Raw genomic sequence first — 55,738 nt, 5'->3', positions numbered from 1 at the left:
AGCCTAGAGGAAGATTGCCCGGTCGGGTCTATACGATTAATCGGATCCCCCAAACAATAAACATAGCTATTAAACCCACCTCGATCAAATGGACTGAGGGGATCCGCCGAATAAAACCTCATGAGAGCGGGTGAGTAAACGCGGCGCCCAGCGCCTAACAAATAACTACAAGAAGGCTTATCCAAAAGCTGCGCTACAAAACCGGTTCTTGACTCAATTGCTTAGTGATTAAATCCCAAAAAGCCATAAGCCGTGTACCCTAGGTGTTGAGCGACGCCACCAACACCAACTACCGTTCCAGCCCTATCCACCAACGGTAACCGGCTTAAACCGGCCGCTTGTTCGCCCAACAGCAAGTGAGCATGCCGAAAGAACGATACAGTTTCACCAGCCTGCAAAGTGGAAACAGCACCATTCGAATAGAAGAATCTTGCTGCCGTCTTCAAAGGCTTCATGCTCATCACCCTGTGACTTGGCTTGATTTAAACAACAATCAAAATTAAGTCATGCATCCACCAGGGCATCAACTAGCAAAAATGACAGGTATATTGGGAATTCTTATCGCCAACTTTCCTTGACTGCCCTGCGCCGCCCGCCCAGGATCACCCAGCCAAGCCCCAGCAACAGGCTTTCGACCACGAAGGCCAGCACAAACCCCGCGCCAACACCCCAGCCAATCGCCTCGGGCACCAGCAGGATCTGGTAGCTGTAACCATTGAGCGTTTCTTCGCGCAGCTGCGGGTCGGCCTGCACCAGCACATGCCAGGTACGCTGGGCCCAAGGCCCTTGCAGCGCCTGCCATTCGTTTTCCAGCAGTTGGTTGCGGATCATCAGGCTTTCGATGCTGTTGGCATCACTGTTGAACACCGGGTCGTCACTGCTGCGGTAATGCTGCAGCAACGCCTGCAAGTCGCCCTTGAAGAAGCGCTCGGCCGTTTGCCGGAACCCATCAAGCGCCTCGCGTGATTCGAACAGGTGCGCCTCCACCCGTTGGCTATAGTCCTTGACCAGCCCCGGGACCTGGATACCGGCCAGCAGGCCGAAGGTGAACAGCAGCAACCGCAGGTAACTTCTGAACATGCAGCGTCCTTAGCTCTGGCCGTGCGCCACGCACTCGCCGTGCCGCCACAGGGCCCATTGACCCGGCTCGTAGCGGTGCCAGGTCTCGTTCTCGGTCAAGGCCTCGGTGGCAATCACCGTGACCACGTCGTTGGGGGTGGTTTCGGTATGAAAATCGACGATCAGGTCGACATCCTTCAACCGCGCGGCGCCAAACGGCGCACGGCGGGTAATGTGCACCAGCTTGGTCGAGCAGAAGCAGAACAGCCAGTCGCCGTCGCTGAGCATGCAGTTGAACACGCCCAGGCCACGGTAGCCGGCACAGGCTTCGACCAGCACCGGTAGCAGCTGTTCCACCGGCACCGGCTCGGGGAAGGCACTGCGGATGCGGTTGAGCAGGTCGCAGAAAGCCGCTTCGCTGTCGGTGTCGCCCACCGGCCGGTAGAAGCTGGCCAGGCCCTTGAAGTCGCCCAATTGCCCGTTGTGCGCGAAGCACCAGTTGCGGCCCCACATTTCCCGCATGAACGGGTGGGTGTTGGACAGGCACACCCGGCCGACGTTGGCCTGGCGGATATGGCCAATTACCACTTCGCTCTTGATCGGGTAGCGCTGCACCAGGTTGGCCACTTCCGACTCGCTGCTCGCGGCCGGGTCCTGGAACAGGCGCAGGCCACGGCCTTCGTAGAAACCGATACCCCAGCCATCACGGTGCGGGCCGGTACGGCCACCGCGCTGCATCAGGCCGGTGAAGCTGAAAACGATGTCGGTGGGGACGTTGGCACTCATGCCCAGCAGTTCGCACACAGGCGTGTCTCCTCCGTTTACAAACGGGGCTCGACCCGGCCATTGCCGCGGGGTGCGGCAGGGCGTGGGTCGTCGCGGTAACGGTCGCCGCGCTCAGCGGCCAAGGGCGCTTGCCCGCCGACCTGGTTATCCTCGTCCGCCTGGCGCTTGGCGGCGGCCTCGGCTTGCGCACGGCGCTCGTTGGCGCGCTTTTCCAGCGGCCAGCGCAGCAGCACGAAGAGGAAATACAGGCCGAAGGCGATCATGCCGTACATGGCGAAGTCGGACACCGCACGCCAGGCGTTGTTACCTACCTTGAAGGCGACATCCAGGGCGGTGATGGCGATGGCCGGGGCGAAGCTGTCCTTGACCGGGTCGACCACGGTCGGGGTCAGCAGCAGCACTGCCAGCACCACCCGCAGCGGTTCGCGCAGCCAGCGCCACATCCAGCCGGTGACCTTGAAGGCCACCAGCAGGCAGCCCAGGGCGGCCACGGCGTACAGGCCCCAGGCGAAGGTGTAGTCGTTCTCGGTCATGGTGTTCGTGCAAGCCAGGCAAAGAGATGCCTATGATAAACACTTTTCCGGGCGCAGACAGTGTTTGCCTGTCCCTAGCCAAGAGATCACCAATGCCCAACAAGCCTCAGCCGCCCATCGCCCACGCCGACAACGCCACCGACCCGTACGCCTGGCTGCAGCAGCGCGACACCCCCGAGGTACTCGCCTACCTGCAAGCCGAAAACGCCTACCAGGAAGCCTGCCTGGCCGACCAGGCGCCGTTGCGCGAGCAATTGTTCGAAGAGATCAAGGGCCGCATCCTGGAAACCGACCTGTCGCTGCCGGCACCCTGGGGCCCTTACCTGTATTACACCCGCACCACCGCAGGCGACGAATACCCACGCCACTACCGCTGCCCGCGCCCGGCCGACGACTCGAACACCGTGGATGAAAGCCAGGAGCAGCTGCTGCTCGACCCCAACGCCCTGGCCAATGGCGGCTTCCTGTCGCTCGGGGCGTTCAACGTCAGCCCCGACCACCGCCTGCTGGCCTACAGCCTCGATACCAGCGGCGATGAAATCTACACCCTGTACGTCAAGGACCTGGCCACTGCCAGCATCACCGCGCTGCCCTTCGACGACTGCGACGGCAGCCTGACCTGGGCCAACGACAGCCAGACGCTGTTCTTCGCCGAACTGGACGACACCCACCGGCCTTGGCGCCTGCGCCGCCACACCCTGGGCAACGACGATGCGCCGACGGTGTTCGAAGAACCAGACGGGCGCTTCTTCCTGCACTGCTACCGCACCAGTTCCGAGTGCCAGCTGGTGCTGCTGCTGAACAGCAAGACCACCAGCGAGGCCTGGGTACTGGACGCCGAAACCCCGCAGGCGCCGTTCACCTGCCTGGCGCCGCGTGTCGAAGGCCATGAGTACTTCCCCGACCATGGCCAGCTCGATGGCGAGTGGCGCTGGTTCATCCGCACCAACCAGGACGGTATCAACTTCGCCCTGTACCACGCCCCGGTCACACCGGTGCCCAGCCGTGAACAATGGCAGGTGCTGGTGGCACACCGTGATGCGATCATGCTCGAAGGCCTCAGCCTGAATGCCGGCGCCCTCACCCTGAGCCTGCGCGAAGGCGGCCTGCCGATCATCGAAGTTCGCCCGCAAGGCCTGCCGGCCTACCGCGTGGAACTCCCCGACGCTGCCTACAGCCTGTACGTGCAGGACAGCCTGGAGTTCGCCAGTACGCGCATACGCCTGCGCTACGAAGCGCTCAACCGCCCAGCCCAGGTGCGCCAGCTGGCGCTGGCCACGGGCGCCCAGGCGGTGCTCAAGGAAACCCCGGTGCTGGGTGCGTTCGATGCCGATGACTACGTGAGCGAGCGCCTGTGGGCAACCGCCGCGGACGGCACCCAGGTGCCGATCAGCCTGGTGCGTCGCCGCCAGGACCTGGGCAAAACCGTGCCGCTGTACCTGTACGGTTACGGCGCCTATGGCGAAAGCCTCGACCCGTGGTTCTCCCATGCCCGCCTGAGCCTGCTGGAACGCGGCGTGGCCTTTGCCATCGCCCACGTGCGCGGCGGCGGCGAGCTGGGCGAAGCCTGGTACCGCGCCGGCAAGCAGGAGCACAAGCCCAACACCTTCAGCGACTTCATCGCCTGCGCCGAGCACCTGATTGCCGAGGGCGTGACTACTGCCGAGCGGCTGGCCATCAGCGGCGGCAGCGCCGGCGGCCTGCTGATAGGCGCAGTGCTGAACCTGCGGCCCGAGCTGTTCCGCTGTGCGATTGCCGAAGTGCCGTTTGTCGACGTGCTCAACACCATGCTCGACCCCGAGCTGCCACTGACGGTGACCGAATACGACGAATGGGGCAACCCGGAGGAGCCGGAGGTGTATGAGCGGATCAAGGCGTATGCGCCCTACGAAAATGTAGAAGCGCAGGCCTACCCGGCGATGCTGGTGGTAGCGGGCTACAACGACAGCCGCGTGCAGTACTGGGAAGCAGCCAAGTGGGTAGCGCGCTTGCGGACGCGCAAGACCGACAACAACCTGCTGCTGCTCAAGACCGAGATGGGAGCTGGGCACGGCGGGATGAGCGGGCGGTACCAGGGGTTGAAGGATGTGGCGCTGGAATATGCGTTCGTGTTTGGCGAATTAGGTATCGCATGAAGGGAGGTTTGAGCACCTGCGCGATACCTGTGGGAGCGGGCAAGCCCGCGAAGCAGTCAACGCGGTGCCTGGCACCGGCTACGCCGGTGTTCGCGGGCATGCCCGCTCCCACAGGACCGGCGCAGGCCGCTCATGCTCAATCATCCTGCGCCGCCGGCCTCGGCGGGTCTTGCCGCACCCCCGGCAATGGCTGGTCCTTCGGCGGCCCGGGCACTGGCATTGGCGGCAACAAGGGCGCCCCCGGCTGGCTGTCGTAGGCCTTGGGCGGTGTACTCGGGGTTATCTGCGGGTATGGCGTGGGCGTGGGCGTACCCGGTGCACCAGGCACTGGCGTAGTGAGTCGTGGTGGCGTGCTGGCAGCTTCGGCCATGGGCAGGCCAGCCATCAACAACGCGGTGAGGATCGCGTGAAACATCAGCAACCTCCTGTCGGGAACCTGCTTACAGGCTACGCCTAAATCACCGCTTTCGCCTGTCCGCCTGCCCTGCAAGCGCGCTAGACTCAATGCCATAACCGTCATCTGCCTGATCAGAACAAAGGAAACACCATGAGCTCCACCTCTTCCGCCGCCGCCACCGCGCGCCTCGACCGCATCCTGGCCGATGCCAAGCGTGACAAGGAAATGGGCTACCGCGACAAGGCCCTGAGAATGTACCCGCACGTGTGCGGCCGCTGCGCCCGCGAATTCGCCGGCAAGCGCCTGAGCGAGCTGACCGTGCACCACCGTGACCACAACCACGACAACAACCCGCAGGACGGCTCCAACTGGGAGCTGCTATGCCTGTACTGCCACGACAACGAGCATTCGCGCTACACCGACCAGCAGTACTTCAGCGAAGGCTCCACCAGCACGCCGAGCATCGCCAAGGCCACCCACAACCCGTTCGCCGCGCTGGCGGGCATGTTGAAGAAAGACTGACTATCGATTCGGCCCCCGCTACTACCGGGCAGCCCGTATAATCGCGCTTTTTTCGCGAAGGGCCCCGGTACGTGGCAAACAAACGATACAGCTGCATCGGCCTGTTCAACCCCAAGTCGGCAGAAAACGTCGGCTCGGTGATGCGCGCTGCGGGCTGCTATGGCGTCAATTCGGTGTTCTACACCGGCAAACGCTACGAACGCGCGCGTGACTTCGTCACCGACACCAAGCGCGTGCACTACGACATCCCGTTGATCGGCATCGATGACCTGCAGCGCATCATCCCGCTGGGCTGTACGCCGGTGGCCGTGGAGCTGGTGGAAGGTGCGCGCCCACTGCCGGACTATACCCACCCGGACCGGGCCATCTACATCTTCGGGCCGGAAGACGGCAGCCTGAGCCCCGAAGTGCGGGCGTGGTGCGAAGAAACCATCTACATCCCCACCGAAGGCTGCATGAACCTGGCGGCGACAGTGAACGTGGTGCTGTATGACCGCTTGGCCAAAGGGCTGAATACCCGCTCGGGGCCCAAGTTCAAATAAAAAGGCCGCCACTGCGACAGCGGGACCGGCCTCTTCGCAGCGCAAGGCTGCTCCTACAACAGCGGGCAGTGTGAGCCCGGTAGGAGCAGCCTTGTGCTGCGAAAGGGCCAGCCCTGCCAGCACAGGGCGGCCAGGTGCTGAGCTCCGTCAGAACAGCACCGCTCTTGCTCAGATCACGAAGCGTTGATCCAGATGGTCTTCAGCTCCGTGTACTGATCGTGTGCCCAGATGGACTTGTCGCGCCCACCAAAGCCAGACTCTTTGTAGCCACCGAACGGCGTAGTCACGTCACCTTCGCCGAAGCAGTTGACCGTGACCACACCCGCGCGGATTTCCCGCGACAGGCGCAACGCATTGCGCAGGCTGCCGGTGTACGCCGAAGCCGCCAGGCCGTAGATGGTGTCGTTGGCCAGTTCGATGGCTTCATCGATGGTCTCGAAGCTGGTCACGCTCAGCACCGGGCCAAAGATTTCTTCCACGAACAGCTTGTTGTCGCGGCCCACGTTGTCGACGATGGTCGGCTGCACGTACACGCCTTGCTCGGTTTCGCCACCCTGGACAATGCTGAGTTTTTGCTCGGCAGCGTATTCCAGGTACGACTTCACCTTCTCGAAGTGCGACTTGCTCACCATGGCGCCCAGGCGATTGTCCGGGTCCATCGGGTCGCCCAGTTTCCAGTCCCTCAGGTGCTTGGCCATCAGGCCCAGCAGCTCATCCTTCACATCCTTGTGCACGATCAGGCGCGAAGAAGCAGAGCAGTTCTCGCCCATGTTCCAGAACGCGCCGGCGGTGACGAACTGGGCCACTTCGTCCAGGTCTTCGCAGTCGTTCATGACCACGGCCGGGTTCTTGCCACCTAGCTCCAGGACGATGCGCTTGAGGTTGGACTCGGCCGCGTATTTCAGGAACAGCCGGCCAGTGTCGGTGGAGCCGGTGAAGCTGACCATCGGGATGTCCATGTGGCGGCCGATGGCCTCGCCCACTTCACGGCCACCACCAGGCACCAGGTTGAACACACCGGCCGGAATACCAGCCTCATGGGCCAGCTCGGCCACGCGCAGTGCGCTGAGGGTGGTCTCCTTGGCGGGCTTGACCACGATCGAGCAACCGGCGGCGAGCGACGGGGCGATCTTCCAGGCCAGCATCAGCAGCGGGAAGTTCCACGGCAGCACCAGGCCGACCACGCCGATGGCTTCACGCACCACCATGGTCACGGCAGCATTGCCGGTCGGGGCAGTGGCGTCGTAGATCTTGTCGATCAGCTCGGCGTGCCAGCGAATGGTGTGGATGGTTTCCGGCACATCGACGGTCTGGCACTCGCTGACCGGCTTGCCGCTGTCCAGCGCTTCCAGCACCGCCAGTTCGTGGGCGTTGTCTTCCAGCAGCTGGGCGAACTTCTGCAACACGTGCTTGCGGTCGTTCGGCTGCATCTTCGACCAGGTGCCCTCTTCGAACACACGCTTGGCAGCCGCTACGGCCACGTTGACGTCATTGACGTCACAGGCGGCGACTTCGGCCAGTTGCTTGCCGGTGGCCGGGTTGGTGGTGACGAAGGTGCGGCCCGAGATGGCATCACGGAATTCACCGTCGATAAATGCCTGGGTGCGCAGTTGCAGGTCAGCGGCGATGGCCGCGTATTGTTCCTTGCTCAGCAATTCAGCCATTTTTCCAGCCTCCTTATTTGATCTGGGCGATGGTGGCCTTCAGTTCGCTGACCACACGTTGCAGTTCCTGCTTCTCGCCAGCGTCGAGGTCGTACAGCGGCTTGCGCACGCCACCGGTGCTCAAGCCATTGAGGGCGCAGCCGTACTTGATCGACTGGACGAACTTGCCACCTTCCAGGAAGTCCATCAGCGGCATCATGGCGGCCATGATCTTGCGGCCTTTGGCAAAGTTCTTTTCGATCACGCAGGCCTCGTACAGGGCCACGTGCTCACGCGGAATGAAGTTGGAGCCGGCGCAGACCCAGCTCTGGGCGCCCCAGGCGAAGAACTCCAGGGCCTGGTCGTCCCAGCCGCACGACAGCTGGATGTTCGGGCGATGGATGGCCAGGCGGTGCAGTTGGGCCATGTCGCCGGAGCTTTCCTTGATGGCGACGATGTTCTTCACATCAGCCACGGCATCGAAGAACTCTTCGCCCATGCTTACGCTCATGCGGCCCGGGTAGTTGTAGAGCATGATCGGCAGGTCGGCAGCGGCGTCGACCGCTTTGACGTGCAAGGCGATTTCCTGTTGGGTCGGCAGGGCGTACGGCGGTGTGCCGACCAGCAGCGCGTCAGCCTTGATCTCCTTGGCGTGCTGGGCGAAAGCCACGGCGTCTTCGGTGCGGATGCCACCGGTGCCGACGATCAGCGGCAGGCGGCCGTGGAGCACGTCCTTGGCCTGGGCGGCCAGCTCGATGCGCTCCTGGGTGGTGTGGGCGTAGTACTCGCCGGTGGAGCCACCAATGATGACGCCGTGGATTTTCGACTCGACCAGGTATTCGAGGACCTCGGCGAACGCCGCCTTGTCGATCGAGCCGTCCGCAGCCAGCGGGGTGATTGCCGGGGTGTAGATGCCTTCGAATTTCACGGTAGGTTCTCCAGTGCGTTGCTCAGTGTTGTAAAGAGTCGCCACGCAACCACGCGGCGGCTTAAGGTTTCAGCTCAACGAAGCCGCTTGTTGCAGGTTCAGCGAACGGGTTTCCGGGGCCAGGGCGACCGAGAAGGCCAGGCCGACAAAGGTCACGGCGGCAGCGGCATACATGGTGGCGCCGATGCCATAGCTGTCGAGCGCGATGGGCACCAGCCAGGTGCCGACTGCCGCACCGATCCGCGACATGGAAGTGCCCACGCCCACGGCGCCGGCACGGATTTCGGTAGGGAACAATTCGTTGGGGTACACCAGTTGCAGCACTTGGGCGCCACCGATGAACAGGGCATAGGCACCGAACAGCACCAGGATCAGCATCTCGTTGCCATTGCTGAAGGCACCCAGGCCCAGCAGTGCCAGCCCAGACCAGAAGAAGCTGTGCAGCAGCGTGGTGCGCCGACCGAGGGTGTTGAGCAGGCGGGTGCCCACGATGCAGCCCACCACGAACAGGAAAGTGATGGCGATGGAGCCGATCGATGCCCAGTCACCTTTCAGGTTCAGCGCGCCCAGCACTTTCGGGGCGAATGCGTACACGGCGAATACCGGGATCACCGAGCAGGTCCAGAACATGGTGACGAACAGCATGCGTTTGCCGTAGCCGGAGTGCAGCAGGCTGAGGAACGACAGCTTGCGGGCCTTGGGCTCTTCCGGCAGGTTCTTCAGCGAAAAACCGTTGCCGTAGACGCGCTTGATCACCTGCTCGGCCTCGGCCAAGCGGCCTTTGCTGATCAGCCAGCGCGGCGATTCCGGGGTACCCAGGCGGATGGCGAACAGCAGCGCACCAATGACGGCAGCACTGGCCAGCACCAGGCGCCAGGCATCGTCGCCACCCTGGCGCAGGATGGCCTCACCGGCCAGGTAGGCGGTAGCGGCGCCGGCAAACCACAACACCGTCAGGGTAGCCAGGCGCGGGCCACGGTTCTTCTTGGGCAGGAACTCCACCAGCAGCGAAGTTGCAACCGGGTATTCGATGCCTACGGCAATGCCGATGGCAAACCGCAGCAGGAACAGAACCAGCGCCGACTCCACCCAGAACTGCGCGACCGAGGCCAGGATAAACAGGGTCGGGCCAACGAAAAACACGCGTTTGCGGCCGAAGCGGTCGGTTAGCCAACCGCCGAAAAAACCACCGAAGAAAATGCCGATCAACGCCGAAGCGGCGATCATGCCCTGCCAGAAACTGTTCAGGCTCAGGCCTGCAGACATCTGCACCATGGCCACGCCAATGATGCTCAGTACATAGCCATCGACGAACGAACCGCCGCCAGAACGCAAGGTCAGCAATTGGTGGAAGTTGTTGATCGGTACATCTTCAATCGAAACATTCGGATTTGTCATTGTTGTTCCTGCCATTTCGGCTACATGCACATTTTCAAGGCGAGCGTGTCCGCGAAACTGAAAACTGCCTTCAGCCCCGGGTGATCGGACGACGCATCTCGATCATAAAATTCGGGCAAGCCGTGCCCGTGCCGGCCAACTAACGCCGACGTAAAATACTCTTTGGTCTAACTCAGGCAGCGATCAGCTTTCTTTGCCAGCGCGGAACTGCCCCCACATCAGGTTGGCGTTCAAGCCCAAGGAAACCAAGGGCTGCGGCGGGTTTGCACAAGGCCCTGGGGCATTGAGCAAAAACTCGATCAGTTCGTGCTTGTCGCCCGCCAGCCAGTCGGCCAGCAACTTGCCGGTGACCGTGCCTCGGGTAACGCCCAGGCCGTTACAGCACAGTGCGCCGACGACATTAGGCGCCAACTTGCCGAAGAAGCCCATGTGGTTGCGCGACAGTGCCAGCGCACCGCCCCAGGTATATTCAAAGTTCACCCCAGGCAACATCGGAAAACGCCGGGCGAACGATTCGCGGTGGCGCTGAACAAAGCGTTCCAGATATTTGCGGTTGCTACGGCCGTCGGGGTTGTAGCTGAAGCTGTTACGGATCAGCAGGCGGTTGTCGACGGTGCGGCGCAGGGTGGTGCCGAACGGGTCGGCCGGGATCACGCCCCAGTAGGGTTTACCGCCCAGGCGCGCCTGTTCTTCCTCGGTCAGCGGGCGGGTGATACTGGCGTAGGTAAACACCGGCAGCATGCGCCCCTTGAGGAAACCGAAGCTCATGCCGAAGGCGTTGGTGGTGAGCACCAGCTTGTCGGCGGTGATCGAACCCTTGGCGTGGCGCAGCACCACCTTGTCGCCGTACTCGACGTCGGTGATCGGTGTGTGCTCGTACAGCGAGACGTTGGACGGCAGGCTATCGGCCAGGCCTTTGACCAGCGCCGAGGGTTGCAACAAGGCTGTGCCTGGCGTGAACAGGCCTTTGCGGTAGAAATCCGTGCCGATATGATCGGGCAGGTCGCGGCCCTCGATCACTTCGTAGGGTTGACCCAGTTTGTCCAGGCCGCGGCGGTAGGCATCCAGCACGGCAATGCCGCGGTCTTCGATGGCCGCCTGGTATTTGCCGCAATGGCGGAACTGGCAATCGATGTTGTAGCGCTCGATCAGGTCCTTGAGGCATTGCTGCCCACCCAGGTTGAGCTTGAGGATCGTCTTGGCGATGTCGATGTCACCAATGTAATCCTCGGCGCCGATATCGTGCGGCAGGTCGATGGCAAAGCCGGCGTTGCGCCCGGAAGTGCCGAAGCCAACCTCCTGCGCTTCGACCAGTACGATCTCGTCATGCGGAAAGTTCGTTGCCAGCTGCCGCGCGGCAGCCAGCCCGGTGAAGCCTGCGCCGACCACCACCCAGCGCGCCTGGCTGTGCCCACTGTGGGCCGGCCGTGGCGTACGCGGTTTGCTCAGGTGGTACCAGCCACAGGTGGCATCATCGGCAGGTAACGAACTTATTCTTGTCATCTCACTAACCTGGATCTTGTTGTCGACGGGTGGTCAACGCCGGTGGCCTGACCCTGGTAATTCATATCTGAATCGGTACATCCAGCCCTTGCGGCGCGGCGTACTCGGCCATGCGGCGGCGCGACAGTTCGAAGTGATAGCGCACCAGCTGGCCAGCCGCTTGCGGGTCGCGGCGCTCGATGGCCTGAATCATCTGCTCGTGCTGCTCGCAGGCGATTTCGAGGTCGCGCTGCATGTCATCGGTAGTGGGATGGCGATAGAAAATCTTGCCCAATCGGGTGTGATCGATCAGCAGGCGACGCAGGCTCGGCATCAGGTAGTCGTTGTGCGCCATCTTGCCGATTTCCAGGTGGAAGGCGTCGTTGTAGAGCACGCGGTTTTCAACGTCGCGTTCTTCGATGGCCTGACGGAACTGGGCCTGGATAGCCTTGAGCACCTCGATTTCTTCAGCGCTGGCGTAAGTGGCGGCCAGCTGGGTAGTGGCCACGTAGATAAGCGGCGCCGCAACGTAGAAGCTGTGCAGCGACTCGTGATTCATGGCGGCGACGCGTGGCGCGCGGTTGGCTTCCAGCTCGATGTAGCCTTCAGCGGCAATCTGGCGCAGCAGCTCGCGGACCGGGGGGCGCGACAGGCCAAACTCGTCGCACAGGGCCAGTTCGTCCACCACGGCGCCCGGGGCCAGTTCCATGCTCATGATCCGGCGGCGCAGTGCTTCGGCGAGGACGGCTTTGCGGTCCTGCGGCACGTCTGCAGCGAGTGGTTGGACGGTGGCTTTCATGGCGGCCTTCTTTGTTGTCATAGAGCTGTGTCTACTATTTGTATAACGACTATAGGGCACTGTTAGACAATGTGTCTACAGCATTCTCGATGAACGGTGAAAACTGCCTGGCCCTTTGTTTTCAAGGGTTACAGCGGCTCCCGGGGTGTGATTAAACACCCTTGGGGGTGCATTGCCAAACCAGACAGGTAATTGGCCAAATGCGACACAGCGAGCACTTTTGGCGCCGCTGGGCGACCCGAATGAACGCCGGCGGCCTCCGGCAGGTCAGCTGCTTACATTTCACACGGAGGTCTTGCCATGCTCGATATCCACGCTGCTGCGGCTTCGCAGCATAATGTTCATGGTCTGGAGCGGGTCAGTTCGCTGGCCGGCGGGGCGCTGATGCTCAGCAAGGGGCTGCGCCATGGCGGGCTGGTCGGCTTGCTGCAGATGGTGGTGGGCGGTATTGCGGTGGCACGCGGGGTCAGCGGGCATTGCTCGACCAAGGCGTGGTGGCAGCGGCATCGGCAGGAGTACCACCGGTTGCGTTCGGATATTGAACGCAGTGCGGCGGAGCTGGAGGCGTTGAAGGCCAGTGCCAAGGCGGCGACGCGGGGAGTGACGGTGACCGGTAAGGATCCGTTGGCTGACAGCTGATCTTTTTATCGCCTGGACCGGCCTCTTCGCGGGGCAAGCCCGCTTCCACAGGTACCGCACAGTGTTGGAGGTGCAGCCGGCAGGGACGTCTAGCGCAACGCCTTGCTTTGTAGTACCTCGGACTTGCGGCCCAGCACGTTCTCGCTGATTTGCACGAACTCTTCGGTGGTTACGCTGGGCAGCCGCATCAGCCCGCGCACCACATCGTCCAGCGAACGCTTGGCCTGGGTATGAATGCGGATTTCCTTGTCCAGTGCCTGTAGCAGGATTACCCCGCGGGCTACCTGGGCCGGGCTTGCGCGTTCGCCCTTGAGCTGGGTGACCTTGGCGCCCTGCTTGCTCAGGCGCGCCTGCCAGGCCTGGTAGCGGTCATCGCTGACCCCGCCCGAACGGCGCAGCAACTCGCTGGCGTAGTAGTCGGTCAGGCTTTCCACCAGCCAGTCATTGCCGTCGCGCCCCCGGATCTGCGCAAACAGCTGCACCACTTCGCGCAGTAACGGGCTGCTGCCGTTCTCGCTCACCATCGGCCGGGCGCTGTGCAGGTACAGCGAACCCTGCGCGGCCATTGCCCCGCGCCACATGCCGTCACGGGCACCGACCAGCAGCAGCTTTGGCGGGTTGCGCGGGAACACCGCCTGCAGCTGCGGCCAGACGTAGGTCAGCAAGGTCAGGCTATCCATGCGCCGCATGCCCTGCCCCACCGGCGCGGCCACGGTGACCTCGGTATCGCCCAGGCGGGCACGGCGGCTACCCAGGTCGCCGGCCAGCATCCAGCCAGTCGGGCGGTCGAACAGGCGCGAAACGTTGTCAATGCGGAACTTGTCCTTGCCAATGCGTGGCCAGGAGGTCTCGATGCTCTTCCAGCCCTCGGGCAAGTCGAACGCCAGGCGCGCCACCAGCTCGGTGCCATCTTGCTGGTCAAGCCGCGCAGGCGGTACCAGCTGGTCGCCGAGGAACAGCGCCCAGTGCGGGGTAATACGTGAGGAATAGGCACCGCTTGCGAGCTGCTGGTCCAGCTGCACGCGGTAGCTGAGGCTGGTCTTGCCGGCCGCCGGCTGCCACACGCCACGCTGGCCCTTGAGTTGCCATTGGCCATCAGCCTGGAAGCCGCTGAAGGCACCCGCCTTGCCCAGGTCGAAGTCGAGGCTGCGCACAGCACTGCCTTCTGCCAGGGTCAGGCGGACTTCCGCCTGGCCACTGGCGGGCAACAGGCGCACCTGGTAGTCAAGGTCGACCTTTTTCGCCCAGGCTGGCGAACTGGCCATCAGGCCCAACAGCAAGAACAGCTGGCAACGCATACAGAAACTCCTTGTTTCCCCGTGGCAGCGGGCCGCGCCGGTCAGCTGGCGCGGAAGATCAGGTGGTCTTCCCAGTCGTCTTCGTGCACATCCTGCTCCCTGAGCATACGCCCCGACTGGGAAATGCGCTGTTCATGGACCTGCTGGCGATCGCCACAGACAAGATGGTGCCAGGCCGGCAGGTCCTTGCCCTCGCTGACCAGGCGATAACCGCAGGTGCTTGGCAGCCACGTGAACTGGTCGGCCTTGCCCGGGGTGAGCTGGATGCAGTCCGGTACATGCGCGAAGCGGTTGGGGTAGTCGCTGCACTGGCAGGTATCCATGTCCAGCAACTTGCAGGCGATACGCGTGTAATAGACGCTATTGTCGTCTTCGTCCTCGAGCTTTTGCAGGCAGCACAGGCCGCAGCCGTCGCACAGCGACTCCCACTCTTGCGGGCTGAGTTGTTCGAGGGTCTTGCGCCGCCAGAACGGCGCGTTTTCAGCGATCATCACACGGTTTCCTGCATTCATCTTGGGGCCACGGCGCGCGGCGGCGCCAGTCTAGAGCCTGGCCTTCGGCAAAGCCAGACCGCTTGTCAGTCGCGACGGGACGCAGTAGCGTGCCGCTTTCCCGTACGTTTGCAGGAGCTGTCATGAGCGCCACCCCCCGCATTGCCGATTACGCCATCAACGAACAGTTCATCAACCGCTGGTCGCCACGCGCCTTCACCGCCGAGCCGATCAGCGAAGAAACCCTGCTGAGCTTCCTGGAAGCCGCACGCTGGGCACCGTCGGCGTACAACTCGCAGCCTTGGCGCTTCCTGTATGCACGTCGCGACACGCCGAACTGGGAGCGCTACCTGAACCTGCTGGTGCCGTTCAACCGCAGCTGGGCGCAACAAGCCTCGGCGCTGGTGCTGATCATTTCCAAGACCACCTTTGCAGCCCCGGGCGCCACGGAAGAAAAACCGGCGCTGTGGCACACCTTCGACACAGGTTCCGCCTGGGGCCACCTGGCCCTGCAGGCCAGCATCAGCGGCTGGCATACCCATGGCATGGCCGGTTTCGACCAGGACCTGGCGCGTCAGGAACTGAAGGTTCCCGAGGGCTACGTGCTGCATGCCATGGTGGCGATTGGCAAGCTGGGTGACAAGGCCAGCCTGGATGAAGCGCTGCAGTCGCGTGAAGTGCCAAGCCCGCGCAAGCCGTTGAGCGAGCTGGCTGCCGAGGGTGATTTCAGCCTGTAAAGCCTGTGTAGGCTGCACTGGCCTCTTCGCGGGCTCGCCCGTTCCCACAGGCACGGTGTTGTACCTGTGGGAGCGGGCGAGCCCGCGAAGAGGCCGGCACAGGCAACATCAATCAGTAGCCCCGAGCGAAGTCCACTTCCCCACGCAACCCCTGCCCCGCTTCATAAGCCCGCACATTCTCGACAAACAACCGCACCATCGCCGCCGGCGAGGTGGGTGCCGAACTGTGCCCGGTCAGCAACAGCCCCCAGGCGGTCCAGAACGGGTGTTGTTTGGGTAGTGGTTCCTGCCGGCAGACATCAATCACCGCACCGGCCAGATGGCCTTCCTTCAGCGCTTCGACCAGGTCGGCATCGACCACAGCCACGCCACGCCCGGCATTGATGAACAACGCCGTGGGCAGGAAGCACTTGAACAGCGCCGCGTCATACAGGTCATGGGTAGCCGGGGTGTCCGGCAGCAGGTTGATCACGTAGTCGACCTGGCCAACCATGCGCGGCAAGTCGGCCAGGGCCGCCACCTCGACGAACGGTGCCTGTTCCCGGGCGGTGCTGGCCACACCGTACAGCACCACACCAAACGGTTGCAGGAACTCGGCCACACGCTGGCCAATGTCGCCGGTGCCGACAATCAGCACCTTGCGCCCTTCCAGCGTGCGCCCCGGGCGGTCATCCCAGCGCCGCTCGACCTGGCTGACCAGGCGCGACAGCACCTCGCGCTCATGGCCAAGCATGTAGGTCAGCATGTACTCGGCCATCACCTGGCCGAAAATGCCCACCGCACGGGTCAGGCGATAATCACGCGGCAGGCCGTCGGCCAGCAACGGCGTGATACCGGCCCACGTCGATTGCATCCACTGCGGCTTGAGGCCCTGGCGCAGCAAGCTTGCCAGCAGGTCCGGCTGGCCCAGCCACACCGTGCACTGCGATGCCTGCTGCGCCAGTTCGGCGGAGTCACCGCTGGTCAGGATTTCAACTTCAGGCGCTGTTTCACGCAATAGCCCGGCGTATCGAGCATGCTCATGCTCAGCAATCAGTACACGCATGGTCAGACCGGGTCGTTACGGCGCAGCAGCTCTTCGGGCAGGTGTTCGATGTACTCATCTTCCAGCGGCGGCATCTGCAGGTGGTAGCCCTGGTTGTCGAGGTTTTCCAACACCTTGGTGATGTCCTCGCGGGCCAGCTTGCGCTCGGGGCTGAGCACCAGGTCAAACGCGTGGATGGGGGTACCGAAGGCCGGCAGCAGCCCTTCGGGCACGCGCTCCAGGCCGTCAGCCTTGAGCACGTAGAGGTACATTTCGTTCTTGCGGGGGCTCTTGTAGATCGAGCAAATGCGTTTCATCGGGTCTCTCCGGCACCTGCGAGGTTGTCCAGCAGGGCCTGGCCCATGCGCTCACGGCGCCAGCCGCGCAGCGAATCGGGCAGTTGATAAGGGCCGTTGGGGTAGCCGCTCTTGAGCAGCGCCTCCAGGGCTTTCTTGCGCAGCATCAGCTCGGGGGTAATCCCCAGGCGCTCGCCTTCGGCCTGGCCGATGGCACGCAGCTGCTTGAGGATGCCGGCGGCCTCGATCGGCAATGGCTCGGGCAAGGGCGCTGGCCACTGCTCCGCTGGCAGACTACCGGCGCGCTTGATCAGCTGGATGAGGAACTCACCGTCCTGACGAATGGTGCGCGGGTGCATCTCGTCGATCTTGGCCAGCGCCGACAGGTTGCCTGGCTGGCTCTTGGCCATGGGCCACAACGAGTGTTCCTTGAGGATGCGGTTACGCGGTACATCGCGGTTGCGGGCTTCGCGCTCGCGCCAGGCGCACAGTTCACGCAGCACCGCCAGTTGCTGGGGGGCCAACTTCCAGGCGAGCTTGACGTCGCGGTACAGGCTTTCGGGCTCGACTTCACGACGCAATGCGGCCACCAGTTCGGCACCGTCCTCCAGCACCCAGGCGTACTTGTCGTCGGACAAGCGCGGGCGCAGCGCGGTGAACAGCTCGGCCAGGTGCACGGCATCCTCGGCAGCGTAGCTGACCTGGGTTTCCGAGAGCGGGCGCTGCAGCCAGTCGGAACGGGTCTCGCCCTTGGGCAGCTCGATACCCAGCACCTCTTGCACCAGGCGCGAATAGCCCATGCTGAAGCCCAGGTTCAGGTAACCGGCAGCCAGCTGGGTGTCGAACAGCGGCTGCGGCAGCTTGCCGGTCAGGCGCAGCAGCACTTCAAGGTCTTCGCTGCAGGCGTGCAGCACCTTGACCACGCCACTGTCTTCCAGCAGGTCGGCCAAGGGCTGCCAGTTGCCGATCAACAGCGGGTCGATCAGGAAGGCCCGCTGGCCGTCACCGATCTGAATCAGCCCGGCTTTCGGGTAAAAGGTGTCGACCCGCATGAATTCGGTGTCGACGGCGACAAAGGGCAGTTGGTGCCAGTCGCGGCAGTGTTCGGCCAGGCTCTGGTCGTCACGGATCCAGTGAATTTCGATGGCCACGAGGCTCTCCCACTAACATTGGCGCGCAGTATATACGGCGCGGGCACTGCTGGTGAAACCCGGGCCATCCTTGATATCGATCAGTGGTGCAATTGTGTGGGTGCCGGCGCTGTTTCAGCGCTTGGCCGCCAGCCAAGGCCGGCAGCTGGCGAACAGGTCCAGCGACTGCTGGTAGAGCTCGGTGTGCACCTGCAACAGGCCGAGCATGGAGTGGAACAGGTTGTCCTGCGACAGCGGGGCATCGCTGAGCTTGGCCAGGCAGTCGGTGTCGAGGCCGAAGTCTTCCTTGTAGCTGTCGGAGAACCAGGTCAGCAGCGGCACGTGCTTCTGCTGCTCTGGGGCGATGGCGTAAGGCGTGCCGTGCAGGAACAGGTTGTACTCGCCCAGCGACTCGCCATGGTCGGACAGGTAGATCATGGCCGTGTCGACTTTGTCCTGTTTGCTGCGCAAGGTGTCGATCAGCGACGCCAGCACCTTGTCGGTGTAGGCCAGGGTGTTGTCGTAGCCGTTGATGATTTCCTGCTCGCTGCACTGGTTCAGCGCGTTGCTCTGGCACACCGGCGTGAAGCGCTCGCCGCCATTGGGGTAGCGCTTGAAGTATTCCGGGCCGTGGCTGCCCATCTGGTGCAGCACCAGCACGGTATCCTTGTCGAGGTTGTCGATCAGCTCGTCCAGGCCTTGCAGCAGGATCTGGTCATGGCATTCGCCATTGGCGCAGAGCTGGGGGTCCTTGAGGTTGCTGACATCAATGAACTGCACGCGGTCGCAGGTACCCTTGCAGCCTGACTGGTTGTCACGCCATTGCACGGCCAGGCCGGCACGCTGAAGGATGTCCAGCAGCCCTTCGCGGTTCTTCGCCACGCGGGCGTCGTAATCCTTGCGCTTCATGCCCGAGAACATGCACGGCACCGAAACTGCCGTTTCCGTACCGCACGAGTGCACGTCGGAAAACGCCAGCAGGCCCTGTTCCCTGGCCAGGTTCGGCGTGGTATCGCGGTCATAGCCCAGCACGCCGAAATGGTCTGCACGGGCACTTTCACCCACCACCAGCACTGTCAGCGACTTGCGCTCATGTTTTTGCCAGGCGGCATCACGCTTGGCATCTTCGCCATAGTGCTGGAACGGGCGCGAAGCAGTACCGACTCGCTCGCTGACATAACCAATGGAGGCCCCGACGATATTGCTCGGGGTCAGCATCAGACGCAGTTCGTGGTGGTTGCGAAACAGCGACGACAAGCCTTGGTAGTTGACCAGCGCTACCGAGCCAAGGGCCACTACACAGGCACCACTGACCACCAGCTTGCCCAGCAGCTCACGGTGCCAGGGGCGGTAGGCGACAGGCGCTTTCCAGAGCAGCACCGAAGGCAATACGCCCAGCAGCAGGATATAGGCAGCAAACTTCAGCGACATCAAGTCGCGCACTTCTGCAACATTGGTTTCAGCCATATTGCGGAACATGCCGGCATCAATAAGTACACCGTACTGGTTCATGAAGTAAGCCACACCGGCTCCACTCATGAACAACACGATAAGTAACGGCTTCAATATATAGCGGAAGGCAAACAAGGTGAGGATCAGATTGAAGGCAAACAACATCAGCACGGCAAATGCCAGGCTCAGCCACAGCCCTGACAGGCCGGCGGGCACGACCTCTTGCAGATGCTCCCAAAGGAACATGTTGAAGCCAATCAGCAGGTAAAGGCTGGCCAGCAGCGTGACCCATTCAGTCCGCAGGGATTTGAAGTTGAGCATCAGCGTTCGCAATCAAGAGTGATTATCAACCCCCAGGCCGCATGGCACCGCGGGAAAGTTGGGCGAACTCTAGAAAGCGCGTCATCAATTTTTCGTGAAAAAGACGGTAACAATTTAGTGAAGCTGCGTCTTTTATCAATTACCTGACAGCGGTTCAGCTGGCATTCAGCCTGGCAGCCGTCACAAGCCTGCGCAAACGCGGCTATCCTCAGTGGTCAGGACCTTACCGACAACCCTGACAGAGGTGAAGAAATGCCAGTTCCGCATGATCTGCTCGCTGACCTGCACGTTACCGCTGATGCATTCCAGGCGCTCATAGACAAGGACCCGACGCTGCATACGCTGCACAAGGAATACAACGCCAAGGACAAGGAGGTGGTCGCCGCCGAAGGCAACGGTACCAACGACGACGCCGTCAACCGGCTGCGCAAGGAACGGTTGCTGATCAAGGACAAGATCGAACGGATCATCCATCCGCCCAAATCCTGACAAAAATTCATCAAACCTGCTGGCCTCTTCGCGGGCTCGCCCGCTCCCACAGGGTCGTCACAGCCGTCAAGACCTGTGCAGTACCTGTGGGAGCGGGCGAGCCCGCGAAGAGGCCAGCAGCCCTTACACTGCAGCCAGGGCTTTCAGTGCACCATCCAGGTCCTCGATCAGGTCGCGGTAATCCTCGATCCCCATCGACAGTCGCAGCAGGTTCTCGCTGATCCCCATCACGCCTTTCTGCTCCGGGCTCAGCGAGCAGTGCGACATGGTCCACGAGTGGTTGATCATGCTCTCCACCCCGCCCAGCGAGTCCGCCAGCACAAAAATCTGCAACGCCTCCACCAGGCGGTTGAGCGCGGCCCTGTCACCCTTGACCTTCATCGCCACCACCGCCCCGCCACTGCGCATCTGGCGTTTGCACAGTTCATGCTGGGGGTGGCTTTCCAGCCCCGGGTAATACACCTGCTCGATCTGCGCATGCCCTTCGAGGAAGCGTGCCACCTGCAGGGCGTTGCTGCATTGGCGTTCCATGCGCACATCCAGGGTTTTCAGGCCGCGCAGGGCTAGGTAGCAGTCGAACGGCCCCTGCACCGCGCCAATCGCCATGCTGATGCGGCGCAGGCGCGCCAGCAGCGCATCATTGGCCGCCACCACCACACCGCCGGTGAGGTCGGAGTGGCCACCGATGTACTTGCTGGCCGAGTGCATCACCAGGTCCACACCCAGGGTGATCGGACGCTGGTTCCACGGCGAGCAGAAGGTGTTGTCGATGCAGGTAAGGATACCCCGCGCCCTGGCCAGGTCGCACACGGCCTTGATGTCGACCAGGTGCAGCAAGGGGTTGGTCGGCGACTCGATCCAGATCAGCTGGGTTTCCGGCTTGATGGCGGCGGCCACGGCCTCAAGGTCGTTGAGGTCGACATAGGTGGTGGTCAGGCCCGAGGTACGGCTGCGGTAGTCTTCCAGGATGCGGAAGGTGCCGCCATACACGCCGTTCATCACTACCACATGGGAGTCCTTGGGCAGCAGCTCCAGCACCGTCGCAGTGGCATTCACCCCCGAGGCACAGGCCACCGCGCCCACGCCTTCCTCCAGGGCGGCGACACAGGTTTCGTAGGCATGCCGGGTGGGGTTGCCGACCCGGCTGTAGGAGTATTCCGGCTTGTCGTCCAGGCTGCGCTTGGTGAACGAGCTGGCGGTGACGATGGCCGGGAAGATGGCGTTTTCGGCGACGCTGAACTGCTCGCCGGCGTGAATGGTACGGGTGGCGAAATTGCGCGGCTTGTCGGACATGGTCAGGCCCATTGGCAGAGTGAAGGCTGCAACTATCGCACAACCCAAATCATCTGGCCTTGGGGTAATCTGTGAAAAATTTTTCTACACGGCTCGCGCGCGATATGGACAGTTTCGACCAGCACATTCTTACCCTGCTACAGCGCGATGCCTCGATCTCGCTCAAGGACCTGGCCGAGGCCGTCAACCTGTCCACCACGCCGTGCTGGAAGCGGGTCAAGCGCCTGGAAGAAGAAGGCTACATACTTGGCCGTGTCGCCCTGCTGGACCCCGAACGGCTAGGGCTGGGGCTGACGGTGTTCGTCCAGCTCAAGACCCAGCGCCACGACAGCGCCTGGCTGGAGCAGTTTGCCGCGACCGTGACCGGGTTCGAGGAAGTGATGGAGTTTTACCGCATGTCGGGGGACTGGGATTACATGCTGCGGGTGGTGGTGGGGGATATTGCGGCGTATGACCGGTTCTACAAAAAGCTGATTACCCGTACCGATGGGCTGTCGAACATCACCTCCAGTTTCGCCATGGAGCAGATGAAGTACACCACCGCTTACCCGGTGCATCGTTCCTGATTCTGTATGGCTGCACCGGCCCTATCGCCGGCAAGCCAGCTCCCACAGGTTTATCCCAGGTTCTGAAATCTGTGCGGTCCCTGTGGGAGCTGGCTTGCAGGCGATAGGGCCCTTGCAGGCAACCTGTCAATCCGAAGCCAACACCGCCGCAATGCGGTTCCCCGCCTTGGCTTTCTCGACCTTGATGGCCACAAATTTCGAGGTCGGGGTGTAGGTCCCCTCGCCATAACTTTCCAGCGGCACCAGTGGGTTGGTCTCCGGGTAATACGCCGCCGCCTGCCCCTCAGGCACGTCATACGCCACCAGGCGGAACCCCGACACCCGCCGCTCCACGCCATCCTCCCACAGGGACACCAGGTCCACCTGCTCACCCGGCTCGAAGCCCAGGCGGCGGATGTCGGCCTCGTTGACGAACACCACTTCACGCAGGCCGAACACCCCGCGGTAGCGGTCATCCAGGCCATACAGGGTGGTGTTGTACTGGTCATGCGAGCGCAGCGTCTGCAGGATCAGGTCGGGCTTGTCACCCCGCGCCAGTACCTTGGCGTTGACCAACTCTTCCGGCAGTGCGTGGGGCATGAAGCGGGCCTTGCCCGTGGCCGTGCGGAAGTTGCGATCGGCGGCATTGTTGCCCAGGTGGAAACCGCCCGGGCTATGCAGGCGTTGGTTGAAGCCGGTGAAACCCGGGATCACGTCGGCGATCATGTCACGAATGCGGTTGTAGTCGGCCACCGCATACTCCCAGTCGATCGGCTGATTGCCCAGCGTGGCCTTGGCCATGCCGGCGACGATCCACGGTTCGGAGCGCATGTGCGGCGAACGCGGGCGCAACTGGCCGTTGGAGATGTGCACCATGCTGAAGGTGTCCTCCACGGTCACGCCTTGCGGCCCTTCGGCCTGCAGGTCGATTTCGGTACGGCCCAGGCACGGCAGGATCAGCGCATCGCGGCCTGTCACCAGGTGCGAGCGGTTGAGCTTGGTGGAAATCTGCACGGTCAACGCGCAGTTCTGCAGGGCCGCGTGGGTGCGCGGGGTGTCCGGGGTGGCTTGGGCGAAGTTGCCGCCCAGGGCGATGAACACCTTGGCCCGGCCCTCTTCCATGGCCTTGATCGCCAGCACCGCGTTGTGCCCGTGGGCCCGAGGCACGCGGAACTGGAAGCGTTTTTCGATGGCGTCGAGCAGCGCGGCCTTGGGCTTCTCGTCGATGCCCATGGTGCGGTCGCCCTGCACGTTGCTGTGGCCGCGCACCGGCGACAGGCCGGCGCCGGGCTTGCCGACGTTGCCGCGCAGCAGCTGCAGGTTGACGATTTCCTGCACGGTCGGCACCGAATGGCGGTGCTGGGTGACGCCCATGGCCCAGCACATGATCACCCGCTCGGCCTTGCGGTACATGCGTGCGGCCAGCTCGATCTCGGCCAGGGTCAGACCCGACTGTTTGACGATGTGTTCCCACGAGGTGGCGTCCACCGCTGCCAGGTAGTCATCGACGCCGCTGGTGTGCTCGGCAATGAAAGCATGGTCGAACACCGCCGGCTCGCCCTTGGCCTGGGCTTCGCGCTCCCACTGCAAGAGGAATTTGGCAATGCCACGCATGGCCGCCATGTCACCACCCAAGGCCGGGCGGAAGTAGGCGCTGGACGTCGGCTCGGAGCCGTTGCTGAGCATTTCGAACGGGTGCTGCGGGTGCTGGAAGCGCTCCAGGCCACGCTCTTTGAGCGGGTTGAAGCACACCACCTGGGCCCCGCGCTTGACCGCCTCACGCAGCGGTTCGAGCATGCGTGGGTGGTTGGTGCCGGGGTTCTGGCCGATGACAAAGATGGCGTCGGCCAGCTCCAGGTCGTGAAACACCACGGTGCCCTTGCCCACCCCGAGGGTTTCCGACATGCCGGCGCCGCTGGCTTCGTGGCACATGTTCGAGCAATCGGGGAAGTTGTTGGTGCCGTAAGCGCGCACGAACAGCTGGTACAGGAACGCCGCCTCGTTGCTGGCCCGGCCCGAGGTGTAGAACTCGGCCTCATCGGGCGACTGCAGCGCACGCAGGTGCGTGGCGACCAGCTCGAAGGCCTCCTGCCAGGTGGTTTCGACATAGTGATCGGTGGCAGCGTCGTAGCGCATCGGGTGCGTGAGGCGGCCTTGGTATTCGAGCCAATAGTCGGTCTGGTCCTTCAGCGCGCTGACGCTGTATTTGGCGAAGAAGGCCGGGTCGACCGAGCGGCCGGTGGCTTCCCAGTTAACCGCCTTGGCGCCGTTTTCGCAGAACTTGACCATATCGCTTTCCGGCGACTCGCCCCAGGCACAGCCGGGGCAGTCGAAGCCGCCGTTCTGGTTGGTCTTGAGCATGGCCCGCAGGTTCTTGAAGGCATTTTCGCTGCCCAGCCAGCTTTTGGTGACGCTCTTGAGCGCCCCCCAGCCAGCGGCGGCGCCCTTGTAGTCCCTGATGTGTTCGTCCTGGCTCATGCGATGAATCCTCACGCTTCGATGCTTTTTTCCAGCCTATTGAGCGTGAGGCAGGGGCGTCTAATCGAAAGATCTTACGGTGTGATAAGCGGTTTCGATCATGGGCGGGAATGGGGTTGCAGTATTCGCGGGCACGCCCGCTCCCACAGGATTACCTTGCACCTCAGCCCTGTGATGTACCTGTGGGAGCGGGCATGCCCGCGAACGAGGCGACTCGGTGCAGGCTTGGGAATGCCATGATAGAGGCCGTCGATCAAGCAGTCGGACAAAGCAATTTGACGCACCTGCGGCCAGGTTATAGCTTGGAGTTGTGTCCCAACCCATTCGAGCGCGAACGTGGAACAGAACAGCCGGGCCCTGATCGACGGCTTCAACCGGAAAATCGACTACCTGCGGATGTCGGTCACCGACCGCTGTGACTTCCGTTGCGTGTACTGCATGGCAGAAGACATGCAGTTTCTGCCGCGCCAGCAAATCCTCAGCCTCGAAGAACTGTTCCAGGTGGCCGAGCGCTTCGTCGCCCTGGGCACCCGCAAGATCCGCCTGACCGGCGGCGAGCCATTGGTACGCCAGGGCATCGTCGAGTTGTGCGGGCGCATTGCCGCCCTGCCCGGCTTGCGTGAACTGTGCATGACCAGCAACGGCTCACAACTCGGGCGCCTGGCCCAGCCGCTGTTCGATGCCGGCGTGACGCGCCTGAACATCAGCCTCGACAGCCTGGACACCGACCGCTTCCAGCAGCTGACCCGCACCGGCGACCTGCATCAGGTCATCGCCGGTATCGACGCCGCACGCAAGGCCGGGTTCAAGCGCACCAAGCTCAACTGCGTGGTGCTCAAGGGCCGCAACGACCATGAACTGGTCGACCTGGTGCGCTTCGCCATTGATCGCGAACTGGACATCACCTTCATCGAAGAAATGCCGCTTGGGGTGATCAGCGAGCACGAACGCGGCGAGTCGTTCTGCTCCAGTGATGAAGTACGTGAGCGCCTGGCCGAGCAGTTCACCCTGATCGAATCCACCGAATCCTCACAGGGCCCGGCCCGCTACTGGCGGCTGGCCGAAACCGCGAACACCCGAGTCGGCTTCATATCGCCGCACAGCCACAATTTCTGCGCCACCTGCAACCGCGTGCGCCTGACGGTCGAAGGCCGCCTGCTGCTGTGCCTGGGCAATGAACATTCGGTGGACTTGAAGCATGTGCTGCGCGCGCACCCTGGCAATGCCGAACGCCTGGAAAAGGCCATCCGCGATTCGCTGCACCTCAAGCCCTACCGTCATCACTTCGAAGTCGGTGGCGACGTGCAGATCCTGCGCTTCATGAACATGACCGGCGGCTAAGCGGCCGTCTCTGGAAATCCATGATCGTCCACCCAACCCCAGATGTGCTGCGCGTGCTGTTCACCCTCAAGGGTTCGATCGTCAAGCGCATTGCCCTGCGCTGCCTGATGGTGACCCTGCTGGCCGCGCTGATCGTGCTGATCGAGCGCCATTACCCGGCGTTTTTCTACCCGGTGAGTGCCACGCCGTTCACCTTGCTGGGCCTGTCGCTGTCGATCTTCATGAGCTTTCGCAACAACGCCTGCTATGACCGCTGGTGGGAGGGCCGCAAAGCTTGGGGCAAGCTGATCATCGAAACCCGCTCGTTCGTGCGTGAAAGCGTGGTGATTACAGATGAAAAACTGCGTAACCAACTGCTGCGTAGCCTGTGCGGTTTTGCCCATGCATTGAATGCGCGGCTGCGCGGTGAGGACGAACTGGCGGCTGCCCGGCCATGGCTCGCCCGGCCAGAGGCGATCAGCCCGCACAACGTGTGCGATGGCATCCTGCGCGAAATTGGCCAGCATTGCTCAAGGCTGGCAGAGCAACAGCAGATCAGTGACTGGCGCTACAGTTTGCTGGAGCAGCGGCTGGTAGGGTTGACCGAAGTGCAGGCCACCTGTGAGCGGATCAAGGGTACACCCTTGCCGTTCCCCTATACGCTGCTGCTGCACCGTACCATCTACATCTTCTGCATTCTGCTGCCGTTTGCCCTGGCCGAGCCGCTGGGCTGGCTGGCGCCGCTGTTCACCACCATCGTGGGGTACACGTTCTTCGGGCTGGATGCGATTGGCAACGAGCTAGAAGACCCATTCGGGCGCGATGAGAATGATTTGCCGACCGATGCCATGGTGCGGACTGTGGAGCGGGATGTGCTGGCGGGGTTGGGGGAGCAGCAGTTGCCGCCAGCGTTGTTGCCGGTCGGATATGTGTTGAGCTGAGCAAATGCGCCCTCCTGTGCTGGCCCTTTCGCGGGTTTACCCGCGAAAGGGCCGGTACAGGACCCAGTTCAGCCCCGGCTTGCGCAGGCCTCGATCGGCAACAGGTGTTTGACGAAGTTGCACGGCCGATGGCGGGCATCCAGCTGCTCGGCCAGAATCCCTTCCCATGCCGTACGACAGGCCCCGGTAGAGCCCGGCAGGCAGCACACCAACGTGTGGTTCGACAAACCTGCCAACGCCCGGCTCTGCACGGTCGAGGTGCCGATATCCAGAATCGACAACGCCCGGAACAGCTCACCAAAACCGTCGATGCGTTTGTCCAGCAGGCACTCGACTGCCTCCGGCGTGCTGTCTCGCCCGGTAAAGCCGGTGCCGCCCGTAATCAGCACCACCTGCACCTGCTCATCGGCAATCCAGGTCGCCACCTGGGCGCGGATCTTGTACAGGTCGTCCTTGAGCAGCGCCCGCGCCACCAGCCGGTGGCCGATCTCTACCGAACGGCTGGCCAGCAGCTCGCCAGAGGTATCGTTGTCGTAGGTACGGGTGTCGCTGACGGTCAGCACGGCGATGTTCAGCGGTATGAAGACTGCATCGGGTTGGACGCGCACGGTAAAGCTCCTTGAATGGCATTGTCGCCACGCTAGAGGCACGGCCCGAGGGCGTCCAATCAATATGGCGTACCGGGCGATCAATGACATCTATCGCAGACGTGGGTTAAGGTCTGCATAACCAGACGCCAGGCACTTTCATGGACATCAAGCAGCTCAAGTTCCTCATCGCCCTCGACCAGACCCGCCATTTCGGCCAGGCGGCGGCGTTGTGCCATATCACCCAGCCGACGCTGTCCATGCGCCTGCGCAACCTGGAGGACGAACTGGAGCTGGTGCTGGTCAAGCGTGGCCAGCGCTTCGAAGGTTTTACCGAAGCCGGCGAGCGCATCCTGGCCTGGGCCCGCACCCTGCTCGCCGCCCACGACGGCCTGCAGGCCGAGGCTGCCAGCTGCCGCGGCCAGGTGGTCGGCAGCCTGCGCCTGGGCACCGTGCCGCTGGCCAGCTTCAACCCCATGCACCTGCTGCTGCCGCTGCGCGAAAAATTCCCCGAACTGCACTTTCAGCTCAGCTCGCTGAGCTCGGAACAGGTCATCGACGGGCTCAGCCGCAACCAGCTCGACCTGGGTATCTGCTACCTGGACCAGGTCAACACCAGCTTCTTTGAAGTGATCGAACTGGGCACCACCACCATGGGCCTGCTGCACGACACCCGGCACTTCCAGTTCGCCAGCGACCCGCTGCGCTGGGATGCACTCAGCGACATACCACTGGGCCTGCTGAGCAAAGGCATGCACTACCGCCAGTCTCTGGACCTGAGCTTCCGCAGCCGCGGCCTGGAGCCGAATGCGGTGCTGGAAAGCGACTCGACCTTCCAGCTGATCCAGGCCATCAACACTGGCATGTGCTGCGCGATAATGCCGCTGGACTGCGGCCTGGAAGACCTCAGCGAGCACCTGCGCATCGTGCCGGTGGCCGACGCCGCCATCCACAGCCCGGTCGGCCTGCTGTTACGCCGCAGCGAGCCGCGCTCGGCGATTGCCGAACAGTGCTTCGCCGAGGCGCGGGCACTGTTTCAAGCCACCTGATCGCTGGTTGCCTGGCGGTACTGGCGCGGGGTAAAGCCGGTCAGTTGCTTGAACTGGCGGCTGAAGGCGCTGTGGTCGGTGTAGCCGCAGCACATCGCCACGTCCGTGATGGGCAGGTCCGAATGCAACAGGCGGTGGGCGTGTTCCAGGCGTGCCTTGTGGATCATCTGCCGGGGCGTGAGGTGGAACACCCGCTTGCAGTAGCGCTCCAGCTGGGCCACGGAAATACCGGCGATGCGGGTCAGCTCGCCCATGCTGATCGGCTGGTGAAAGTGCTGGCGAATGTGCTCGTCCACGGCGGCCAGCCGCTGATAGGCGGGGTGGCTGTCGGCGGCTGATTGCAGGTCGACCGAAATGCCGACCAGGCCGATGATCTCGCCCGCCTGGTTGTACAGCGGGCGCTTGTGGGTCAGGCACCAGCCGGGTTCACGGCTGCCGTACAGGTGCAGTTCCAGTTGGTCCTCCAGCACCATCCCTTCCTTGAGCACCCGGCGGTCCTGTTCGGTGTAGCCGGGGCCGAGCTGTGCCGGGAACACCTCGGCGCTGGTCTTGCCCAGCAACGGTTGCAGGCGCTTGAGGCCACAGCGCTGGACCAGGGTGTTGTTGGCCAGCACATAGCGGGCAGCCGGGTCCTTGATGAAGATGGCGGCGTTGGGGATGGCGTCGAGGATCGGCAGCAGCAGCGACACACCGGCAAGCAGGGCCTCGAGGGTGGCGGGGCGGTGCTGGTCGAGGGACTGGTAGAGGGTTGCCAGGGGGGTGTTGGTCATCTTCTCTATCTCGGTTTGCTGGGCGGGCCTCTTCGCAGCACAAGGCTGCTCCTACAGGTCTTGATAGCCATGCGGTCCTTGTAGGAGCAGCCTTGTGCTGCGAAGAGGCCAGCACTGGCGCTGCATCTCTCAAACCCTTATCCGGTATGGCCTACAGCCTATCTACCAGCCCACCCTGGCCACCAGCTTTTTTTGCAACTGTGCCGATTTCGTCATCCCCCCTGCAGAAAACCATCAAGAACCGTCGCCCCGACCGGTTCACTCTATGCCCCACGCAAGCCGCCCAAGTCCTACAAGAGCGCGGCCCAAAAAGCCGCATCTCGTGACATCAGACCTGCCTATCCAATAACCAACAAAAAGGCGAACCCATGTCAGGCAAATTCAAAAAACAGCTATCACTGCTGGACCTCACCTTCATCGGCCTAGGGGCCATTTTCGGCTCCGGCTGGCTGTTCGCCGCCAGCCACGTGTCGGCCATCGCCGGCCCGGCCGGCATCCTCTCCTGGTTCCTCGGCGGGTTCGCCGTACTGCTGCTGGGCATCGTCTACTGCGAGCTGGGCGCCGCCTTGCCGCGTGCCGGTGGCGTGGTGCGCTACCCGGTTTACTCGCACGGCCCACTGCTCGGCTACCTGATGGGTTTCATCACCCTGATCGCCTTTTCCAGCCTGATCGCCATCGAAGTGGTCGCCTCACGCCAATATGCCGCCGCCTGGTTCCCCGGGCTGACCAAGGCCGGCTCCAGCGACCCGACCGTGCTCGGCTGGCTGGTGCAGTTCGCCCTGCTGGGGCTGTTCTTCTTCCTCAACTACCGCAGCGTGAAAACCTTCGCCAAGGCCAACAACCTGGTCAGCGTGTTCAAGTTCATCGTGCCGCTGCTGGTAATCGGCGTGCTGTTCACCTTCTTCAAGCCAGAAAACTTCGAGGTCCAGGGCTTTGCACCGTTCGGCCTGTCCGGGGTGGAAATGGCCGTGTCGGCAGGCGGCATCATCTTCGCCTACCTGGGCCTGACGCCGATCATTTCAGTGGCCAGCGAGGTGAAGAACCCACAGCGCACCATCCCTATCGCACTGATTTTGTCGGTGCTGCTGTCCACCGCGATCTACGCCCTGCTGCAACTGGCCTTCCTCGGCAGCGTGCCCACCGAAATGCTGGCCAACGGCTGGGCCAGCGTGACCAAGGAACTGGCCCTGCCCTACCGTGACATCGCCCTGGCCCTGGGTGTGGGCTGGCTGGCCTACCTGGTGGTGGCCGACGCCGTGATCTCGCCCAGTGGCTGCGGCAACATCTACATGAACGCCACCCCGCGGGTGATCTACGGCTGGGCGCAAACCGGCACCTTCTTCAAGTACTTCACCCGCATCGATGCAGAATCCGGCATCCCGCGCCCGGCCCTGTGGCTGACGTTTGGCCTGTCGGTGTTCTGGACCCTGCCGTTCCCCTCGTGGGAAGCGCTGATCAACGTGGTATCGGCTGCCCTGGTACTGAGCTACGCCGTCGCCCCGGTCACCGTCGCCGCCCTGCGCCGCAATGCACCAGACATGCCGCGCCCGTTCCGGGTCAAGGGCATGGCCGTGCTCGGCCCGCTGTCGTTCATCATCGCCGCGCTGATCGTGTACTGGTCGGGCTGGAACACCGTGTCGTGGCTGCTGGCCCTGCAAATCGTGATGTTCGTGCTGTACCTGCTGTGCAGCCGTTTCGTACCCACCCAACACCTGTCGCTGGCCCAGCAAGTACGCTCGTCGGCATGGCTGATCGGCTTCTACGCGGTGACCATCCTGCTGTCGTGGTTGGGCAGCTTCGGCGGCCTGGGTGTGCTCGGCCACCCGTTCGACACCGTGGCTGTGGCCGCCTGCGCGCTGGGCATCTACTACTGGGGCGCCGCGACTGGCGTGCCTGCCCACCTGGTGCGCCTGGAAGGTGAAGACGAAAGCGAAGCCGCCGCAGAAACCTATACCCGCCGCCCTGCCGCCGTCGCTTCCTGATCTTTTACGCAAGGGACAAGCCCATGAAACAGATACACGTCATCGACTCCCACACTGGCGGCGAACCAACCCGCCTGGTGATGAAGGGCTTCCCGCAACTGCGCGGCCGCAGCATGGCCGAACAGCGCGACGAACTGCGCGAGCTGCACGACCCATGGCGCCGTGCCTGCCTGCTGGAGCCACGCGGCAACGATGTGCTGGTCGGCGCGCTGTATTGCCCACCGGTGTCGGCCGACGCTACCTGCGGGGTGATCTTCTTCAACAACGCCGGCTACCTGAACATGTGCGGCCACGGCACCATCGGCCTGGTAGCCTCGTTGCAGCACCTGGGCCTGATCGCACCGGGTGTGCACAAGATCGACACCCCGGTCGGCCAGGTCAGCGCCACCCTGCATGAAGACGGCGCCATCACCGTCGGCAACGTGCCCTCCTACCGCTACCGCCAACAGGTGGCGGTGGACGTGCCCGGCCATGGCGTGGTGCATGGCGACATCGCCTGGGGCGGCAACTGGTTCTTCCTGGTTTCCGAACACGGCCAGCGTATCGAGCTGGCCAACCGTGAGGCGCTGACCGAGTACACCTGGGCCATGCTCAAAGCCCTGGAAGCCCAGGGCATCACCGGTGAAAACTGCGCGCTTATCGACCACGTCGAGCTGTTTGCCGACGACGCCAACGCCGACAGCCGCAACTTCGTGATGTGCCCCGGCAAGGCCTACGACCGCTCGCCCTGCGGCACCGGCACCAGCGCCAAGCTGGCCTGCCTGGCCGCCGACGGCAAGCTTGCCGAAGGCCAGACCTGGGTACAGGCCAGTATCACCGGCAGCCAGTTCCATGGCCGCTACGAGCGCGACGGCGAGCACATTCGCCCGTTCATCACCGGCCGCGCCTACATGACCGCCGACAGCACCCTGCTGATCGACGAACAGGACCCGTTCGCCTGGGGCATCTGACCCCGCCTTTTTCCGACTGAATACTGCGAGGAGTGACAACAATGACCAACAACATCTTCACCGGCACCATGCCCGCCCTGATGACCCCGTGCACCGCCGAACGCAAGCCGGACTTCGACGCCCTGGTGCGCAAGGGCCGTGAACTGATCGAGGCCGGCATGAGCGCTGTGGTGTATTGCGGCTCGATGGGCGACTGGCCGCTGCTGACCGAAGCCGAGCGCCAGGAAGGCGTGGCGCGCCTGGTGGCCGCCGGCATCCCGACCATTGTCGGCACCGGCGCGGTAAACACCCGTGAAGCGGTAGCGCATGCCGCCCACGCCGCCGAAGTGGGCGCCGCCGGCCTGATGGTCATCCCTCGCGTGCTCAGCCGCGGTGCTTCGCTGATCGCCCAGAAACACCACTTCTCGGCCATCCTCGCGGCGGCGCCCAAGCTGCCAGCGGTGATCTACAACAGCCCCTACTACGGTTTTGCCACGCGCGCCGACCTGTTTTTCGAGCTGCGCCGCGAATTCCCCAACCTGATCGGCTTCAAGGAATTCGGTGGTGGCGCCGACCTGCGTTACGCCGCCGAACACATCACCTCCAAGGATGACGACGTGACCCTGATGGTCGGCGTGGACACCCAGGTGGTGCATGGCTTCGTCAACTGCAACGCCACCGGTGCCATCACCGGTATCGGCAACGCCCTGCCCCGCGAGGTGCTGCACCTGGTGAGTCTGAGCAAGCAGGCGGCCAAGGGCGACGCCAAGGCCCGCCGCCTGGCGCGCGAGCTGGAAGCGGCGCTGGCGGTGCTGTCGTCGTTCGATGAAGGCTGCGACCTGGTGCTGTACTACAAGCACCTGATGGTGCTGAACGGCGACAGCGAGTACAGCCTGCACTTCAACGAAACCGACGTGCTGACCGATGCCCAGCGCAACTATGCCGAACAGCAGTACGCGCTGTTCCGCAACTGGTACGCCAGCTGGTCGGCCGAGCAGAACATCGCCTAAGCAGCCACTGCTTTCCCTGTGGGAGCGGGCGTGCCCGCGAACACCGGCGCAGCCGGTGTCAGGTACCGAGTTGCCTGATTCGCGGGCACGCCCGCTCCCACAGGGTTCGTAGTGCCCCCATGCATATGCATTAGATTTCCAAGGAGGCTACATGACCCTCACCGGCTACATGCTGATCGGCCAGACGCCGGTAACCGGCAGCCGCGAAGCCATCCGCGCCATCGACCCGGCCACCGGCCAGCCACTGGAACCGGCCTACCTGGGCGGCACCGGCGAACACGTGGCCCAAGCCTGCGCCCTGGCCTGGGCGGCGTTCGATGGCTACCGCGAAACCACGCTCGAACAACGGGCACAATTCCTCGAAACCATCGCCACCCAGATCGAAGCGCTGGGCGATGCCCTGATCGACCGCGCCGTGGCCGAAAGCGGTCTGCCCAAGGCGCGTATCCAGGGCGAGCGTGGCCGCACCTGTACCCAGCTACGCACCTTCGCCCGGGTAGTGCGGGCCGGTGAATGGCTGGATGTGCGGGTCGACAACGCCCAGCCAGAACGCCAGCCCTTGCCGCGCGCCGACCTGCGCCAGCGCCAGGTGGCCCTGGGGCCGGTAGCCGTGTTCGGCGCCAGCAATTTCCCGCTGGCCTTCTCGGTGGCCGGTGGCGACACCGCATCGGCATTGGCGGCTGGCTGCCCAGTGGTGGTCAAGGCCCACAGCGCCCACCCGGGCACCAGCGAACTGGTCGGCCAGGCGGTGGCGCAAGCGGTGAAGCTGTGCGGCTTGCCGGCCGGCGTATTCTCGCTGTTATACGGCTCCGGCCGTGAAGTCGGCATCGCGCTGGTCAGCGACCCGCGCATCAAGGCCGTTGGCTTTACCGGCTCACGCAGCGGTGGTATCGCGCTGTGCCAGGCGACCCAGGCCCGCCCAGAGCCGATCCCGGTGTACGCCGAAATGAGTTCGATCAACCCGGTGTTCCTGTTCGAGGCGGCCCTGCAGGCCCGTGCCGAAGCGCTGGCGCAAGGCTTCGTCGCCTCGTTGACCCAAGGTGCCGGCCAGTTCTGCACCAACCCCGGGCTGGTGATTGCCCCCCAAGGGCCGGCTTTACAGCGGTTTATCGACGCTGCCAGCGAGCACGTGCGCCAGGCCGCTGCGCAAACCATGCTCACCCCGGGCATCTTCAGTGCCTACCAGGCCGGTGTCGGTGGCTTGGCAGGAAACGCCAATGCCCAGGCTGCGGCCAGCGGGCAGGCCGGGCAAGGCCCCAACCAATGCCAGGCGCAATTGTTCGTCACCCAAGCCGAAGCCTTCCTCGCCGACCCGGCGTTGCAAGCTGAAGTGTTTGGCGCGGCGTCGCTGGTGGTGGCGTGTGCCAGCGATGAACAGGTACACCAAGTGGCCGAGCACCTGGAAGGCCAGTTGACCGCTACCCTGCAACTGGACGATGCCGACATCGACCGCGCCCGTGCGCTGCTGCCGACCCTTGAACGCAAGGCTGGGCGCATTCTGGTCAATGGCTGGCCGACCGGCGTCGAGGTGTGCGATGCCATGGTCCATGGCGGGCCGTTCCCGGCCACCTCCGATGCCCGTACGACCTCGGTGGGCACGGCGGCGATCCTGCGCTTCCTGCGGCCGGTGTGCTACCAGGACTTCCCCAATGCCCTTCTGCCGCAGGCCTTGCAGCACGGCAACCCGCTGCAACTGCGGCGCCTGCTCGACGGCAAACGGGAAGGCTGAGCATGGTCGAAAACCCTGAAGCCGATATCGCCGTGGTGGGCGCCGGGATTGTCGGCGTTGCCTGTGCCCTGCAACTGGCCCGCCAGGGCCTCCGGGTGCTATTGGTCGACCGCCAGGCACCCGGCCATGGGGCGTCCTATGGCAACGCCGGGCACCTGGCCACCGAGCAGGTGTTCCCGATTGCCGACCTGTCGATCCTCAAGCGCTTGCCGCGCATGCTGCTGGACCCGATGGGCCCACTGCGCCTGGACTGGAAGTACCTGCCCACGGCCATGCCCTGGTTCACCCGCCTGCTGCTCAACCTGCGCCCGGCCCCGTTCCAGCGCAGTGTGGCCGGCATCCGCACGCTGAACGAAGGCAGCCTGGGTGCATGGCAGCGCCTGCTGGGCTCGATCGGGCGCAGCGACCTGTTCCAGGAGGATGGTTCGTTGCTGGTGTTCGAGAAGCCTGAGTCACGCCAGGCACTGGAGGCGTTGCGCACCCGCATGCAACAGCAGGCGGTGCCGGTGGACGTCTGGTCGGCCGAAACCGTGCGCGAGGCAGCGCCGCAACTGAGCCCGTCACTGCTGGGCGGGTTGTTCTTTCCGCGCACCGGGCACTTCATCGACCCTTACCGGGTTGTGTGCGAACTGTTCGAAGCGGCCAAGGCCAGCGGCGTGCGCTTTGTTCAGGCGCAGGTCGATGGCGGGCAATTGCACAGCGCGGGCGTGAGCCTGGCCAGCGACCAAGGCACGCTCAATGCCCGCCAGGTGCTGATCAGCTGTGGTGCCCATTCTGCGAAACTGACCGCCGCGCTGACGGGCAAGCGGGTACCGCTGGACACAGAACGCGGTTACCACCTGATGTTGCCGGGTGAGCACCAGCGCCTGCCGTTTGCAGTCACTTCGCTGGAGCGCAAGTTCATCATGACGCCCATGGCCGAAGGCTTGCGCCTGGCCGGCACGGTGGAGTTCGCCGGGCTGGAGGCACCGCCAAGCATGCAACGGGCATGGCAGTTGCACCGGTTGAGCAAGGGGTTGTTCCGGCAAGACTTGAGCGTCGAAGGGGCGACGCCGTGGATGGGCTTCCGGCCTTCGTTACCGGACTCGCTGCCGGTGATCGACAGGGTGTGTGATGGGCGGGTGCTGTTGGCGTTTGGGCATCAGCACCTGGGGTTGACCCAGGCGGCGGTGACGGCGGAATGGGTGGGGCGGTTGGCTGAGCGGGCCGCTAGGCCTGAGATGGGAGCCTACCGGTTGGATCGGTTCTAGATTCGGGGGCCGCTGTGCGGCCCATTCGCCGGCAAGCCAGCTCCCACAGGTATTGCACAGGGCTTGAAGCCTGTGATGATCCTGTAGATACTCTGTTGGCGGTCAAGCTTTTCTAAGGTGTTCAGAGCTGAAAAGCTTGGCCGTATCAAATGGTTCATCGCCGCGCATGCATGCCCATATGCCCGTCAGGTACTTGCGCATGACAGCGGCGATCGCTTGCATTTTTTTCTTCCCCCTGCTGACCAGCGATTCATAAAAGGCCTTCGCGTAAGGATCGCAGCGCACCGCCGTCAACGCAGGCATGTACATGGCTGCCCGTAAATAGGCATTCCCGCTTTTGCCGAGCCGACCAGGTTTATCAATGCTTGTCCCCGACTGTGTCTGTCGAACATCTAGACCAGCATGACGAGCGACCTGAGAGGACTTGAGCATTTGAGGAAGGGTGGTCAGCTCAGCCAAGGCAGCAAGTGCCGAGACTTCTCCCATTCCCGGGCCCGCTAGTAACTGCTTGTACTGCCGGTTAAGCGTCGGACACTGAGCGATCAACTCACGTCCGGCCTTGCGGAAACGCTCAATGCGATTGTCCAAAGTGGCAATCGCTTCCTCTTGATCTTCGATCAGCATCGACACGGTCGTAGCGGTCGCCTGCAATGCATGCAGTTCATTCTTCGCCCTGGTGCGGTGCCCGACCAGACGATTGATGTGCCGGCCAAGAGCCCTCAGCTCAAGCTGTACGGAGCTTGGCGGTGTCCACAAGCGCGGTGTCATACGTTCACCGTACTCGGACAGCAACTGAGCATCTATCGAGTCAGTTTTACTGTTCACCAGCATCAGCTTGGCGAAATTATGGAAGCTCTTGGGGTTGATCACCGAAACAGGAAGGTCGGCAGCATGCAGCTCAAGGGCCAGGTCCAGGTAATAGATTCCGGTCGCCTCCATCACGATCGACTTGGGCTTGAGCGCCTGCAGCTTTTTCACCGCTGCCTTACGACCCGCAGGGGTCTGAGCGATATCCCACTGTCCAGCGGGACGCCCATCTTTACGCACCCCAACGATCGACGTACGAGAACCAATATCCAGGCCCACACAGACATTCATTCTTCCCACTCCCAAGCGAGTTAGGTAACAATGGCCTCCGGTTCCCCGACCTCGAACTTCATGCCGCTGCAACCTTGTAATGCGAAGTCCGACTTGTCGGCTTCTCGATACTCTTCGTAGTGGGCAATGAGGCGGGGGGCCTCTCTACAGACAAGGTCAGGGGCAAACCCTGCCTTCAGGAGCGATCGGCCTCCCCGGAAGTGCTTCTATAGCCTGACGAGAATAACCTCTCTCATCAGGCTAGGCACAACATACAAGGAGCTGGCTTGCCGGCGAATGGGCTGCGCAGCAGCCCCAGGCTTCTCAGCGATAGCGCTCAAGCCAGTGCGCATACGGCGCCGGCAAGGTCCAGGAGGCTTTCTCCACCCCCAGTTCCTTGGCCGCAAAGTACGCCCAGTGCGGGTCGGCCAGGTGCGCACGCCCTACCGAAACCAGGTCCAGCTGGTTTGCCTGCAACGCGGCCTCAGCCAGCTGCGGTGTGCCAAAGCCCCACGCCGAAGTCACCGGCAGCTTCGCCTCGCGGCGCACACGCTCGGCAATCGGCCCCATGAACGCCGGGCCCCACGGGATGTTGGTCTCGGGAATGGTGAAACCGACACTTACGCTCAGCAGGTCAAGGCCGCCAGCCTTGAAGCGGCGCGCCAGTTCGATCGACTCTTCCAGGGTCTGCTCGTCGCGGCCATCGTATTCCAGCACACCAAAGCGCGCGGTCAGCGGCAGGTTCTCTGGCCACACTTCACGCACCGCAGCCAGGGTTTCCAGCAGGAAGCGGCTGCGGTTGTCGAAGCTGCCACCGTAGGCATCGGTCCGCTTGTTGGTGTGCTCGGAGAAGAAGCTCTGGCCCAGGTAGCCGTGGGCAAAGTGCAGTTCGATCCATTCGAAGCCGGCATCACGCGCACGGCGGGCGGCATCGACGAAGTCCTGCTTGACCCGGGCAATGTCGTCCAGGGTCATTTCGCGTGGCACTTTCGGCAGGTTCGCGCCAAAGGCAATGGCAGACGGGGCGATGGTTTCCCAGCCGCGCGCGTCGTCGGCGGCAATGTGGTCGTCACCCTCCCACGGGCGGTTGGCGCTGGCCTTGCGACCGGCGTGGGCGATCTGGATGCCCGGCACCGAACCTGCAGCCTTGATGGCCTGTACCACAGGTACGAACGCCTGGGCGTGGGCATCGCTCCAGATACCGGCACAACCGGGGGTGATGCGACCTTCCGGTGCCACCGCCGTGGCCTCCACCACCAGCAGACCGGCACCACCACGGGCCAGGCCGGCGTAGTGCACGTGGTGCCAGTCGTTGATCATGCCGTCTTCAGCCATGTATTGGCACATTGGCGGAATGGCGATGCGGTTACGCAGGGTGACGTCTTTGAGGGTATAGGGCTCGAACAGGGCGGACATGGGAAACTCCGGGTTCATCTGAATACTGTTGTTCGATCATAATCGAACTATGGCAATTAGTGAAACCCCCGTTATCATGTCGGCCATGCGAGCCTATAAACATCCCAACGCTGAAGACCTGATCCTTGAACGCCTGCTCTATGCGCTCAGCGACCCCGTGCGCCTGGAAATCGTCCGCCACCTGGCCGGCGTTGCCGAGGCCAGCTGTGGCGAGCTGGACGGGGGGCGGCCCAAGTCGAGCATGTCGCACCACTTCCGCGTGCTACGTGATGCGGGGTTGGTGCATACCCGCAATGTGGGGACGACCCATATGAATTCATTGCGCAGTGAAATGCTGGGCGAGCGGTTTCCCGGGCTGCTGGAGTGCATCCTGCGCCAAAGATGATTTTGCCGCAGGCCCCGGGGGTAGTGATGAGCCCGTGGGCCCATCAATACGTCGAACCGCCGCTCAAAGGCCCGAACAGGCAAAAAAAAACCACGAGGTTTCCCCCGTGGCTTCTTTCACGACAATGGCCGATTACAGCGCCATGTCGTTCTCAGGCTTGCTTTCAACCGGCTCGCTGGCCGCGCCACCGAAATCGACGCTGGCGTCGATCACTGGCGGTTTCTCCAGCTGCAGTACTTCAGCGGTATAGTTCCACTCTTTCTGGGTGGCCGCCGCCGAATCGTTCAGCTTGGTGCCGTAGCTCGGCACGATCTGCTTGATCTTGGCCTGCCACTCTGGGGTAGCGACCTTTTCCTTGAATACGGTTTCCAGCACGGTCAGCATGATCGGCGCAGCAGTCGAAGCACCCGGCGATGCCCCCAGCAGGCCGGCAATGGTACGGTCTTCGGACGCGACCACTTCGGTGCCCAGCTTCAGCACGCCGCCCTTCTCGGCATCACGCTTGATGATCTGCACACGCTGGCCGGCCTGCCACAGGCGCCAGTCTTCCTTCTTGGCATTCGGGAAGTAGGTGCGCAGGGCTTCGAAGCGGTCATCGTCAGACAGCATCAGCTGGCCAGCGAGGTACTCCACCAGCGGGTACTGCTCGATACCGACCTTGGTCATCGGCCACACGTTGTGGGTGGTGGTGCTGCTCAGCAGGTCCAGGTACGAGCCGTTCTTCAGGAACTTGGTCGAGAAGGTGGCAAATGGGCCAAACAGGATCACGCGCTTGCCGTCCAGCACGCGGGTGTCCAGGTGCGGTACCGACATGGGTGGCGCGCCAGTCGAGGCAATGCCGTAGGCCTTGGCCATGTGCTGCATGGCAATGGTCGGATTCTCGGTCACCAGGAACGAGCCACCCACCGGGAAGCCTGCGTATTCCTTGGCTTCAGGAATGCCCGACTTCTGCAGCAGCTTCAGTGCGCCGCCGCCGGCACCGATGAACAGGAACTTGGCATCGGTAGCCGATTCGGTACCGTCCTTCAGGTTCTTGTACTCGACGTGCCAGGAGCCGTCCTTGTTGCGGGTGATGTCCTGCACTTCGCTGGACAGCTTCAGGTCGAACTTGTCCTGGGTCTTCAGGTGGCCGACCATCTGGCGGGTGATCTCGCCGAAGTTGACGTCGGTGCCGATTGGCGTCCAGGTCACGGCCAGCTTCTGGTTCGGGTCGCGCCCTTCCATCATCAACGGGACCCACTTGGCGATCTGCGCGTGGTCCTCGGAGTACTGCATCGGGCGGAACAGCGGGCTGGCCTGCAGCGCGTCGTAACGCTTTTTCAGGAACTTGATGTTGTCATCGCCCCACACGAAGCTCATGTGCGGAGTGGTGTTGATGAACGAGTGCGGGTTCTTCAGCACGCCCTGGCGAACCTGCCAGGCCCAGAACTGACGGGAGATCTGGAAGGCTTCGTTGATTTCGATGGCCTTGGAGATATTGACGTTGCCGTCTTTGTCTTCCGGGGTGTAGTTCAGCTCGGCCAGCGCGGAGTGGCCGGTACCGGCGTTGTTCCAGCCGTTGGAGCTTTCTTCAGCCACGCCGTCCAGGCGCTCGACCATTTCCATCGACCAGCTTGGCTCCAGCTCGTGCAACCACACAGCCAGGGTGGAGCTCATGATGCCGCCGCCAACCAGCAGCACGTCTACTTTTTTGGTTTCTGCGGCGTGCGCTTGCATGAAGCTCGCAGCGACAGCCAGACCCAGCAAGGTCTTGCCAGCTTTCTTGAACATTGATCTATTCCAGTCAGGAGAACGGAGGGAGGGCCTGTGGCTGGCCCAGGTGTTCCGTGTTCTTCAGCGCAGGCTTGTTGTTGATCATTGTTCGGCAGCCAGAGAACCAGAAAACGACTCGGCCTTTTGTCGAATTGACCGACAGGGCTGAATCGTTTTTCTGATTGTATCCGAAATGCCAGCGCAAACAAATTGCCGGTCCTCGCGTCAAGGTGACGGGTTGTCCCAGGGTATACCCGCAAACTTTGCAATGATTGCAGTATTCTCTCGGCGCCCCTACTATTGCGATCATTTCTCATTCGCACCATTATGCGCTCGCGCCGGATGCCGCCGTGGTTTCGATCCCAGAGCTGAACACCTCGCTCCATACCCTGTACCACAGCCACTCGCGCTGGTTGCTCGGCTTTCTGTACCGCCGCCTGGGCAGCCGCTGCGATGCCGCGGACCTTGTGCAGGACACCTTCGTGCGCATCCTCAACCGCCCAAGGCAGTTCGACGGTGCACGCGGCGAGCGCTCGTACCTGGCGACCATTGCCCGCGGCCTGTGCGTGGACCACTGGCGCCGGCAAAAGCTTGAACAGGCCTGGTTGCAGCAATTGGCCTTGCAGCCCGAGGCACTGCAGCCCTCCCCCGAACAGCGCGCGATCATTGTCGAGACCCTGCACGAGGTGGACGCCATGCTGCTGCGTTTGCCGAGCAAGGTGCGCCAGGCATTCCTGCTGGCGCAGATCGATGGCCTGGCCTACCCCGATATCGCCGCGCACATTGGCGTGAGCGAACGCATGATCAAGAAATACCTGGCCCAGGCGTTTCTGCATTGCGCCATTCTTGAAGCCGAACTCGACGGCTTGCTGGTGGAGTGACGCCATGACCGCGCCCGCGCAAAAACTCAGCCACGCCAGCCTGCAGCAGGCCGCGCACTGGTACGTGCAGTTGCAGGACGAAAACGCCGCACCGCAGTTGCACACGCAGTGGCAACACTGGTTTGACCAGCACGGCGACCATCAGGCGGCCTGGCACTATGTTCAACGGGTCGGCCAGCGTTTTGCCCCATTGCAAGCCGAAGGCGCCGCCGCGGGCCGGGCACTGCGTGAGCACGACGCGCGGCGCTTCAGCCGGCGCACCGGGCTCAAGTCGCTGCTGGTGCTTGGCGCCAGCTCGCTGCTTGGCTGGCGGGCGTGGCACGGTGCCCCGCTGTCGGGCTGGGATGCCGACATGGCCACCGGCATCGGTGAAATCCGCAAAACCCGCCTGGCCGATGGCAGCCAGTTATGGCTGGGGGCGCAAAGTGCTGTGGACCTGGAATTCTCCACACTCAGCCGGGTACTGAAGCTGCGCTTTGGCGAGCTGCTGGTGGAAACCGCCCACGACCCGCGCCGCCCCTTCTTCGTCGACACAGCGCAAGGGCGCATGCAGGCGCTGGGCACGCGCTTTGCGGTGTGCCAGCAGGGGGAGCGCACCAGGCTGGATGTGTACGCGGGCGCCGTGGAGGTGTGCACGGCTCAAAGCGGTGAGCGCTGCATCGTGGCGGCGGGCCAGCAAGTGGACTTCAGCGCCCGGGGCATCAGCAACGCCCGCCCGGCGCAAAGCGCGGGCGAGTCGTGGATTTATCAACGTCTCAATGCCGAAGACATGCCATTGGCGCATTTGCTGCAAACGCTGGGGCGCTATCGCCACGGGCACCTGGGTTGGCACCCGGATGTCGGCAAACTGTCGGTGATGGGCGCCTTCCCGCTCAACGATACCGACCGCGCACTGGCCTTGTTGCAAGCGGCGTTGCCGGTGCGGGTGCAGCGGCTGACGCCGTGGTGGGTCACAGTCGAGCCGGTTTGATATCGCTACATCGCGCTGGATTTTTCGCGGGCATGCCCGCTCCCACAGGTGCAGTGTGAACCCGCAGCTTGCGTAGTACCTGTGGGAGCGGGCAAGCCCGCGAAGCAGGCGACACGGTATTTGGATCCAGCTGTGCCGGTGCTGGCAAATTCGTTGGAGCCGGTCAAAAAATCTTCCAACCCGGTTCCCTTTTTCCAATCTCGTTCGGTTAACCCGGCATAGCCCTCCCAACTCACCCTTTCGATCCCAGAGACCAGCATGCCGACGCCCTTCCACCCCGCGTTCCGCCTGGCGCTTGCCGCGCCACTTTCGCTTTTTGCCGCCGCGCCACTGATGTTACCGGCAACCCTGGCCCACGCTGAACAGGCAACCAACGCCGAAACCCGCTTCAACATCGCGCCCGGCTCGCTCACCAGCGCACTCAACCAGTTCAGCAGCCAGGCCGGTATCTACCTGGCCGGCAGCAACGAACTGGCCGCCGGCAAGACCAGCCTGGGGCTGCAAGGCCGCTTCAGCGTCGCCCAAGGCCTGGCCCGGCTACTACAGGGCAGCGGCCTGCAAGCCGTGCCCCAAGGCAGCGCGGGTTATGTGCTGCAACCGCTTGCCGATGGCACCGCCCTGCAACTGGATGCCACGTCGATCAACGCCGCTACCCTGGTCGCCAGCAACGGCCAGGGCGATAGCGGCTACCGTGCCGTCGCCAGTGCCACCGCCAGCAAAACCAGCAGCGCCCTGGCCGACACCCCGCGCTCGGTCTCGGTGGTCACCCGCCAGCGCATGGACGACCAGCAATCGCAAACCCTTACCGAGGTGCTGGGCTATGTCCCAGGCATTTTCTCTCCGCCGTTTGCCGGCGGGGATGGCCAAGCGGGTGACCTGTTCTTCATCCGTGGCTTCAACGCCACCGACTATGGCTATGGCCTGCTGCGCGATGGCCTGCGGGTGCAGGGCAACCGCTACGATACCAGCAGCGAACCCTACGGCCTGGAGCGGGTGGAAGTGTTCCGCGGCCCCACTTCGATCCTGTATGGCGAAAACGCCCCGGGTGGCGTGGTCAACCTGGTCAGCAAGCGGCCTACTGCCGAAGCGCGCGGCGAAGTGCAACTGAGCTACGGCTCGCATAACCGCCGCCAGTTGGGCGTCGACGTTTCCGGCCCACTGACCGATGAGGGCAATATCCTCGGCCGCCTGGTGATGATGGGCCGCAAGTCCGACACCCAGGTCGACCATCAGCCCGATGACCGCATGTACATCGCGCCATCGCTGACGTTGAACTTCGACGACTTCAACAGCCTGACCCTGCTGGCCACCTACCAGCGCGACCGCACCTTGATGGAGCTTGGTTACCCGGCCGCTGGCACCCTGCTGCGCAACCCCAACGGCAAGATCGACAAGGACCAGTTGTCCGGCAACCCGGACTGGGACAACTTCGAACGGGAAACCTGGAGCCTGGGCTACGAGTTCAGCCACCGCTTCAACGACACCTGGCAGTTCCGCCAGAACTCGCGCTACATGCAGTCGCGCATCGACCGCCAGGAAACGTGGCCAGGCAGCCTGAACAACGGCGGCTTCGGCACCACCCTGAGCAACACGGCCTACGACCGCTACAACAAGTCCATCGCCTACTCGCTGGACAACCAGTTCGAAGGCCACTTCACCAGCGGCGCGTTCGACCATACCTTCCTGATCGGAGCAAGCCTGGACCGCACGTCGTTCAACCAGGATTGGGACGCGGGCAATGGCGGCACCATCAATGTGTTCAACCCGGTCTGGAACGGCAAGCCAAGCACGCCCCTGCATGTGCAGAACGCCTTGCTCGATCAGACCATGTACGGCCTCTACAGCCAGCTGCAAACCAAGGTGGACAACTGGGTGCTGCTGTTGGGCGGGCGACTGGACCGGGTCAACAGCCGGTTCCGCAACAAAGCCGGCACCCTTAACGCACAAGCCGACATGAACAGTTGGGACAGCAAGTTCACCTGGCAGACCGGGGTGATGTACCAGTTTGAAAACGGCCTGTCGCCGTACTTCAGCTACTCCACCGCCTTTGCCCCGACCCAGCAGACCGAAAGCAAGAGCGGCCCGCTGGACCCGACTACCAGCGAGCAGTACGAAGTGGGTATCAAGTACGAGCCCAAAGGCTGGAACACCGCCTTCACCGCATCGGTGTACGACCTGCGCAAGAAGGACGATGTGCTGTTCGATTCCGCCGTGGGTGACTATCGCCAGATCGGTGCCAGCCGGGCCAAGGGCGTGGAGCTGGAACTTAACAGCGATCTGAGCGAAAACCTCAACCTCACCGCCGCCTACACCTACACCGATTCGCGCATTACCAAGGACGTGGCCGGGTCGCTGTATGAAGACCACCAGATGACCGGCGTGCCACGCAACCAGGCGTCGGTGTGGAGCACATATCACTTCCGTGACGGCCTGCTCAAAGGCTTGCAGATCGGTGGCGGCGTGCGCCACTTCGACAGTACCTTCGCCTATACCCCGGCAAGCCTGTACGGCAAGCTGGACACCGGTGACGTGACGCTGGTGGATGCCAAGGTGGGCTATGAAATCGACGAAAACTGGTCGGTAGAAGTCAACGCCCGCAACCTGTTCGACAAAGAGTATGTGGCAGGCTGCAACAACGCCGGCCGTTGCTACTGGGGTGAAGAGCGCACACTGCTGGGAACCGTGTCGCTGCGCTGGTAAGTGGCCCACAAACAAAAGCCCCCGGCCATTTACATGACCGGGGGCCTTGGATCACGTCGCAAGCGTCGCGATCAGGGTACCGCCAAGATTACTGCTGCTGAGGCAGTTTATCGATCGGGCCGCAGCCACCGATGATCTTGGAGATGGAAACCGAAGGGTGGAACAGGTAGTCGTAAGTGCAGTTTTTCGGTTGGTTGTAAACTTGGCCAGTGCAACCCGACAGCAGGGCAACACCCGAGACAACAGCAACGGCTACGGTGGCCTTGAACAGCTTTTTCATACAAAGTCCTTTAAATGAATCATCTTCGGCCATCTTCTGATGGCCGCGGGATGATACAGACTCCACCCATTGGATCCAAGTCGTACCTGGCACAAGTTCGTTGCAATTGTGCAACAACAGGTTGAAAAGCGCGCCTTTGGCGACGATAGTTCAGGGCATTGCCTTCGTCATGCCCAACAGGAACTCACCATGCTCGGCGTCACCGACTACGGCGCATTCGTCATCGCCTTCATCATTCTGCTGGCCATCCCCGGCCCGGGCAATTTTGCCTTGATCACCTCCACCGGCAAGGGCGGTATCAAGGCTGGCCTGGCTGCGACACTTGGGGTGATCGTGGGTGACCAGGTGCTGCTGTGGCTGGCAGTAGCGGGCGTCGCCACCCTGCTGGCCACCTACCCTACGGCTTTCCACATGGTGCAATGGGCCGGCGCTGCGTACCTGGCTTACCTGGGCCTGCGCATGCTCCTGAGCAAGCCCGGTGGTGCTGCCCACGCCTGCCGCATGGACAACGGCCAGTACCTGCGCCAGACCATGATGATCACCCTGCTCAACCCCAAGGCGATCATGTTCTACATGGCGTTTTTCCCGCTGTTCGTCGACCCGGTGAAGCACCAGGGGCTAGTGACGTTCGGTTTCATGGCTGCGACGGTGGCAGTGGTGACCTTCGCGTACGGGCTGATTGCCGTGGTGCTGACCCATCAGCTGGCTGAACGCATGCGCGCCAACCCACGAATCAGTCATCTGTTCGAGCGGCTGGCAGGGGCTTGTCTGGTAGGGTTTGGTATCAAGTTGGCGGCGATGCGCTGAGCAAGGCCGCGGCACAGTTTGTGGGTCAACTCTGGCGACGCATGAACTCTGCAAAAAGCGGTACGGTGAAATCCAGCACACCATGATCGGTGCTGTAGGCCATGCCTTTGGCGATGACCTTGGCTCTTATAGGGCCAAGTGACGATTGGGTTCGGCCCATGGCCTTGGCGATATCACCTACCGCATAAGGCCCATCGCCAAGCTGCGACATGGCTCTGACGAAAAGCACTTCGCTGGGTGTCAACTGGTCGATACGCACCCTGAAGAAACCTGCATCCAGCAACGCCAGGGTTTCCGAGTAGGATTGAACGACATCATCCAGCGATATCTCTGGCCCCTCGGCACAGTTCCACGCCGTGGACGCCCACTCTTGCAAAAAGAACGGATAGCCCTTGGTACGCACGACAATCTCTTGCAAGGCGGCCTCTGCAATGGATGCCTCCTCGTCCAGGATCGGCTTGAGCACGGCCTTGGCAGCAGCATCGGCATCAAGTGCATTGATTTCCGGATACAGGAACAGCCGCTCTGCATAGGATTTCGCCTCACCTGCCAACCGCGCGACCTGAGGCAGCCCGGCACCCACAAGCAGCACCGGCAGGCCTTCCTGAGACATTTTGTGCATGGAGACAATCAGGGCCCTAAGATCGGCCTCACTCAGGTACTGGACTTCGTCGATCAACAGAATCCAGCCTTTGCCTGCGGCCTGGGCCGCACGCCCGATAACGTTGAACAGGTCTGGCAGGTCGTATTGAAGATTGCCACTGTCCGCAAGGCCGGGCTCTGGCTCTACACCCACTTCCACACCGGCGATATCGATCTTGAAGATGGAGGCAAACCCACGCAGGCCCTTCAGCCCCCGATTTGCAATTTGCTTGGCGGCTTCCACGGTGGACAGAGAGCGCATGACCTTGCGCATTTCCGGGTAAAGAAGGCGCGCAAGGCTTTCCTCTTCCGGCGACTCGACCTTAGAGACCAGCAAGCCCGTGTGCTCTGCAATTTTCCCGACTTCGTTCAAGAGCACCGTTTTGCCAGTCCCTCTCAAGCCAAGCAGCATCATGGAGCGCGCGCTGCGCCCGTTGATAGCCCGCCCACACGAAACGCGCGCGTGCTCAAGCACCACATCGCGGCCTGCCAGCTCAGGCGGTCTGCTGCCGGCGCCGGGTGCGAAAGGGTTGCGGTACGGGTCCATGGGCTGCCTCCAGAGAACGGTTATAGCAATAGATAGCGAAGTCTAGCGATTTTCGCTATCTATGAGTAGATTTCGGTAGCGTTTGCCATTCGGCGCTGCAAATCAGCCCCCGTCCTACAGCTTGAACTCAGAATTATTCCCTTCCTTGTAGGGCGTTTCCCAAACATACTGGCAACCCGCTCAAACTGTTGCGACGGATCCGGTCGCGCTCTAGTCTCGGCTTGTCGTTGCAAAATCAACGGCCGGCTTTGACAGGCCGACGATTTCCCGCACACGTGCACTGTTTATGGCGGCTGTACGTGGGGCACCGTCGTGTGCGCCGAGTTACTCCGGGATCCTCGGTCTGTCAACCCATGTACAGCTGCCACCCTCTTGTTTGACAGCAAGCTTGCGGCAGCTCCAATGATCCTGGAGATGTGTATGCGCAAGATGGTCCCTGATCCACCCTACTCCCTCGATTCCACCCAAGCCCTGCAAGACACCCTGGTCCAGTCCTCAGAGTACGTACTCTGCGCCCTGTCCGTCGCCCGCCAATCTGTGCAACTCAAGCCTACTGCCCACAGTTCGATTGTGATGCAGGCCGTCATCCATGAAATGGAGGAGGTACAGAGCCTGGTGGAGTCGGCATTGATGCAATTGCAGATGCGGCCGCACTTACCCAGTGAGCCGTACAACTTGCACTAGCAGGCCAGGCCTCTTCGCGGCTAAAGCCGCTCCCACAGGGTTATCTCCGCCCTAAGGCACTGCACAGCACCTGTGGGAGCGGGTTCACCCGCGAAGAGGCCAGCCCAGGCAACCCAGAACCCAGGGAAACAAATCAATGCCCACCGACAACACACAAGAACCCACCACAGTCGGCAAGACCTGCTTCTACCAAGGCGAAAACAACACCCACCCGCTGTTCCGCATCGAACCCGGCATCCCCTGCCAGGACGCCCGCGAACAGGCATCCGAACTGATGGGCTACGTGCGCGACCTGATCATCACCGGCCTGATGGACGGCGACCATAAACTGATCTGGGCCTCGCACTACCTCAGCGCGATGGCCAAGGCGCTGCTGGATGATGCTGAATTGGGGATGATGAAAAAGTAAGGCACAACGATGACGCCTCTGGAAGCGCAGAGTATCCAGGGGTTTCATCTATCGCGACTCGCCGCAAACAGACTCCAAAGCGCTCGACTGGCGACAAGGTTGCGACATCTTCCACGTCTATGTAGTCCGTTTCCGAAGCTCATACCAACCCCCCTCCAACCGTTGCCAGCACCCAGCTTGCGCCCTAGCCTGATCAGGTCATCGCCAATTCATAAACTGACGATGACAGGCGGACATCACTCCGATGTGCCTCTTTTCGTGGCAAGTACCACATCCGAGTAGGACTGCAAAAAAACGGATCAGCACATAGCCATTAATCGCGCCAAGCAAATCCTTGATGTTATACGAGGTAAACAACGATGAGCGACACATTCACCGCCGAAGACATGCCCATCCTTGAGCTCGATTTGAGCAATACCAAACGCTTCGAGGCCTCCCGGTTTCTGAACAGTCCCGAAACCATCGCGGCTTTTCTGGCGGAGGCAATGAAGGCTAACGACGCGCAAACTCTGATGCATGCCTTGGGGGAAGTGGCAAAAGCCAAGGGCGTGAATCAGTTTGCGCAAGACGCAGGCGTGAATCGTGAGTCGCTTTACAAAACGTTGAAGGGCGGCGATAAAACTCGTTTCACTACTATTCAAAAGCTCATGCTTGCCTTGGGTGTAGAGCTCACTGTCAGACCGCTCAAGAAGTTCCCCGCTTCCTCATAGGCTCGCCTCGCGCAATTGGGGCTGCTGACTTCAAACTATTTAGCGACGCACAACGAAAAAGCCCCTGAAAGCTTTCGCTTTCAGGGGCTTCATCTTGTATGGCGGAGAGATAGGGATTTGAACCCTAGGTACTGTTGCCAGTACAACGGATTTCGAATCCGTCCCGTTCGACCACTCCGGCATCTCTCCAATTCCGCGCATCATACCAGCGTTCTTTTAAAACGCAAACCTTTTTTTAAAAAAAATCGCGTGGTATCAGGCGCTTGCGTGAACGCGCCGCTTACAGCGGCACGCCCAGGCGCTTGGCAACTTCTTCGTAGGCTTCGATCACGTCGCCCAGGCCCTGACGGAAGCGGTCCTTGTCCATCTTCTTGCGGGTTTCTTTGTCCCACAGGCGGCAGCCGTCCGGGCTGAACTCGTCGCCCAGCACGATCTGGCCGTGGAATACGCCGAACTCCAGCTTGAAGTCGACCAGCAGCAGGCCAGCGTCATCGAACAACTTGGTCAGCACCTCGTTGACCTTCAGCGACAGCTTTTTCATTTCGACCAGCTGCTCGGCGGTGCCCCAGCCGAACGCGACAACGTGGGATTCGTTGATGAAGGGGTCGCCCTTCTCGTCGTTCTTCAGGAACAGTTCGAAGGTGGACGGCTCCAGCTTGATGCCCTCCTCCACGCCCAGGCGCTTGACCAGGCTGCCGGCAGCGTAGTTACGCACTACGCATTCGACCGGGATCATGTCCAGCTTCTTCACCAGGCACTCGTTGTCGCCCAGCAGCTTGTCGAACTGGGTCGGCACGCCGGCTTCTTCCAGTTTCTGCATGATGAAGGCGTTGAACTTGTTGTTCACCGTGCCTTTGCGGTCGAGTTGTTCGATGCGCTTGCCGTCGAACGCCGAAGTGTCGTTACGGAACAGCAGGATCAAGCGGTCGGCGTCGTCGGTCTTGTAAACCGATTTGGCCTTGCCGCGGTAGAGTTCGTCGCGTTTTTCCATGATTGGGCTCCGCTTGCTTGAGGTGTTGGGCTAGGCGATTTCGCGCCAGTCGAGCCCGTGTTCCTGATTCGCCACCTGGAGCCAGTCCGGGTCGCACCCTAAGGTGTCGACGAAGCACTGGCGGGCCAAGTGTGGCAGGTTGTTCTTGCTGCTGAGGTGGGCCAGCACCAGGTGTTGCAGGTTGCTCCAGCCCAACTCGTGCACCAGGCGCGCGGCCTGGTGATTGTTCAAATGCCCTTGCATGCCGCCTACCCGCTGCTTCAGGAAGACCGGGTAGTGACCGCGTGCCAGCAGGTCGCGGCAGTGGTTGGCCTCGATCAGCAGTGCATCCAGGCCCTGGTAACGTTCCAGCAACAGTGCGTCGTACGAGCCAAGGTCGGTCAGCATGCCGAAGCGCCGCTGGCCGTCACTGATCACGTATTGCAGCGGCTCGTAGGCGTCGTGCTCGACCCGCGCTGCGGTCACTTCCAGGCTGCCGATACGCAGGCTTTGGCCACACGCGAGAAAACCGGCCACCTCCACCGGCTTGCGCATGCCGCGCAAGGTCCCTTGGCTGAGGTAGACCGGTACATTGTAGCGCCGTGACAGCAAGCCGACCCCATGCACGTGGTCGGCATGTTCGTGGGTGACCAGTACCGCGCTGAGCTGGGCCGCCGAAACGCCGAGCAGCGCCAGGCGCCGCTCGGTTTCACGCAGGGAAAAGCCGCAATCGACCAGGATGAACGTGTCACCACTGGCGATCAGCGTGCCGTTCCCTTGGCTGCCGCTTCCGAGTACCGCGAAGCGCACTTAGCCCAGGTGGTCCTGAATGGCGCTCAGCACGCGGCGGGCGACATCGGCCGGAGCCACGGTGTTGATGTTTTTCTCGACCGTGACCTGCACGCTCTCACCCACCTTGCTCAGGCGAACCTGATAGCGCTCGGCACGGGCTTCACGCTCTTCCTTGGTCGGCTCGCTGCCGAACATGCGGCCGAAGAAGCCAGGCTGGTTCTGCTTGTCGTCAGGCTTTTCCGACAGGTTGATGTAGTACAGGCCCAGGCTGCGGTTGATGTCTTCGACACGCCACTCGCCACCCTGCTCCAGGGCACGGCCCACGCCAGACCAGGCGCGGTCCAGGTCGGAGCCCAGGTACAGCACCGGGTTGCCGCTGCCGTCTTCGCTCAGGCTGACGCGGCTTGGCGCATCGAAATCGCGCGCGGCCAACAGCGACACCGAACCGCCTTTCTCGGCGCTGCGGTTCATGCTGGCAAGCATTTCGTCGACCAGCAGGGCATCGGCGCCGGTGTTGCTGGACGTGGACGGGAACCCTGGCTCGGCAGTGCTGCCGGCCGGGCGCTCGACGCTGACCACGTATACCTCGGAGGTGTTGCGCTGCACGCCAGGCTCCATGCGCACACGGACGCGCACTTCGCTGTCACCGCTGCTGGCGGTGCTGGCCAGGCGCTGGCCAAGCGATGCCGACAGTTCGTCGAAACGCTGCCAGGTGGTGTTGAATTCACCGGTCTGCGGGCGCTCTTCAGCAATGCGGAAGCCGTTATCCTCGAAGAACTGGCGGGCCACTGGCCACACCTCGGCAGGCGAATGCTGGGCCAGTACCCAACGGCTGCTGCCGCTGCGCTGCAGGCTATAGTCGGTTACCTGGGCGGCGCCACCGGTCAACGGCTGCGGGCGCGGCACTTCGAACTCGCCAGCGACGTTGTCGTCAGCGACGTTACGCGGGATCGGCAGCAGCGGGTCAAGGCGTTTGACGTTGCTAGCGTCCGGCGGCAGTTGCATCGGCGCGGTCGGGTGCGCCTGCAGGTAATCGCTGCCGCGGTCGCGGAAATAGCCATCCTCGCCCCACAGCCAGCCACACCCACTGGTGCTGGAGATAATCAGGGCAAGGGCGGAAAGACCAGCCAATCGCTTCATGCGGTGTACTTCCTCTTAAACCAGTACGCCGGACTGGCGCAAGGCAGTACGGACTTTTTCGTGGCAGCCTTCGCTCAGCCAGGTCAGTGGCAGGCGAATACCTTTTTGCATCAAGCCCATTTCGACGAGCGCCCATTTCACCGGGATCGGGTTGGCTTCGCAGAAGAGGTCTTTGTGCAGCGGCATGAGTTTTTCGTTGATCGCGCGGGCCTTCTCGGCATCGCCCGCAAGGGCGGCCTCGCACAGATCGGCCATTTCGCGCGGGGCGACGTTGGCAGTAACAGAGATGTTGCCCTTGCCGCCCATCAGGATCAGCTCGACGGCAGTCGGGTCATCGCCGGACAGAACGATGAAGTCCTTGCTGACGCCATCGAGGATGGCCTTGGCGCGGACCAGGTCGCCGGTGGCTTCCTTGATGCCGATGATGTTCGGCACGGTCGACAGGCGGATCACGGTCTCGGCCTGCATGTCGCAGGAGGTGCGGCCGGGTACGTTGTAGAGGATCTGCGGAATGTCGACGGCTTCGGCAATGTGCTTGAAGTGCTGGTACAGGCCTTCTTGCGTCGGCTTGTTGTAGTACGGCACCACCAGCAGGCAGGCGTCGGCACCGGCGCTCTTGGCGTTCTGGGTCAGGTGCACGGCTTCGGCAGTGGAGTTGGCGCCGGTGCCAGCGATGACCGGTACGCTGCGGCTGCTGCGCTTGACGCGCTCGACCACGTGCTTGATGACCAGGATGTGCTCTTCGACATCCAGCGTGGCGGACTCACCGGTGGTGCCGACGGCGACGATCGCATGGGTGCCGTTTTCCAGGTGGAAGTCTACAAGTTTGTCGAGGCTGCCCCAGTCAACACGCCCTTGTGCATCCATGGGTGTGACCAATGCCACCATACTGCCCGCAATCATGTAACTGCTCCTGCCGGAAAAAGAGAGCGGTAATGGTACTGGGGGCATCGACCTTGCACAAGCGAAGCAGGCGGGCGGAGCATTCCCCTCGGCGCCTTATTTCGCTACCCTTGACCCTTTGATCGGTGCAGCGCGGCCCGCCGGGCCGTCGACCTTGCTCCCCGCCAGCGTCCAAGACCTCGCATGCGAGCCCCGGGCCCTGCCGACAGGAGGCTTTTGACCGTCCTGCACCGACCGCTCATCGCTTTAGGAATGCTGCATGTCCACCCCCACCACTGTCCGCGAACAATTCCTTGTCATCAGTGCCCTGGGACCGAATCCCATGGAGCTGGCCAACGTCCTCAGCCGCGCCGCCTTCGAAAACCGCTGCGCGGTGGTCACCTCGCGCCTGAGCCGCCATGGCGAGACCAGCGCCCTGGTGCTGCAGGTAGGCGGCAGCTGGGACGCCCTGGCGCGCCTCGAATCCACCCTGCCGGGCCTGGGCAAGAAGCACGGCCTGACCCTGGACGTGGTGCGCAGCGCCGACCAGGAAGTGCGCCCGCAGGCCCTGCCGTACGTGGCTTATGTCAGTGCCGCCTACCGCCCGGACATCATCAACGAGCTGTGCCAGTTCTTCCTCGATCACCGCGTCGAGCTTGAAGCCATGACCTGCGACACCTACCTGGCGCCGCAGACCGGCAGCAGCATGCTCAACGCCCAATTCACGGTGATCTTGCCGGCCGGCACCCAGATCAGCTGGCTACGTGACCAGTTCCTGGACTTTGCCGACGCCCTCAACCTCGATGCGCTGATCGAGCCTTGGCGTCCACAGAACCCAATGTAAGGAAACCGACCATGGCTGTAGCACTCGACCAACCCGTTGCCGACTTCCAGGCCCAGGCCACCAGCGGGCAAACCGTCAGCCTGGCCGAGCTCAAAGGCCAGCAAGTGGTGATGTACTTCTACCCGAAGGACAGCACGCCGGGCTGCACCACCGAAGGCCAGGGGTTCCGTGACCAGCACGACGCCTTTGCCGCAGCCAACACCGTGGTGTTCGGGGTATCGCGCGATGGCATCAAGTCGCACGAGAACTTCAAGGCCAAGCAAGGCTTCCCGTTCGAGCTGATCAGCGACAAGGACGAGGCCCTGTGCCAGCTGTTCGACGTGATCAAGCTGAAGAAGCTGTACGGCAAGGAATACATGGGCGTTGACCGCAGCACCTTCCTGATCGACAAGGACGGTGTGCTGCGCCAGGAATGGCGCGGGGTTAAGGTGCCTGGGCATGTGGATGCCGTGCTGGCTGCTGCCCAGGCCTTGGACAAGGCTTGAAATTGATGGGGCTGCTTTGCAGCCCTTTCGCAGCACAAGGCTGCTCCTTGTATGTTGTGCCTAGCCTGATGAGAGAGGTTATTCTCGTCAGGCTATAGAAGCACTTCCGGGGAGGCCGATCGCTCCTGAAGGCAGGGTTTGCCCCTGACCTTGTCTGTAGAGAGGCCCCCCGCCTCATTGCCCACTACGAAGAGTATCGAGAAGCCGACAAGTCGGACTTCGCATTACAAGGTTGCAGCGGCATGAAGTTCGAGGTCGGGGAACCGGAGGCCATTGTTACCTAACTCGCTTGGGAGTGGGAAGAATGAATGTCTGTGTGGGCCTGGATATTGGTTCTCGTACGTCGATCGTTGGGGTGCGTAAAGATGGGCGTCCCGCTGGACAGTGGGATATCGCTCAGACCCCTGCGGGTCGTAAGGCAGCGGTGAAAAAGCTGCAGGCGCTCAAGCCCAAGTCGATCGTGATGGAGGCGACCGGAATCTATTACCTGGACCTGGCCCTTGAGCTGCATGCTGCCGACCTTCCTGTTTCGGTGATCAACCCCAAGAGCTTCCATAATTTCGCCAAGCTGATGCTGGTGAACAGTAAAACTGACTCGATAGATGCTCAGTTGCTGTCCGAGTACGGTGAACGTATGACACCGCGCTTGTGGACACCGCCAAGCTCCGTACAGCTTGAGCTGAGGGCTCTTGGCCGGCACATCAATCGTCTGGTCGGGCACCGCACCAGGGCGAAGAATGAACTGCATGCATTGCAGGCGACCGCTACGACCGTGTCGATGCTGATCGAAGATCAAGAGGAAGCGATTGCCACTTTGGACAATCGCATTGAGCGTTTCCGCAAGGCCGGACGTGAGTTGATCGCTCAGTGTCCGACGCTTAACCGGCAGTACAAGCAGTTACTAGCGGGCCCGGGAATGGGAGAAGTCTCGGCACTTGCTGCCTTGGCTGAGCTGACCACCCTTCCTCAAATGCTCAAGTCCTCTCAGGTCGCTCGTCATGCTGGTCTAGATGTTCGACAGACACAGTCGGGGACAAGCATTGATAAACCTGGTCGGCTCGGCAAAAGCGGGAATGCCTATTTACGGGCAGCCATGTACATGCCTGCGTTGACGGCGGTGCGCTGCGATCCTTACGCGAAGGCCTTTTATGAATCGCTGGTCAGCAGGGGGAAGAAAAAAATGCAAGCGATCGCCGCTGTCATGCGCAAGTACCTGACGGGCATATGGGCATGCATGCGCGGCGATGAACCATTTGATACGGCCAAGCTTTTCAGCTCTGAACACCTTAGAAAAGCTTGACCGCCAACAGAGTATCTACAGGGGCTGCGCATGACTTTACAAGAGCAGCCTTGCGCTGCGAATGGGCCGCAAAGCGGCCCC

Annotated in this window: 55 protein-coding genes, 1 tRNA gene and 1 pseudogene; 26 read left to right on the top strand and 31 right to left on the bottom strand. The window is 62.5% G+C overall.

What is annotated here, in order from left to right:
• Positions 1 to 74 precede the first annotated feature (74 nt).
• The 5 genes and pseudogenes from PP4_RS29815 to PP4_RS06255 all read right to left on the bottom strand — a co-directional run.
• A pseudogene (locus PP4_RS29815) lies at positions 75 to 161 on the bottom strand (RHS repeat-associated core domain-containing protein); the annotation flags it as partial.
• 60 nt (positions 162 to 221) lie between these two features.
• Positions 222 to 455 (bottom strand): hypothetical protein, encoded by a 234-nt coding sequence (locus PP4_RS28635; RefSeq protein ID WP_144063128.1) that lies wholly within the window; start codon positions 453 to 455, stop codon positions 222 to 224.
• 103 nt (positions 456 to 558) lie between these two features.
• Entirely contained in the window at positions 559 to 1,080 is a 522-nt protein-coding gene (locus PP4_RS06265; protein WP_016498385.1) for a DUF2937 family protein, read from the bottom strand.
• Between the two features lie 9 nt (positions 1,081 to 1,089).
• On the bottom strand, positions 1,090 to 1,863 hold the full coding sequence (locus tag PP4_RS06260) for a class II glutamine amidotransferase (protein WP_016498384.1): 774 nt from the start codon (positions 1,861 to 1,863) through the stop codon (positions 1,090 to 1,092).
• Between the two features lie 17 nt (positions 1,864 to 1,880).
• On the bottom strand, positions 1,881 to 2,378 hold the full coding sequence (locus tag PP4_RS06255) for a hypothetical protein (protein WP_016498383.1): 498 nt from the start codon (positions 2,376 to 2,378) through the stop codon (positions 1,881 to 1,883).
• Positions 2,379 to 2,470: 92 nt separating this feature from the next.
• On the opposite strand from PP4_RS06255, the gene PP4_RS06250 reads away from it, so the two are divergent.
• Positions 2,471 to 4,513 carry a S9 family peptidase gene (locus PP4_RS06250; protein WP_016498382.1) on the top strand — a complete coding sequence of 681 codons (2,043 nt, stop codon included), beginning with the start codon at positions 2,471 to 2,473 and terminating at the stop codon, positions 4,511 to 4,513.
• A gap of 136 nt (positions 4,514 to 4,649) precedes the next feature.
• On the opposite strand, the gene PP4_RS06245 is transcribed toward PP4_RS06250, so the two are convergent.
• Positions 4,650 to 4,928: a hypothetical protein gene (locus tag PP4_RS06245; protein ID WP_041167631.1), complete on the bottom strand. Its 279-nt coding sequence runs from the start codon at positions 4,926 to 4,928 to the stop codon at positions 4,650 to 4,652.
• A 132-nt stretch (positions 4,929 to 5,060) separates the two neighbouring features.
• On the opposite strand from PP4_RS06245, the gene PP4_RS06240 reads away from it, so the two are divergent.
• Positions 5,061 to 5,432 (top strand): YajD family HNH nuclease, encoded by a 372-nt coding sequence (locus PP4_RS06240; RefSeq protein WP_016488597.1) that lies wholly within the window; start codon positions 5,061 to 5,063, stop codon positions 5,430 to 5,432.
• Between the two features lie 71 nt (positions 5,433 to 5,503).
• A complete protein-coding gene (locus PP4_RS06235) occupies positions 5,504 to 5,974 on the top strand; it encodes an RNA methyltransferase (protein WP_016498381.1) in 471 nt (156 codons plus the stop codon).
• A 173-nt stretch (positions 5,975 to 6,147) separates the two neighbouring features.
• Here PP4_RS06235 and PP4_RS06230 read toward each other — a convergent pair whose 3' ends face one another.
• The 5 genes from PP4_RS06230 to PP4_RS06210 form a co-directional block, all read right to left on the bottom strand.
• Entirely contained in the window at positions 6,148 to 7,638 is a 1,491-nt protein-coding gene (locus tag PP4_RS06230; RefSeq protein ID WP_016498380.1) for an aldehyde dehydrogenase, read from the bottom strand.
• A gap of 13 nt (positions 7,639 to 7,651) precedes the next feature.
• A complete protein-coding gene (locus PP4_RS06225; protein WP_016498379.1) occupies positions 7,652 to 8,545 on the bottom strand; it encodes a dihydrodipicolinate synthase family protein in 894 nt (297 codons plus the stop codon).
• Between the two features lie 69 nt (positions 8,546 to 8,614).
• Positions 8,615 to 9,943, bottom strand: a complete 1,329-nt coding sequence (locus PP4_RS06220) for an MFS transporter (RefSeq protein WP_016498378.1) — start codon at positions 9,941 to 9,943, stop codon at positions 8,615 to 8,617.
• A 183-nt stretch (positions 9,944 to 10,126) separates the two neighbouring features.
• The gene (locus PP4_RS06215; RefSeq protein WP_016498377.1) at positions 10,127 to 11,446 is read right to left on the bottom strand and encodes an NAD(P)/FAD-dependent oxidoreductase; all 1,320 of its coding nucleotides are present in this window, start codon (positions 11,444 to 11,446) and stop codon (positions 10,127 to 10,129) included.
• Positions 11,447 to 11,507: 61 nt separating this feature from the next.
• The gene (locus PP4_RS06210) at positions 11,508 to 12,224 is read right to left on the bottom strand and encodes a GntR family transcriptional regulator (protein WP_016498376.1); all 717 of its coding nucleotides are present in this window, start codon (positions 12,222 to 12,224) and stop codon (positions 11,508 to 11,510) included.
• Between the two features lie 300 nt (positions 12,225 to 12,524).
• Here PP4_RS06210 and PP4_RS06205 point away from each other — a divergent pair, with 300 nt between their 5' ends.
• Positions 12,525 to 12,863, top strand: coding sequence for a YgaP family membrane protein (locus PP4_RS06205; RefSeq protein ID WP_016498375.1), 339 nt, complete (start codon positions 12,525 to 12,527; stop codon positions 12,861 to 12,863).
• A gap of 89 nt (positions 12,864 to 12,952) precedes the next feature.
• Here PP4_RS06205 and PP4_RS06200 read toward each other — a convergent pair whose 3' ends face one another.
• Together PP4_RS06200 and PP4_RS06195 are read right to left on the bottom strand one after the other, a co-directional pair.
• Positions 12,953 to 14,161, bottom strand: coding sequence for a hypothetical protein (locus PP4_RS06200; protein ID WP_016498374.1), 1,209 nt, complete (start codon positions 14,159 to 14,161; stop codon positions 12,953 to 12,955).
• A gap of 41 nt (positions 14,162 to 14,202) precedes the next feature.
• Entirely contained in the window at positions 14,203 to 14,652 is a 450-nt protein-coding gene (locus tag PP4_RS06195) for a YcgN family cysteine cluster protein (protein WP_016498373.1), read from the bottom strand.
• Positions 14,653 to 14,795: 143 nt separating this feature from the next.
• Here PP4_RS06195 and PP4_RS06190 point away from each other — a divergent pair, with 143 nt between their 5' ends.
• Positions 14,796 to 15,389, top strand: a complete 594-nt coding sequence (locus PP4_RS06190; protein WP_016498372.1) for a nitroreductase family protein — start codon at positions 14,796 to 14,798, stop codon at positions 15,387 to 15,389.
• A 112-nt stretch (positions 15,390 to 15,501) separates the two neighbouring features.
• On the opposite strand, the gene PP4_RS06185 is transcribed toward PP4_RS06190, so the two are convergent.
• The 4 genes from PP4_RS06185 to PP4_RS06170 all read right to left on the bottom strand — a co-directional run bounded on the left by PP4_RS06185 (position 15,502) and on the right by PP4_RS06170 (position 19,612).
• Positions 15,502 to 16,434, bottom strand: coding sequence for a D-2-hydroxyacid dehydrogenase (locus PP4_RS06185; RefSeq protein ID WP_016498371.1), 933 nt, complete (start codon positions 16,432 to 16,434; stop codon positions 15,502 to 15,504).
• A gap of 2 nt (positions 16,435 to 16,436) precedes the next feature.
• The gene (locus PP4_RS06180; protein WP_016498370.1) at positions 16,437 to 16,730 is read right to left on the bottom strand and encodes a YcgL domain-containing protein; all 294 of its coding nucleotides are present in this window, start codon (positions 16,728 to 16,730) and stop codon (positions 16,437 to 16,439) included.
• Positions 16,727 to 17,860, bottom strand: coding sequence for a ribonuclease D (rnd, locus tag PP4_RS06175; protein ID WP_016498369.1), 1,134 nt, complete (start codon positions 17,858 to 17,860; stop codon positions 16,727 to 16,729). Before rnd ends, PP4_RS06180 begins: the two co-directional genes overlap by 4 nt.
• A 114-nt stretch (positions 17,861 to 17,974) precedes the next feature.
• A complete protein-coding gene (locus PP4_RS06170; protein WP_016498368.1) occupies positions 17,975 to 19,612 on the bottom strand; it encodes a phosphoethanolamine transferase in 1,638 nt (545 codons plus the stop codon).
• A 252-nt stretch (positions 19,613 to 19,864) separates the two neighbouring features.
• Between PP4_RS06170 and PP4_RS06165 the strand changes: the two genes are divergently transcribed.
• The gene (locus PP4_RS06165) at positions 19,865 to 20,101 is read left to right on the top strand and encodes a YdcH family protein (protein WP_016498367.1); all 237 of its coding nucleotides are present in this window, start codon (positions 19,865 to 19,867) and stop codon (positions 20,099 to 20,101) included.
• Between the two features lie 123 nt (positions 20,102 to 20,224).
• Here PP4_RS06165 and PP4_RS06160 read toward each other — a convergent pair whose 3' ends face one another.
• The gene (locus PP4_RS06160) at positions 20,225 to 21,406 is read right to left on the bottom strand and encodes a trans-sulfuration enzyme family protein (RefSeq protein WP_016498366.1); all 1,182 of its coding nucleotides are present in this window, start codon (positions 21,404 to 21,406) and stop codon (positions 20,225 to 20,227) included.
• A gap of 92 nt (positions 21,407 to 21,498) precedes the next feature.
• Here PP4_RS06160 and PP4_RS06155 point away from each other — a divergent pair, with 92 nt between their 5' ends.
• Positions 21,499 to 21,960 (top strand): Lrp/AsnC family transcriptional regulator, encoded by a 462-nt coding sequence (locus tag PP4_RS06155; protein WP_016498365.1) that lies wholly within the window; start codon positions 21,499 to 21,501, stop codon positions 21,958 to 21,960.
• A gap of 126 nt (positions 21,961 to 22,086) precedes the next feature.
• Here PP4_RS06155 and PP4_RS06150 read toward each other — a convergent pair whose 3' ends face one another.
• Positions 22,087 to 24,417 carry an FdhF/YdeP family oxidoreductase gene (locus PP4_RS06150; RefSeq protein ID WP_016498364.1) on the bottom strand — a complete coding sequence of 777 codons (2,331 nt, stop codon included), beginning with the start codon at positions 24,415 to 24,417 and terminating at the stop codon, positions 22,087 to 22,089.
• A 336-nt stretch (positions 24,418 to 24,753) separates the two neighbouring features.
• Here PP4_RS06150 and moaA point away from each other — a divergent pair, with 336 nt between their 5' ends.
• Positions 24,754 to 25,758: a GTP 3',8-cyclase MoaA gene (gene moaA / locus PP4_RS06145; RefSeq protein WP_016498363.1), complete on the top strand. Its 1,005-nt coding sequence runs from the start codon at positions 24,754 to 24,756 to the stop codon at positions 25,756 to 25,758.
• 20 nt (positions 25,759 to 25,778) lie between these two features.
• On the top strand, positions 25,779 to 26,678 hold the full coding sequence (locus PP4_RS06140) for a bestrophin family protein (RefSeq protein WP_016498362.1): 900 nt from the start codon (positions 25,779 to 25,781) through the stop codon (positions 26,676 to 26,678).
• A gap of 68 nt (positions 26,679 to 26,746) precedes the next feature.
• Here the strand turns inward: PP4_RS06140 and moaB are convergent, their stop codons facing one another.
• Positions 26,747 to 27,286 (bottom strand): molybdenum cofactor biosynthesis protein B, encoded by a 540-nt coding sequence (gene moaB / locus PP4_RS06135; RefSeq protein ID WP_016498361.1) that lies wholly within the window; start codon positions 27,284 to 27,286, stop codon positions 26,747 to 26,749.
• A gap of 140 nt (positions 27,287 to 27,426) precedes the next feature.
• Between moaB and PP4_RS06130 the strand changes: the two genes are divergently transcribed.
• Positions 27,427 to 28,314: a LysR family transcriptional regulator gene (locus PP4_RS06130; RefSeq protein WP_016498360.1), complete on the top strand. Its 888-nt coding sequence runs from the start codon at positions 27,427 to 27,429 to the stop codon at positions 28,312 to 28,314.
• Here the strand turns inward: PP4_RS06130 and PP4_RS06125 are convergent.
• The gene (locus tag PP4_RS06125) at positions 28,302 to 29,084 is read right to left on the bottom strand and encodes an AraC family transcriptional regulator (RefSeq protein ID WP_016498359.1); all 783 of its coding nucleotides are present in this window, start codon (positions 29,082 to 29,084) and stop codon (positions 28,302 to 28,304) included. The genes PP4_RS06130 and PP4_RS06125 overlap by 13 nt on opposite strands.
• A gap of 368 nt (positions 29,085 to 29,452) precedes the next feature.
• Between PP4_RS06125 and PP4_RS06120 the strand changes: the two genes are divergently transcribed.
• From PP4_RS06120 to PP4_RS06100, 5 genes are all read left to right on the top strand, one after another.
• A complete protein-coding gene (locus PP4_RS06120) occupies positions 29,453 to 31,066 on the top strand; it encodes an APC family permease (protein ID WP_016498358.1) in 1,614 nt (537 codons plus the stop codon).
• A 23-nt stretch (positions 31,067 to 31,089) separates the two neighbouring features.
• A complete protein-coding gene (locus PP4_RS06115; RefSeq protein ID WP_016498357.1) occupies positions 31,090 to 32,016 on the top strand; it encodes a 4-hydroxyproline epimerase in 927 nt (308 codons plus the stop codon).
• 41 nt (positions 32,017 to 32,057) lie between these two features.
• The gene (locus PP4_RS06110; RefSeq protein WP_016498356.1) at positions 32,058 to 33,005 is read left to right on the top strand and encodes a dihydrodipicolinate synthase family protein; all 948 of its coding nucleotides are present in this window, start codon (positions 32,058 to 32,060) and stop codon (positions 33,003 to 33,005) included.
• A 151-nt stretch (positions 33,006 to 33,156) separates the two neighbouring features.
• Entirely contained in the window at positions 33,157 to 34,734 is a 1,578-nt protein-coding gene (locus PP4_RS06105) for an aldehyde dehydrogenase (NADP(+)) (RefSeq protein WP_016498355.1), read from the top strand.
• Between the two features lie 2 nt (positions 34,735 to 34,736).
• Positions 34,737 to 35,984, top strand: a complete 1,248-nt coding sequence (locus PP4_RS06100) for an NAD(P)/FAD-dependent oxidoreductase (RefSeq protein ID WP_016498354.1) — start codon at positions 34,737 to 34,739, stop codon at positions 35,982 to 35,984.
• 102 nt (positions 35,985 to 36,086) lie between these two features.
• Here PP4_RS06100 and PP4_RS06095 read toward each other — a convergent pair whose 3' ends face one another.
• Both PP4_RS06095 and xenA read right to left on the bottom strand, forming a co-directional pair.
• Positions 36,087 to 37,082 carry an IS110 family RNA-guided transposase gene (locus PP4_RS06095; protein ID WP_016497900.1) on the bottom strand — a complete coding sequence of 332 codons (996 nt, stop codon included), beginning with the start codon at positions 37,080 to 37,082 and terminating at the stop codon, positions 36,087 to 36,089.
• A 303-nt stretch (positions 37,083 to 37,385) separates the two neighbouring features.
• Positions 37,386 to 38,477 carry a xenobiotic reductase XenA gene (gene xenA / locus PP4_RS06090; protein WP_041167628.1) on the bottom strand — a complete coding sequence of 364 codons (1,092 nt, stop codon included), beginning with the start codon at positions 38,475 to 38,477 and terminating at the stop codon, positions 37,386 to 37,388.
• A 49-nt stretch (positions 38,478 to 38,526) separates the two neighbouring features.
• On the opposite strand from xenA, the gene PP4_RS06085 reads away from it, so the two are divergent.
• Positions 38,527 to 38,862 (top strand): ArsR/SmtB family transcription factor, encoded by a 336-nt coding sequence (locus PP4_RS06085; RefSeq protein WP_016488623.1) that lies wholly within the window; start codon positions 38,527 to 38,529, stop codon positions 38,860 to 38,862.
• Between the two features lie 132 nt (positions 38,863 to 38,994).
• Here PP4_RS06085 and mqo read toward each other — a convergent pair whose 3' ends face one another.
• Complete coding sequence (gene mqo / locus PP4_RS06080; RefSeq protein WP_016498351.1) at positions 38,995 to 40,632, bottom strand: malate dehydrogenase (quinone); 1,638 nt, start codon at positions 40,630 to 40,632, stop codon at positions 38,995 to 38,997.
• 332 nt (positions 40,633 to 40,964) lie between these two features.
• On the opposite strand from mqo, the gene PP4_RS06075 reads away from it, so the two are divergent.
• The 3 genes from PP4_RS06075 (at position 40,965) to PP4_RS06065 (ending at position 45,165) form a co-directional block, all read left to right on the top strand.
• Complete coding sequence (locus tag PP4_RS06075; protein WP_041167627.1) at positions 40,965 to 41,495, top strand: sigma-70 family RNA polymerase sigma factor; 531 nt, start codon at positions 40,965 to 40,967, stop codon at positions 41,493 to 41,495.
• A gap of 4 nt (positions 41,496 to 41,499) precedes the next feature.
• Positions 41,500 to 42,465 carry a FecR domain-containing protein gene (locus PP4_RS06070; RefSeq protein ID WP_016498349.1) on the top strand — a complete coding sequence of 322 codons (966 nt, stop codon included), beginning with the start codon at positions 41,500 to 41,502 and terminating at the stop codon, positions 42,463 to 42,465.
• A 258-nt stretch (positions 42,466 to 42,723) separates the two neighbouring features.
• On the top strand, positions 42,724 to 45,165 hold the full coding sequence (locus tag PP4_RS06065) for a TonB-dependent siderophore receptor (RefSeq protein ID WP_016498348.1): 2,442 nt from the start codon (positions 42,724 to 42,726) through the stop codon (positions 45,163 to 45,165).
• Between the two features lie 88 nt (positions 45,166 to 45,253).
• Here PP4_RS06065 and PP4_RS06060 read toward each other — a convergent pair whose 3' ends face one another.
• Positions 45,254 to 45,445, bottom strand: a complete 192-nt coding sequence (locus PP4_RS06060; protein WP_003254720.1) for a YhfL family protein — start codon at positions 45,443 to 45,445, stop codon at positions 45,254 to 45,256.
• Between the two features lie 189 nt (positions 45,446 to 45,634).
• On the opposite strand from PP4_RS06060, the gene PP4_RS06055 reads away from it, so the two are divergent.
• Entirely contained in the window at positions 45,635 to 46,252 is a 618-nt protein-coding gene (locus tag PP4_RS06055; RefSeq protein ID WP_016498347.1) for a LysE family transporter, read from the top strand.
• A 25-nt stretch (positions 46,253 to 46,277) separates the two neighbouring features.
• Here PP4_RS06055 and PP4_RS06050 read toward each other — a convergent pair whose 3' ends face one another.
• Positions 46,278 to 47,441, bottom strand: a complete 1,164-nt coding sequence (locus PP4_RS06050; RefSeq protein ID WP_016498346.1) for an ATP-binding protein — start codon at positions 47,439 to 47,441, stop codon at positions 46,278 to 46,280.
• 420 nt (positions 47,442 to 47,861) lie between these two features.
• Here PP4_RS06050 and PP4_RS06045 point away from each other — a divergent pair, with 420 nt between their 5' ends.
• The 3 genes from PP4_RS06045 (at position 47,862) to PP4_RS06035 (ending at position 49,244) form a co-directional block, all read left to right on the top strand.
• Positions 47,862 to 48,125 (top strand): hypothetical protein, encoded by a 264-nt coding sequence (locus PP4_RS06045; RefSeq protein WP_016498345.1) that lies wholly within the window; start codon positions 47,862 to 47,864, stop codon positions 48,123 to 48,125.
• Positions 48,126 to 48,261: 136 nt separating this feature from the next.
• Positions 48,262 to 48,534, top strand: coding sequence for a DUF3077 domain-containing protein (locus tag PP4_RS06040; protein WP_016498344.1), 273 nt, complete (start codon positions 48,262 to 48,264; stop codon positions 48,532 to 48,534).
• A 359-nt stretch (positions 48,535 to 48,893) separates the two neighbouring features.
• The gene (locus PP4_RS06035; protein ID WP_016498343.1) at positions 48,894 to 49,244 is read left to right on the top strand and encodes an addiction module antidote protein; all 351 of its coding nucleotides are present in this window, start codon (positions 48,894 to 48,896) and stop codon (positions 49,242 to 49,244) included.
• A gap of 99 nt (positions 49,245 to 49,343) precedes the next feature.
• On the opposite strand, the gene PP4_RS06030 is transcribed toward PP4_RS06035, so the two are convergent.
• From PP4_RS06030 to dapA, 5 genes are all read right to left on the bottom strand, one after another.
• Positions 49,344 to 49,433, bottom strand: a tRNA-Ser gene (locus PP4_RS06030).
• Positions 49,434 to 49,524: 91 nt separating this feature from the next.
• Positions 49,525 to 50,235 (bottom strand): phosphoribosylaminoimidazolesuccinocarboxamide synthase, encoded by a 711-nt coding sequence (gene purC / locus PP4_RS06025; RefSeq protein ID WP_016498342.1) that lies wholly within the window; start codon positions 50,233 to 50,235, stop codon positions 49,525 to 49,527.
• 30 nt (positions 50,236 to 50,265) lie between these two features.
• Complete coding sequence (locus PP4_RS06020; protein WP_016488635.1) at positions 50,266 to 51,024, bottom strand: MBL fold metallo-hydrolase; 759 nt, start codon at positions 51,022 to 51,024, stop codon at positions 50,266 to 50,268.
• Positions 51,025 to 52,146, bottom strand: coding sequence for an outer membrane protein assembly factor BamC (gene bamC / locus PP4_RS06015; RefSeq protein ID WP_016498341.1), 1,122 nt, complete (start codon positions 52,144 to 52,146; stop codon positions 51,025 to 51,027).
• A 15-nt stretch (positions 52,147 to 52,161) separates the two neighbouring features.
• The gene (gene dapA / locus PP4_RS06010) at positions 52,162 to 53,049 is read right to left on the bottom strand and encodes a 4-hydroxy-tetrahydrodipicolinate synthase (protein ID WP_016498340.1); all 888 of its coding nucleotides are present in this window, start codon (positions 53,047 to 53,049) and stop codon (positions 52,162 to 52,164) included.
• Between the two features lie 259 nt (positions 53,050 to 53,308).
• Between dapA and PP4_RS06005 the strand changes: the two genes are divergently transcribed.
• From PP4_RS06005 to PP4_RS05995, 3 genes are all read left to right on the top strand, one after another.
• Entirely contained in the window at positions 53,309 to 53,872 is a 564-nt protein-coding gene (locus tag PP4_RS06005; RefSeq protein WP_016488638.1) for a glycine cleavage system protein R, read from the top strand.
• Between the two features lie 11 nt (positions 53,873 to 53,883).
• Positions 53,884 to 54,357: a peroxiredoxin gene (locus PP4_RS06000; RefSeq protein ID WP_016498339.1), complete on the top strand. Its 474-nt coding sequence runs from the start codon at positions 53,884 to 53,886 to the stop codon at positions 54,355 to 54,357.
• A gap of 304 nt (positions 54,358 to 54,661) precedes the next feature.
• Positions 54,662 to 55,657, top strand: coding sequence for an IS110 family RNA-guided transposase (locus PP4_RS05995; RefSeq protein ID WP_016497900.1), 996 nt, complete (start codon positions 54,662 to 54,664; stop codon positions 55,655 to 55,657).
• Positions 55,658 to 55,738 lie beyond the last annotated feature (81 nt).

Origin of the sequence: Pseudomonas putida NBRC 14164 (assembly GCF_000412675.1) — a bacterium.
GTDB classification, from domain to species: Bacteria; Pseudomonadota; Gammaproteobacteria; order Pseudomonadales; family Pseudomonadaceae; genus Aquipseudomonas; species Aquipseudomonas putida.
This window is presented reverse-complemented; position numbering and strand designations above follow the sequence as displayed.

Coding starts and splice junctions, on each gene's coding strand:
- PP4_RS28635 (WP_144063128.1), bottom strand. CDS start 455: ATGAAGCCTTTGAAGACGGCAGCAAGATTCTTCTATTCGAATGGTGCT.
- PP4_RS06265 (WP_016498385.1), bottom strand. CDS start 1,080: ATGTTCAGAAGTTACCTGCGGTTGCTGCTGTTCACCTTCGGCCTGCTG.
- PP4_RS06255 (WP_016498383.1), bottom strand. CDS start 2,378: ATGACCGAGAACGACTACACCTTCGCCTGGGGCCTGTACGCCGTGGCC.
- PP4_RS06250 (WP_016498382.1), top strand. CDS start 2,471: ATGCCCAACAAGCCTCAGCCGCCCATCGCCCACGCCGACAACGCCACC.
- PP4_RS06245 (WP_041167631.1), bottom strand. CDS start 4,928: ATGTTTCACGCGATCCTCACCGCGTTGTTGATGGCTGGCCTGCCCATG.
- PP4_RS06240 (WP_016488597.1), top strand. CDS start 5,061: ATGAGCTCCACCTCTTCCGCCGCCGCCACCGCGCGCCTCGACCGCATC.
- PP4_RS06230 (WP_016498380.1), bottom strand. CDS start 7,638: ATGGCTGAATTGCTGAGCAAGGAACAATACGCGGCCATCGCCGCTGAC.
- PP4_RS06220 (WP_016498378.1), bottom strand. CDS start 9,943: ATGACAAATCCGAATGTTTCGATTGAAGATGTACCGATCAACAACTTC.
- PP4_RS06215 (WP_016498377.1), bottom strand. CDS start 11,446: ATGACAAGAATAAGTTCGTTACCTGCCGATGATGCCACCTGTGGCTGG.
- PP4_RS06210 (WP_016498376.1), bottom strand. CDS start 12,224: ATGAAAGCCACCGTCCAACCACTCGCTGCAGACGTGCCGCAGGACCGC.
- PP4_RS06205 (WP_016498375.1), top strand. CDS start 12,525: ATGCTCGATATCCACGCTGCTGCGGCTTCGCAGCATAATGTTCATGGT.
- PP4_RS06200 (WP_016498374.1), bottom strand. CDS start 14,161: ATGCGTTGCCAGCTGTTCTTGCTGTTGGGCCTGATGGCCAGTTCGCCA.
- PP4_RS06195 (WP_016498373.1), bottom strand. CDS start 14,652: ATGATCGCTGAAAACGCGCCGTTCTGGCGGCGCAAGACCCTCGAACAA.
- PP4_RS06190 (WP_016498372.1), top strand. CDS start 14,796: ATGAGCGCCACCCCCCGCATTGCCGATTACGCCATCAACGAACAGTTC.
- PP4_RS06185 (WP_016498371.1), bottom strand. CDS start 16,434: ATGCGTGTACTGATTGCTGAGCATGAGCATGCTCGATACGCCGGGCTA.
- PP4_RS06180 (WP_016498370.1), bottom strand. CDS start 16,730: ATGAAACGCATTTGCTCGATCTACAAGAGCCCCCGCAAGAACGAAATG.
- PP4_RS06170 (WP_016498368.1), bottom strand. CDS start 19,612: ATGCTCAACTTCAAATCCCTGCGGACTGAATGGGTCACGCTGCTGGCC.
- PP4_RS06165 (WP_016498367.1), top strand. CDS start 19,865: ATGCCAGTTCCGCATGATCTGCTCGCTGACCTGCACGTTACCGCTGAT.
- PP4_RS06160 (WP_016498366.1), bottom strand. CDS start 21,406: ATGGGCCTGACCATGTCCGACAAGCCGCGCAATTTCGCCACCCGTACC.
- PP4_RS06155 (WP_016498365.1), top strand. CDS start 21,499: ATGGACAGTTTCGACCAGCACATTCTTACCCTGCTACAGCGCGATGCC.
- PP4_RS06150 (WP_016498364.1), bottom strand. CDS start 24,417: ATGAGCCAGGACGAACACATCAGGGACTACAAGGGCGCCGCCGCTGGC.
- PP4_RS06140 (WP_016498362.1), top strand. CDS start 25,779: ATGATCGTCCACCCAACCCCAGATGTGCTGCGCGTGCTGTTCACCCTC.
- PP4_RS06130 (WP_016498360.1), top strand. CDS start 27,427: ATGGACATCAAGCAGCTCAAGTTCCTCATCGCCCTCGACCAGACCCGC.
- PP4_RS06125 (WP_016498359.1), bottom strand. CDS start 29,084: ATGACCAACACCCCCCTGGCAACCCTCTACCAGTCCCTCGACCAGCAC.
- PP4_RS06120 (WP_016498358.1), top strand. CDS start 29,453: ATGTCAGGCAAATTCAAAAAACAGCTATCACTGCTGGACCTCACCTTC.
- PP4_RS06115 (WP_016498357.1), top strand. CDS start 31,090: ATGAAACAGATACACGTCATCGACTCCCACACTGGCGGCGAACCAACC.
- PP4_RS06110 (WP_016498356.1), top strand. CDS start 32,058: ATGACCAACAACATCTTCACCGGCACCATGCCCGCCCTGATGACCCCG.
- PP4_RS06105 (WP_016498355.1), top strand. CDS start 33,157: ATGACCCTCACCGGCTACATGCTGATCGGCCAGACGCCGGTAACCGGC.
- PP4_RS06100 (WP_016498354.1), top strand. CDS start 34,737: ATGGTCGAAAACCCTGAAGCCGATATCGCCGTGGTGGGCGCCGGGATT.
- PP4_RS06095 (WP_016497900.1), bottom strand. CDS start 37,082: ATGAATGTCTGTGTGGGCCTGGATATTGGTTCTCGTACGTCGATCGTT.
- xenA (WP_041167628.1), bottom strand. CDS start 38,477: ATGTCCGCCCTGTTCGAGCCCTATACCCTCAAAGACGTCACCCTGCGT.
- PP4_RS06085 (WP_016488623.1), top strand. CDS start 38,527: ATGGCAATTAGTGAAACCCCCGTTATCATGTCGGCCATGCGAGCCTAT.
- mqo (WP_016498351.1), bottom strand. CDS start 40,632: ATGTTCAAGAAAGCTGGCAAGACCTTGCTGGGTCTGGCTGTCGCTGCG.
- PP4_RS06070 (WP_016498349.1), top strand. CDS start 41,500: ATGACCGCGCCCGCGCAAAAACTCAGCCACGCCAGCCTGCAGCAGGCC.
- PP4_RS06065 (WP_016498348.1), top strand. CDS start 42,724: ATGCCGACGCCCTTCCACCCCGCGTTCCGCCTGGCGCTTGCCGCGCCA.
- PP4_RS06060 (WP_003254720.1), bottom strand. CDS start 45,445: ATGAAAAAGCTGTTCAAGGCCACCGTAGCCGTTGCTGTTGTCTCGGGT.
- PP4_RS06055 (WP_016498347.1), top strand. CDS start 45,635: ATGCTCGGCGTCACCGACTACGGCGCATTCGTCATCGCCTTCATCATT.
- PP4_RS06050 (WP_016498346.1), bottom strand. CDS start 47,441: ATGGACCCGTACCGCAACCCTTTCGCACCCGGCGCCGGCAGCAGACCG.
- PP4_RS06045 (WP_016498345.1), top strand. CDS start 47,862: ATGCGCAAGATGGTCCCTGATCCACCCTACTCCCTCGATTCCACCCAA.
- PP4_RS06040 (WP_016498344.1), top strand. CDS start 48,262: ATGCCCACCGACAACACACAAGAACCCACCACAGTCGGCAAGACCTGC.
- PP4_RS06035 (WP_016498343.1), top strand. CDS start 48,894: ATGAGCGACACATTCACCGCCGAAGACATGCCCATCCTTGAGCTCGAT.
- purC (WP_016498342.1), bottom strand. CDS start 50,235: ATGGAAAAACGCGACGAACTCTACCGCGGCAAGGCCAAATCGGTTTAC.
- bamC (WP_016498341.1), bottom strand. CDS start 52,146: ATGAAGCGATTGGCTGGTCTTTCCGCCCTTGCCCTGATTATCTCCAGC.
- dapA (WP_016498340.1), bottom strand. CDS start 53,049: ATGATTGCGGGCAGTATGGTGGCATTGGTCACACCCATGGATGCACAA.
- PP4_RS06005 (WP_016488638.1), top strand. CDS start 53,309: ATGTCCACCCCCACCACTGTCCGCGAACAATTCCTTGTCATCAGTGCC.
- PP4_RS06000 (WP_016498339.1), top strand. CDS start 53,884: ATGGCTGTAGCACTCGACCAACCCGTTGCCGACTTCCAGGCCCAGGCC.
- PP4_RS05995 (WP_016497900.1), top strand. CDS start 54,662: ATGAATGTCTGTGTGGGCCTGGATATTGGTTCTCGTACGTCGATCGTT.